The 57,671-nt window shown below is 54.3% G+C and carries 51 protein-coding genes and 3 tRNA genes; 32 read left to right on the top strand and 22 right to left on the bottom strand.

What is annotated here, in order from left to right; translation table 11 throughout:
* The first annotated feature begins 6 nt into the window (after positions 1-6).
* Entirely contained in the window at positions 7-1,170 is a 1,164-nt protein-coding gene (locus tag TMES_RS18755) for a M20 aminoacylase family protein (protein WP_085585408.1), read from the top strand.
* A 101-nt stretch (positions 1,171-1,271) separates the two neighbouring features.
* Positions 1,272-3,116 carry an ABC transporter ATP-binding protein gene (locus TMES_RS18750; protein ID WP_085585406.1) on the top strand — a complete coding sequence of 615 codons (1,845 nt, stop codon included), beginning with the start codon at positions 1,272-1,274 and terminating at the stop codon, positions 3,114-3,116.
* 454 nt (positions 3,117-3,570) lie between these two features.
* Here the strand turns inward: TMES_RS18750 and TMES_RS18745 are convergent, their stop codons facing one another.
* The 4 genes from TMES_RS18745 to TMES_RS18730 all read right to left on the bottom strand — a co-directional run bounded on the left by TMES_RS18745 (position 3,571) and on the right by TMES_RS18730 (position 8,825).
* Positions 3,571-4,737: a DUF1513 domain-containing protein gene (locus TMES_RS18745; protein WP_245835511.1), complete on the bottom strand. Its 1,167-nt coding sequence runs from the start codon at positions 4,735-4,737 to the stop codon at positions 3,571-3,573.
* Positions 4,718-5,854: an imelysin family protein gene (locus TMES_RS18740; RefSeq protein WP_085585404.1), complete on the bottom strand. Its 1,137-nt coding sequence runs from the start codon at positions 5,852-5,854 to the stop codon at positions 4,718-4,720. Before TMES_RS18740 ends, TMES_RS18745 begins: the two co-directional genes overlap by 20 nt.
* Positions 5,855-5,862: 8 nt before the next feature.
* Entirely contained in the window at positions 5,863-7,245 is a 1,383-nt protein-coding gene (locus TMES_RS18735; RefSeq protein WP_245835510.1) for a di-heme oxidoreductase family protein, read from the bottom strand.
* A gap of 299 nt (positions 7,246-7,544) precedes the next feature.
* A complete protein-coding gene (locus tag TMES_RS18730) occupies positions 7,545-8,825 on the bottom strand; it encodes an imelysin family protein (protein ID WP_085585401.1) in 1,281 nt (426 codons plus the stop codon).
* Between the two features lie 248 nt (positions 8,826-9,073).
* Between TMES_RS18730 and TMES_RS18725 the strand changes: the two genes are divergently transcribed.
* Positions 9,074-9,778, top strand: coding sequence for a cytochrome b/b6 domain-containing protein (locus TMES_RS18725; RefSeq protein ID WP_085585400.1), 705 nt, complete (start codon positions 9,074-9,076; stop codon positions 9,776-9,778).
* Between the two features lie 146 nt (positions 9,779-9,924).
* Here the strand turns inward: TMES_RS18725 and TMES_RS18720 are convergent, their stop codons facing one another.
* Positions 9,925-10,386, bottom strand: coding sequence for a c-type cytochrome (locus TMES_RS18720; RefSeq protein WP_085585398.1), 462 nt, complete (start codon positions 10,384-10,386; stop codon positions 9,925-9,927).
* A gap of 168 nt (positions 10,387-10,554) precedes the next feature.
* Here TMES_RS18720 and TMES_RS18715 point away from each other — a divergent pair, with 168 nt between their 5' ends.
* The 4 genes from TMES_RS18715 (at position 10,555) to TMES_RS18700 (ending at position 14,277) form a co-directional block, all read left to right on the top strand.
* Positions 10,555-12,072, top strand: a complete 1,518-nt coding sequence (locus tag TMES_RS18715; RefSeq protein ID WP_085585395.1) for an NAD-dependent succinate-semialdehyde dehydrogenase — start codon at positions 10,555-10,557, stop codon at positions 12,070-12,072.
* A gap of 445 nt (positions 12,073-12,517) precedes the next feature.
* On the top strand, positions 12,518-12,679 hold the full coding sequence (locus tag TMES_RS22830) for an RSP_7527 family protein (RefSeq protein ID WP_158091273.1): 162 nt from the start codon (positions 12,518-12,520) through the stop codon (positions 12,677-12,679).
* Positions 12,680-12,850: 171 nt separating this feature from the next.
* Entirely contained in the window at positions 12,851-13,636 is a 786-nt protein-coding gene (locus TMES_RS18705) for an alpha/beta fold hydrolase (RefSeq protein WP_085585391.1), read from the top strand.
* 26 nt (positions 13,637-13,662) lie between these two features.
* On the top strand, positions 13,663-14,277 hold the full coding sequence (locus tag TMES_RS18700; RefSeq protein WP_085585389.1) for an NUDIX domain-containing protein: 615 nt from the start codon (positions 13,663-13,665) through the stop codon (positions 14,275-14,277).
* Positions 14,278-14,296: 19 nt separating this feature from the next.
* Here TMES_RS18700 and TMES_RS18695 read toward each other — a convergent pair whose 3' ends face one another.
* Positions 14,297-15,049: an SDR family NAD(P)-dependent oxidoreductase gene (locus TMES_RS18695; protein WP_245835509.1), complete on the bottom strand. Its 753-nt coding sequence runs from the start codon at positions 15,047-15,049 to the stop codon at positions 14,297-14,299.
* 140 nt (positions 15,050-15,189) lie between these two features.
* On the opposite strand from TMES_RS18695, the gene TMES_RS18690 reads away from it, so the two are divergent.
* A complete protein-coding gene (locus TMES_RS18690; RefSeq protein ID WP_143589731.1) occupies positions 15,190-15,585 on the top strand; it encodes a hypothetical protein in 396 nt (131 codons plus the stop codon).
* Positions 15,586-15,653: 68 nt separating this feature from the next.
* Here TMES_RS18690 and TMES_RS18685 read toward each other — a convergent pair whose 3' ends face one another.
* The 3 genes from TMES_RS18685 to TMES_RS18680 form a co-directional block, all read right to left on the bottom strand.
* Positions 15,654-16,943, bottom strand: a complete 1,290-nt coding sequence (locus TMES_RS18685) for a polyhydroxyalkanoate depolymerase (RefSeq protein ID WP_085585385.1) — start codon at positions 16,941-16,943, stop codon at positions 15,654-15,656.
* 653 nt (positions 16,944-17,596) lie between these two features.
* Positions 17,597-17,728: a hypothetical protein gene (locus TMES_RS23430; RefSeq protein ID WP_256359936.1), complete on the bottom strand. Its 132-nt coding sequence runs from the start codon at positions 17,726-17,728 to the stop codon at positions 17,597-17,599.
* A 262-nt stretch (positions 17,729-17,990) separates the two neighbouring features.
* On the bottom strand, positions 17,991-19,184 hold the full coding sequence (locus tag TMES_RS18680) for a TCR/Tet family MFS transporter (RefSeq protein WP_085585383.1): 1,194 nt from the start codon (positions 19,182-19,184) through the stop codon (positions 17,991-17,993).
* Between the two features lie 203 nt (positions 19,185-19,387).
* Between TMES_RS18680 and TMES_RS18675 the strand changes: the two genes are divergently transcribed.
* Positions 19,388-20,041 (top strand): TetR/AcrR family transcriptional regulator, encoded by a 654-nt coding sequence (locus TMES_RS18675; RefSeq protein WP_085585381.1) that lies wholly within the window; start codon positions 19,388-19,390, stop codon positions 20,039-20,041.
* A 122-nt stretch (positions 20,042-20,163) separates the two neighbouring features.
* On the opposite strand, the gene TMES_RS18670 is transcribed toward TMES_RS18675, so the two are convergent.
* The gene (locus TMES_RS18670) at positions 20,164-21,156 is read right to left on the bottom strand and encodes an AraC family transcriptional regulator (RefSeq protein WP_085585380.1); all 993 of its coding nucleotides are present in this window, start codon (positions 21,154-21,156) and stop codon (positions 20,164-20,166) included.
* A 253-nt stretch (positions 21,157-21,409) separates the two neighbouring features.
* Here TMES_RS18670 and TMES_RS18660 point away from each other — a divergent pair, with 253 nt between their 5' ends.
* From TMES_RS18660 to TMES_RS18615, 10 genes are all read left to right on the top strand, one after another.
* A complete protein-coding gene (locus TMES_RS18660) occupies positions 21,410-22,684 on the top strand; it encodes an ABC transporter substrate-binding protein (protein WP_143589729.1) in 1,275 nt (424 codons plus the stop codon).
* A gap of 148 nt (positions 22,685-22,832) precedes the next feature.
* The gene (locus TMES_RS18655) at positions 22,833-23,756 is read left to right on the top strand and encodes a carbohydrate ABC transporter permease (protein WP_085585376.1); all 924 of its coding nucleotides are present in this window, start codon (positions 22,833-22,835) and stop codon (positions 23,754-23,756) included.
* A gap of 1 nt (position 23,757) precedes the next feature.
* Entirely contained in the window at positions 23,758-24,597 is an 840-nt protein-coding gene (locus TMES_RS18650) for a carbohydrate ABC transporter permease (protein WP_085585374.1), read from the top strand.
* Positions 24,598-24,726: 129 nt separating this feature from the next.
* The gene (locus TMES_RS18645; RefSeq protein ID WP_085585372.1) at positions 24,727-26,358 is read left to right on the top strand and encodes an alpha-glucosidase; all 1,632 of its coding nucleotides are present in this window, start codon (positions 24,727-24,729) and stop codon (positions 26,356-26,358) included.
* A gap of 35 nt (positions 26,359-26,393) precedes the next feature.
* Positions 26,394-27,524: an ABC transporter ATP-binding protein gene (locus TMES_RS18640; protein ID WP_085585370.1), complete on the top strand. Its 1,131-nt coding sequence runs from the start codon at positions 26,394-26,396 to the stop codon at positions 27,522-27,524.
* A 138-nt stretch (positions 27,525-27,662) separates the two neighbouring features.
* Positions 27,663-29,153 (top strand): glucose-6-phosphate dehydrogenase, encoded by a 1,491-nt coding sequence (gene zwf, locus TMES_RS18635; protein ID WP_085585368.1) that lies wholly within the window; start codon positions 27,663-27,665, stop codon positions 29,151-29,153.
* 80 nt (positions 29,154-29,233) lie between these two features.
* Entirely contained in the window at positions 29,234-29,953 is a 720-nt protein-coding gene (gene pgl / locus TMES_RS18630) for a 6-phosphogluconolactonase (RefSeq protein WP_085585366.1), read from the top strand.
* A 5-nt stretch (positions 29,954-29,958) separates the two neighbouring features.
* Positions 29,959-31,785 carry a phosphogluconate dehydratase gene (gene edd, locus TMES_RS18625; protein WP_085585364.1) on the top strand — a complete coding sequence of 609 codons (1,827 nt, stop codon included), beginning with the start codon at positions 29,959-29,961 and terminating at the stop codon, positions 31,783-31,785.
* Entirely contained in the window at positions 31,785-32,723 is a 939-nt protein-coding gene (gene glk / locus TMES_RS18620; protein WP_085585362.1) for a glucokinase, read from the top strand. Before edd ends, glk begins: the two co-directional genes overlap by 1 nt.
* Before the next feature lie 21 nt (positions 32,724-32,744).
* On the top strand, positions 32,745-33,389 hold the full coding sequence (locus TMES_RS18615) for a bifunctional 4-hydroxy-2-oxoglutarate aldolase/2-dehydro-3-deoxy-phosphogluconate aldolase (protein ID WP_085585360.1): 645 nt from the start codon (positions 32,745-32,747) through the stop codon (positions 33,387-33,389).
* A gap of 117 nt (positions 33,390-33,506) precedes the next feature.
* Here TMES_RS18615 and TMES_RS18610 read toward each other — a convergent pair whose 3' ends face one another.
* Together TMES_RS18610 and TMES_RS18605 are read right to left on the bottom strand one after the other, a co-directional pair.
* On the bottom strand, positions 33,507-33,797 hold the full coding sequence (locus TMES_RS18610) for a hypothetical protein (protein ID WP_085585358.1): 291 nt from the start codon (positions 33,795-33,797) through the stop codon (positions 33,507-33,509).
* 308 nt (positions 33,798-34,105) lie between these two features.
* Complete coding sequence (locus TMES_RS18605) at positions 34,106-34,378, bottom strand: hypothetical protein (RefSeq protein ID WP_085585356.1); 273 nt, start codon at positions 34,376-34,378, stop codon at positions 34,106-34,108.
* Between the two features lie 144 nt (positions 34,379-34,522).
* Between TMES_RS18605 and TMES_RS18600 the strand changes: the two genes are divergently transcribed.
* The 8 genes from TMES_RS18600 to pstB all read left to right on the top strand — a co-directional run bounded on the left by TMES_RS18600 (position 34,523) and on the right by pstB (position 42,578).
* Positions 34,523-35,392, top strand: a complete 870-nt coding sequence (locus TMES_RS18600; RefSeq protein WP_085585354.1) for a LysR family transcriptional regulator — start codon at positions 34,523-34,525, stop codon at positions 35,390-35,392.
* Between the two features lie 134 nt (positions 35,393-35,526).
* Positions 35,527-36,348 (top strand): ubiquinone anaerobic biosynthesis accessory factor UbiT, encoded by an 822-nt coding sequence (gene ubiT, locus TMES_RS18595; protein WP_085585352.1) that lies wholly within the window; start codon positions 35,527-35,529, stop codon positions 36,346-36,348.
* The gene (ubiU, locus tag TMES_RS18590; protein ID WP_085585549.1) at positions 36,348-37,325 is read left to right on the top strand and encodes a ubiquinone anaerobic biosynthesis protein UbiU; all 978 of its coding nucleotides are present in this window, start codon (positions 36,348-36,350) and stop codon (positions 37,323-37,325) included. Before ubiT ends, ubiU begins: the two co-directional genes overlap by 1 nt.
* Positions 37,322-38,290, top strand: a complete 969-nt coding sequence (gene ubiV, locus TMES_RS18585; RefSeq protein ID WP_085585350.1) for a ubiquinone anaerobic biosynthesis protein UbiV — start codon at positions 37,322-37,324, stop codon at positions 38,288-38,290. The genes ubiU and ubiV overlap by 4 nt, the downstream gene beginning before the upstream one ends.
* Positions 38,291-38,736: 446 nt before the next feature.
* A complete protein-coding gene (gene pstS, locus TMES_RS18580) occupies positions 38,737-39,786 on the top strand; it encodes a phosphate ABC transporter substrate-binding protein PstS (protein ID WP_085585349.1) in 1,050 nt (349 codons plus the stop codon).
* Between the two features lie 108 nt (positions 39,787-39,894).
* A complete protein-coding gene (pstC, locus tag TMES_RS18575) occupies positions 39,895-40,833 on the top strand; it encodes a phosphate ABC transporter permease subunit PstC (RefSeq protein WP_281253498.1) in 939 nt (312 codons plus the stop codon).
* A 21-nt stretch (positions 40,834-40,854) separates the two neighbouring features.
* Entirely contained in the window at positions 40,855-41,760 is a 906-nt protein-coding gene (gene pstA, locus TMES_RS18570; RefSeq protein ID WP_169718855.1) for a phosphate ABC transporter permease PstA, read from the top strand.
* Between the two features lie 2 nt (positions 41,761-41,762).
* Positions 41,763-42,578 (top strand): phosphate ABC transporter ATP-binding protein PstB, encoded by an 816-nt coding sequence (pstB, locus tag TMES_RS18565; protein WP_425444061.1) that lies wholly within the window; start codon positions 41,763-41,765, stop codon positions 42,576-42,578.
* A gap of 88 nt (positions 42,579-42,666) precedes the next feature.
* On the opposite strand, the gene TMES_RS18560 is transcribed toward pstB, so the two are convergent.
* Positions 42,667-44,142 carry a carnitine 3-dehydrogenase gene (locus tag TMES_RS18560; protein WP_085585345.1) on the bottom strand — a complete coding sequence of 492 codons (1,476 nt, stop codon included), beginning with the start codon at positions 44,140-44,142 and terminating at the stop codon, positions 42,667-42,669.
* Complete coding sequence (gene bcoG, locus TMES_RS18555) at positions 44,142-45,053, bottom strand: 3-dehydrocarnitine:acetyl-CoA trimethylamine transferase BcoG (protein WP_085585343.1); 912 nt, start codon at positions 45,051-45,053, stop codon at positions 44,142-44,144. Before bcoG ends, TMES_RS18560 begins: the two co-directional genes overlap by 1 nt.
* Positions 45,054-45,154: 101 nt before the next feature.
* On the opposite strand from bcoG, the gene TMES_RS18550 reads away from it, so the two are divergent.
* A complete protein-coding gene (locus TMES_RS18550) occupies positions 45,155-46,093 on the top strand; it encodes a GlxA family transcriptional regulator (RefSeq protein ID WP_158091272.1) in 939 nt (312 codons plus the stop codon).
* Positions 46,094-46,154: 61 nt separating this feature from the next.
* Here TMES_RS18550 and TMES_RS18545 read toward each other — a convergent pair whose 3' ends face one another.
* The 6 genes from TMES_RS18545 to TMES_RS18515 all read right to left on the bottom strand — a co-directional run bounded on the left by TMES_RS18545 (position 46,155) and on the right by TMES_RS18515 (position 54,318).
* A complete protein-coding gene (locus TMES_RS18545) occupies positions 46,155-47,270 on the bottom strand; it encodes a nickel/cobalt transporter (protein ID WP_245835508.1) in 1,116 nt (371 codons plus the stop codon).
* Positions 47,206-47,805: a DUF1007 family protein gene (locus TMES_RS18540; protein WP_245835517.1), complete on the bottom strand. Its 600-nt coding sequence runs from the start codon at positions 47,803-47,805 to the stop codon at positions 47,206-47,208. The genes TMES_RS18545 and TMES_RS18540 overlap by 65 nt, the downstream gene beginning before the upstream one ends.
* A 64-nt stretch (positions 47,806-47,869) precedes the next feature.
* The gene (znuA, locus tag TMES_RS18535) at positions 47,870-48,889 is read right to left on the bottom strand and encodes a zinc ABC transporter substrate-binding protein ZnuA (RefSeq protein WP_085585337.1); all 1,020 of its coding nucleotides are present in this window, start codon (positions 48,887-48,889) and stop codon (positions 47,870-47,872) included.
* Positions 48,890-49,376: 487 nt separating this feature from the next.
* Positions 49,377-50,942 (bottom strand): SpoVR family protein, encoded by a 1,566-nt coding sequence (locus TMES_RS18525; RefSeq protein ID WP_085585333.1) that lies wholly within the window; start codon positions 50,940-50,942, stop codon positions 49,377-49,379.
* On the bottom strand, positions 50,939-52,276 hold the full coding sequence (locus tag TMES_RS18520; protein ID WP_085585331.1) for a YeaH/YhbH family protein: 1,338 nt from the start codon (positions 52,274-52,276) through the stop codon (positions 50,939-50,941). The genes TMES_RS18525 and TMES_RS18520 overlap by 4 nt, the downstream gene beginning before the upstream one ends.
* A gap of 95 nt (positions 52,277-52,371) precedes the next feature.
* The gene (locus TMES_RS18515) at positions 52,372-54,318 is read right to left on the bottom strand and encodes a PrkA family serine protein kinase (RefSeq protein WP_085585329.1); all 1,947 of its coding nucleotides are present in this window, start codon (positions 54,316-54,318) and stop codon (positions 52,372-52,374) included.
* Positions 54,319-54,904: 586 nt separating this feature from the next.
* On the opposite strand from TMES_RS18515, the gene TMES_RS18510 reads away from it, so the two are divergent.
* Together TMES_RS18510 and TMES_RS18505 are read left to right on the top strand one after the other, a co-directional pair.
* The gene (locus tag TMES_RS18510) at positions 54,905-55,237 is read left to right on the top strand and encodes a rhodanese-like domain-containing protein (RefSeq protein WP_085585327.1); all 333 of its coding nucleotides are present in this window, start codon (positions 54,905-54,907) and stop codon (positions 55,235-55,237) included.
* A 114-nt stretch (positions 55,238-55,351) separates the two neighbouring features.
* Positions 55,352-55,987 (top strand): LysE family transporter, encoded by a 636-nt coding sequence (locus tag TMES_RS18505; protein ID WP_085585325.1) that lies wholly within the window; start codon positions 55,352-55,354, stop codon positions 55,985-55,987.
* 88 nt (positions 55,988-56,075) lie between these two features.
* Here the strand turns inward: TMES_RS18505 and TMES_RS18500 are convergent.
* Together TMES_RS18500 and rlmB are read right to left on the bottom strand one after the other, a co-directional pair.
* A tRNA-Thr gene (locus TMES_RS18500) sits at positions 56,076-56,152 on the bottom strand.
* 128 nt (positions 56,153-56,280) lie between these two features.
* Positions 56,281-57,159: a 23S rRNA (guanosine(2251)-2'-O)-methyltransferase RlmB gene (gene rlmB, locus TMES_RS18495; protein WP_085585323.1), complete on the bottom strand. Its 879-nt coding sequence runs from the start codon at positions 57,157-57,159 to the stop codon at positions 56,281-56,283.
* 194 nt (positions 57,160-57,353) lie between these two features.
* Between rlmB and TMES_RS18490 the strand changes: the two genes are divergently transcribed.
* Positions 57,354-57,438, top strand: a tRNA-Tyr gene (locus tag TMES_RS18490).
* Positions 57,439-57,476: 38 nt separating this feature from the next.
* A tRNA-Gly gene (locus TMES_RS18485) sits at positions 57,477-57,550 on the top strand.
* Positions 57,551-57,671 lie beyond the last annotated feature (121 nt).

Below are 57,671 nucleotides of genomic sequence, written 5' to 3'. Positions count from 1 at the left end.
CCACCAATGCCTGTTTTAAATCAATCAAACGAGCTGTATGCCGAAGTCGCGGCATGGCGACGCTATCTGCATGAACATCCCGAATTGCTGTATGACGTTTTCGAAACCTCAAAGTTTGTTGAGGCCAAGCTGAAAGAGTTTGGCTGCGACAGTGTGGATTACGGACTGGGAAAAACAGGCGTTGTTGGCGTCATCAAGGGCAAGGCTGGTGATGGCCCCGTCATCGGCCTGCGCGCAGACATGGATGCCTTGCCGATTATGGAAGCAGGCCCGGTTGAATGGGCCTCGAAAACCCCTGGTAAAATGCATGCCTGCGGCCATGATGGCCACACGGCAATGCTGTTAGGGGCGGCGAAATACCTGTCGCAGACGCGAAATTTCAAAGGCTCTGTCGCGCTGATTTTTCAGCCTGCTGAAGAAGGCGGCGGCGGCGGGCTTGCCATGATCGAAGACGGCTTGATGGACAAGTTTGCCATCGAAGAAGTTTATGGCATGCACAATTCGCCGGGCTTGCCGGTGGGGCATTTTAATATTCGCAAAGGCCCGGTTATGGCCGCTGCCGACCATTTCGAGGTTACAATTACCGGCAAGGGTGGCCATGCATCCACCCCGCATCTGGGCGTTGACCCGGTTGTTATTGCGGCACAAATTATTACATCGGTGCAAAATATTGTGGCGCGCGAAACCGACCCGCTGGAATCGCTGGTGGTATCAATCACCGCCATTCATGGCGGCGAAGCCCATAACGTGATCCCGGCCGATGTTACCATGAAGGGCACTGTGCGCACGTTGCTGCCCGAAATTCGCGACATGGCCGAAAAACGCTTTGTCGAAATTGTTGAAGGTACCGCCAAGCTTTTGGGTGGGTCGGCCAAGGTTGATTATCATCGCGGTTATCCGATTACGCAGAACCACGATGCGCAAACCGATTTTGTCACCACCGTTGCCCGTGACGTTTCGGGCGATGCGGCGGTTAATACCAGCCCGCCACCGGTGATGGGAGCCGAGGATTTTTCCTATATGCTCGAAGCGCGCCCGGGGGCGTTTGTGTTTGTGGGCAATGGCGATACCGCCAACCTGCATCACCCGGAATACGACTTTAACGATGATCTGCTGCCGTTTGGCATCAGCTATTGGGTGTCGCTGGTTGAAAACAAACTGGTGGCCTGACAATGCGGTGGGCCCTTCGGGGCCCATTTTGCATTTTTGCCTAAAATGACCCGCGAAAAAGCGGGCAGTGAAATTTAATATACCACATCAGGGGGTATTCCATGCCGACAGTTGCTGCCGCACCACAGGCTGCCAGCGGTTTGTTAGGGCCAGTTCTAAGTGTTGAAAACCTGTCGACGTCTTTTCGGGTCGGGCACGAATGGAAAAACGTTATCCGCGATATCAGTTTTGATATTTCGCCCGGTGAAACCGTTGCCATTGTGGGCGAGTCGGGATCGGGCAAAAGCGTAACCTCGCTTTCCATCATGGGGCTTTTGCACAAACACAATGCCAAAACCGAAGGCCGGATCATGTTTGGCGGGCAGGATTTGCTGTCCTTGGCACCCGAGCCCATGCGCCATATTCGCGGCAATGAAATATCGATGATTTTTCAGGAGCCGATGACCAGCCTGAACCCGATTTTCACCATCGGCCAGCAAATTGCCGAAGCCATGCTGTGCCATCGTGATATTTCCAAAAAAGACGCCCGTGCCGAAACCATTCGCTTGCTTGAAAAAGTACGCATTCCCAATGCCGCGGCACGGTTTGACGAATACCCGCACCAGTTTTCAGGCGGGATGCGCCAGCGTGTTATGATCGCCATGGCCCTGGCGGGCAAGCCGCGGCTTTTGATCGCCGATGAACCGACAACCGCCCTTGATGTGACCATTCAGGGCCAAATTCTTGATCTGATCAAATCTCTTCAGGAAGAAGAAGGGATGGCGGTTTTGTTTATTACCCACGATATGGGGGTGGTTGCCGAAATTGCCGACCGGACCATTGTGATGTTTCGCGGTGATGTGGTTGAAACCGGTAAAACCGCCGATATTTTCTATCATGGCAAACATCCCTATACCCGTGCGCTTTTGGCCGCTGTGCCCGCACTTGGGTCGATGAAGGACAGTCAGCTTCCCCGTCGTTTCGCCATTGTCGATGTTAAAACCGGTGTCGCCACGGGGGATACCGAAGTTGCCGATACGGTTGATCATCACGTAACGCCGGTTTTGTCGGTTAAAAACCTGACCACCCGGTTTGATATTACATCGGGCATTTTTGGCCGCAAAACCGGGGCGGTTCACGCGGTTGAAAATGTGTCGTTTGACCTGTTTCAGGGCGAAACATTATCGCTGGTTGGCGAGTCTGGCTGTGGTAAATCCACCACCGGGCGTTCGATCTCGCGTTTGGTGGAGCCCACCAGCGGCGAGGTCACCCTTGACGGCTATGATGTGATGAATTTGCGCGCGCCGGGCCTGCGCCAAATGCGACGCAGCATCCAGATGGTGTTTCAGGACCCGTTCGCCAGCCTTAACCCCCGTATGACCATTGGCTCGGCTGTGACCGAACCGTTTGTTGAAAATGGTCTGGGGTCGCGCAAACAGGCCCGGGAAAAGGCCGCCGACCTGCTAGACCGTGTTGGTCTGGGTGCCGATATGATGAAACGCCTGCCGCATGAATTTTCCGGCGGGCAACGCCAGCGTATTTGTATTGCCCGTGCGCTGATGCTGGACCCCAAGGTGATTGTTGCCGATGAATCGGTTTCGGCCCTTGATGTGTCGATCAAGGCGCAGGTGTGCAATTTGCTGATGGATTTGCAGCAAAGTCTGAATTTGGCGTATTTGTTTATATCGCACGACATGGCGGTGGTGGAACGGGTAAGCCACCGGGTGGCCGTGATGTATCTGGGGGAAATTGTTGAAATTGGCCCGCGCGAATCTGTTTTTGACAATCCCCAGCATGAATATACCAAAAAACTGATGGCCGCCGTGCCGGTACCAGACCCGGCCCGACGCGACATCAAGCGCAACATATCGGTTGATGAAATCAAAAGCCCGGTGCGCGGGCTGGATTTTGTGCCGCCGGTTCGCGAATATCGCGAAGTCAGCAAAGGGCACTTTGTGCAGCTTTAACCACCACCCACCTGCGTTATGGCAGGGAAGCGCACACCAAAAACAATTCAGGCATCGGGTTAAACCGGTGCCTGTTTTTATTTGAACGCGTTGGTAATGCCCGGGAAGGTTAAAGACGGAAGTGACGGTAACCGTTTCCCGCATCGGTCACCGCCACTTTTCCACCTTGAGAGGCCTGCGAGGAGAGAGGACCCGCAGGACAGGACAAGCCTTTTTGGGGACAATGCGAATGGGTTTCATTCGCGGGCTGTGTCTGGAGCTGTTATACGTAAGCCCCGAACCCGACGCAAGTGAAAATCGTTATTAATTGCAAAAAAAATCAGATTGGCTTGTAAAACAGTCGCCGGGGTTTCCCGTCATGGTGCTTGTTGCTGTATAAGTAATTGATTTTAAATAAATAAAAAGGCCGCAACAAGAAGTGCGGCCTTTAGTGTTTTTTGTGATGAGGACGGTTTTAAGCCGAAATACGTTGTAAATGGTTGTCCCATTTTAACGATTTAAGCGAATCGTCGGGCAGTTCGGTCCTTTTGCGGTTGAGGGCATCCATCCGCCAGCCTGATCCGAGGCCGCTGGTGCCAACAAATTCGCCCTTGCGGTCGGTTGCAGCAATACCGCAGCCATCCGGGGCGGCAATGTTGGTCAGGAATTTGCCATTTTGCGCATCCCAGAAGGTTACAACACCGCCGCGCGGGCAGGATATGGCAAAGACGGAACCCGAAACATCAAACCGCACACTGCCGCAATATTGGCGCATCCGGTATTGCACATTATCGGGGGCTTCAAGGGCGTGCAAATCTGGCCCGCCCGGTTTCCACAGCCCCACCAGCGGTACTTCGTCGTTCAAACCGCCATGATACTGAAAACCCGTCGCAATGGTGCCATCGCGGGTTACGTCGATATGGCGGATCGAAAGTTTGTGCCAATCGTCCTTTAGCCGGGTCTGATACAGCTTTTCGCCGGTTTTACGGCTGATCACGGTCAGGTTCGGTTCCATGGTTTCGATGTTTAGCGGTGTTCTGCCATCAAAAGCCGGGTGGGTTTTAAGGCCGCCATTGGCAATTGCCATGCCCTCGCCATCGGGCAACAAATGCAGCTCGTGCGGGCCCATGCCATAGCTGTCAAATTCGGCAACGCGCTTATAGCCGTTTTGCGCATCCCACACCGAAATAACCCCGCGTGCGTTATCGAAGTCGTTTTCGGTGATATAAAGGTAACGCCCGTCATTGGAATAAACCGAATGACCATAAAAACGCCGGTCTTCCGGGCTTTTTAATGTCGCGCGGACTTCGCCTGTATGGCGGTTCATAATCAGGGCATACAGGCCGGGGCGGCGTTCAACGGCGGCCACATCGACATGGTTGGGGCGCAAGCCCACATCATGACCACGGCCGGGCAGGGGCTGTTCATACAGGATTTTGCCCTGCGCGTTAAAGGCGCTGACATAAAAGTCGTCATTATTGCCTGCACTGGCACTGATATATACGGCGCGGTCTTCGGGCGCGGTTACCGTGGTTGCGGCCCTGGCAAAGCTGGCGGGCAAAAAGGTGATCGCCCCGCCCAACCCAAACAGGCGCAAAACATCCCGGCGTTTGGCGTTAAAATCAGTCTCCATCAAGGGCATTGAAACCACCTCCAAGTTCGGTGTGACCACCAACGTCATTTTCCACCAGCATCACGCCATAGGCGACCTGGTTTTGCAGTTCCTGAATTTTGTCAAACCCGCCCGGTTGCGCCAAAACAGCCACCATGGAGCTGGGCAGGGCGTCGCTGGCATCGCGGATTTTTTGCCAGTTCAGGCGAAACGATTTGTCGAGCAGGCTATCGGCCCCGATCAGGGCAACCATGCCTTTGCCGCTTTCGCCCGCCCCGTTCAGTTCGCCATCATAAATGGCAAACAGCGATTTCAGGTTATGCGAAATATTGCGAAGCGATCGTTCGGCGCGCCAGCTTTCGGCGCGTTTGGCATTGGCATCATCCGGCCCTTCGCCCAGCGGACGCGCCAGTTTCTGGCTGATAATGATCAGCATGCCTTCATGCAACGCACGGTAAAGGTCGGTCGCGGCAAATTTTGATGTCGGGTAATCCAGGCTCTCTGGCCCGGCATTGATCATGGCATCGGCAAAGGCGGGCCATTCGGCCACCAGATCGCCGGTCAGTTTTTCAAGGTTGCCTGCAATTGTTGTCCCATATTGGCACAAATAAATGCCGTCCTTGCCGTTGGCAACAATCTGCCCGGCCAGTTTGGGGTTAAACAGCACTTCTTCCAGTGCCGGGAAACCCTGAAGGGCGGCACTGGCATCGGCGATTTTGGCGGGGTCGGTATAAAGCGGCGGTTTGTTGCGCAGTAACATGCGGAACTGGCGGGTGGCGGTGCCATGTTTGTCGGGCCAGTATTCAATCATCTGGTCGCGGCCATCGGCCATCATTGGCCCCATGCGCCACGGTTGCACTTCCTGCCAGCGGTCCATTGCGATGTTAAAACCATCGCGCATTTTTGCCAGTCCGGCTTTGTCCGGGCTTTTGCAAAAATCACTCATGCCTGTGGCAAGGGTCGCCGTGCTGGAATGCAGGGCATCAAGTTGCGGCGGCAAAACCTTGGACAGCAAATGAACGATCACATCATGATATTGCCCGTCGGGAAGGTCGGCATGGGCGGCTGGCGGCGCAGATAGCCCGGCAGCGATGGTTATAATCAGCCCGGCCATGGCCCGGCGGCAGCCGGTATCAAACAACGGCATGTCTCCCCCTAAAGCGATTTTAAAAACGCGATCAGTTTGCTGCGATCCGCTCGTGGCAAGTTTATAACAGCATCGCGCGCCTGTTGCGCTTCGCCGCCGTGCCACAATACGGCTTCAAGAATGGTATTCGCCCGCCCGTCATGCAGGAAACCGGCGCGAGAATCAATTTCCTTTGTGCGTCCAAGGCCCCAAAGGGGCGGCGTGCGCCATTCGCTGCCGCTTGCCTGGGCCTCGGGCCGGTGGTCGGCAAGGCCGTCGCCCATGTCATGCAACAAAAGGTCGCTATAGGGCCAAATCAACTGGCCGGACTGTTCCGGGTGCGCAGTGTTGACCGGTAATTGATAACTGGGGCGATGGCAGGATGCGCAACCAAGATCGGTAAAAATCTGTTTGCCCGCCAATATGTCCGGCGCATTGGCGTCGGCGCGCGCGGGCGGTGCCAGATTGCGGGTGTAATACAGGATCAAATCCGTAATAACGCTATGCGCTTCCAGATCTTCAAATTCGGGCGTGTTGCCATTTTGCGCTTCGCGGCACAGGGTTTGCGCATCGGTGCAATCCCCGGCTCCGTCCGGGTACAGGGTGTTTGACAGGCCAACATCAAATTGCATGGCATTTTTGTTTTGCTGGTCCAGTGTCGGCATTCCTGCCTTCCAGCCAAACCGGCCCAGCGTTACCTTTTGTTCGGCGATGTTCCAGACATGGTTGGCGCGGCCTGAAATGCCATCGCCATTTGCATCGTCGGGGTCGGCCCTATCGGTGATCATGGCGGCGGGAATGGCTTCGAGTAATCCCAGACCAATCATTTGCGGGGCAATGCGCGGCGAAATCATTAGTCCGTTATGTAGCGGGCCATAGGCCAGTTCTGTCAGTTTATATTCCGGCTTATGCAGGGTAACTTTATCGCCGTCGCTCAGGCCAACAACATGGTCGTCATAATTCACCATTACCCGCCCTTCGGCGGGGATACCGGGAACAGACAGTTCTTGAAACTGGTGGCCATAAACCGGGTCGGCAATGGAATTGGCCCGGCCACTTGCCAGCAAGTCGCGGTCGGCATCGTTTTGGGGCGGAATGGACAGGCGCAGCAACATGGCAACGGCGGCGCGGTCGGGGTCGTTTTTGGGGTCCAGGGCGTGGCCACGGCCATTGCGCACATGGCAGCCAAGGCAGGACCGCGAATTATAAAGTGGCCCTAACCCGTCGGTGGTTTGGGTGCGGGTGGGGGCAGCCACCCACATGCGCTGAAACAATGCCTCGCCCAGTTTGAAATCCATGCGTTTTTCAAACGCCATATTGGCCGAATAATGGGTAAAGGCGGATCGCCCGGTTTTTTTGACCCATGTGGTATCCCCGCCGGGAAAAGCATCGGCGGGAAGGGGGCTGTTCACGGCGTTGGGCGATTGTTGGGCGTGAACGGCGATTGGGGAAATCGCAACGGTACTGGTTGCGATACATCCAAGCAGCACCCAAAAACGAGACGTCAAACGGATGGAAAAACCGGGAAAGGGCATGACAGGGCAATCTTGATGAAAGAAGCGGTCGACGGGAAAATGCAGAAAGGGCAGGAAAGCAGTTGGTCGGGCACTGCCTGATCGGATAGGGCAGCAACAGCGAACGCGGCAAAGGAAAATAATCCCTTGCCGCGTCATATATGTGTCAGTTCAGGCGGTGGGCTGATCGATCAGGATCAGTTGATGGCATCGGGGTTATCAAGGCTGTCCGACCCTTCAAAGCTGATGCCTTCAAGGCCGATGGCACCGACAACCTGTTCGATGGATTTGGTCTGATCGACCAGCGCATCAACAAACTTCTGAACAGCGGCATTGCCTTCTTCATTGCCTGCGGCAATCATCTGGTCAAAATGTTCGCCATTGTTGGCGCGATCAACCATTGCCTGACCTGCCGCAACCGACGCGGCCAGTTTGGTTTTGATTTCCTTGTCCAGATCGGCATTGCTGGCGGCAACCAGACCGGAAAGCGACGGGCCTTCAACTACGCTGCCATCGGTGCGGGTATATTTGCCCAGATAAACGTTCTGGATACCCAGCGCATCATAGAAATGCGAATTGTGGGTGTTATCCGAGAAGCAGTCATGGCTTTCTTCCGGATCATGGAGCAACAGGCCAAGTTTGGTGCGCTCGCCGCCCAGTTCGCCGTACGAAAGCGATCCCATGCCGGTGATTTCGGCGGTCAGGCCGGTAGCACCATTATCCTGCATCACGTTTTTGCGCGCATCGCCATCATCTGCCCACTGTTCCGACATCCAGGTCAGGTCAGAAACCAGAAGATCGGTTGCGGCTTTCAAATAATCGCCACGGCGGTCGCAATTGGCATTGGTGCACTCATCACCCTTGGCATAGTCGGTCCAGGGGCGGTTGCCGGCACCGGGGCCGGTACCATTCAAATCCTGCCCCCACAGCAGAAATTCAATGGCGTGGTAACCGGTGGCAACATTGGCATCAACGCCATCAATTTCATGAAGCTGTTCAAGCAGGTCGGCATTGATGGTAGATGCATCAATCGTGTCGCTGCCGATTTTCAGTTCAGGATTGGCAATAACGTTGGCGGTATAAGCCGGGTTTTCTTCGCTTTCGCTGCCATAAAGGTCGCCATCGACATAATCGATCAGGCCTTCATCCAGCGGCCATGCGTTAACCTTGCCTTCCCAGTCATCCACAATCGGGTTGCCAAAGCGAAACACTTCGGTCTGCTGATAGGACGGACGGGCGGCAATCCATGCGGCGCGGGCTTTTTTCAAAGCTTCTTCCGACGGATTGTCGATCAGGTTGTCGACGGCGGCCTCAAGCGTCTTTGCCGTTGATACAGCGTCGCTATATCCGGCATGCGCGATATCGGCGTAGTTTTTCATAACGGCATCGCCGTTAGGGGCCGCATGGGCCGTGTGGGCCATCGGCGCGCCAAGCACACCCATGATGGCAGCTGTGCCAAGAATTTTTGTAAATTTCATTGGAATATCTGTCCGTCCCTGTTGGTAGATCAAGCGTCTCGCCGGGTTATTGATACTGCTTGTGAGAATGATTTTCAACAAATCAATTGCGTTTGCAAATCACAATCGGACGCAATCCAACCCGGTCACCAAATTGTGTGCGGCGCAATATGGTCCGTTGGGGCATGATAAAGAGGCAACACGTTAACGCGATTGCGGTTTGATTATGCACCGTCAAACCCGGGTAAAACGCATGGCACGAGGCATAGATGCACAGCGATAAAGTAGAAAAAACACGTATCCGCTTATGGGATTTTCCCGTTCGGCTGTTTCACTGGGCGCTGGTTGTTGCCATTGGAACGGCGTGGTGGACCAATCAGGAAGCCATCATCAATATTCACGAACTGGCCGGGTACACGGTGTTAACGCTGGTGCTGTTTCGCATCATCTGGGGATTTGTCGGCAGTTCGAACGCCCGGTTCAAATCGTTTGTCAAAAGCCCGTTTGCGGCTGTGGCCTATTTGCGCAAATTACCCAAGGGCAGCGAAGAAGAACTGGCCTATGCCGGGCATAACCCTGCTGGTGGGCTGATGGTTGTGGTGCTGTTGCTGCTGGTGGCGGTGCAGGCGTTTACCGGTTTGTTTACCAGTGAAAACACTTTCCTGTTTTTCGACGGGCCGCTGGTAAAATATGTGCCGTCCGGCTTTGCCAACACCATGAACTATATTCATCATGCCAATATCAATCTGATCTATATCGCCGTTGGCCTGCATGTGGTGGCGTCCATCGGCTATCTGTTTTTGAAAAACGAAAACCTGATAGGTGCCATGATAACCGGCACGCGCAAGGTGCCCGCCAGCATTGCTGCACGTTTTAACGCGATCAGTTTCAAACCGGCATGGCAGGGGTTGCTTATTCTTGTGATTTGCGCGGGTATTGTTGCCGCCGTGATTACCGTGGCCCGCGCCGGGTAACCGTGCGCGACCTGATGCCAGATGCCAGATGCCGGGCGCCCGGCATATCGGTATTTATATGGTGCCAAAAATAACAAAGGCGGATCGCAATATGCGGCCCGCCTTTGTTGTGTGTGGTGCCAACAATGAATTGCCAGCGGCCAAAATTATTTGGTGCGGTAGTCGTCGTGGCAGTCTTTGCAAAGCTTGCCCATTTCGCCCATGATCGGCCCCATTGCTGATTTATCACCGGCCACTTCGGCCAGTTTCAGGGCATTTTCCTGCAATTTCGGGAAATGATCAGCGAAGTTATCCCAGTCCGTCCAGATATCGGCACTTGCTGTTGTTTTATGGGTCGCATCGGGGGTCTGGTCCTTGAAAACGGCGGGGCCAGTGGATGCGGAATAGGCAATGCCTTCTGCCAGCAGGTGTACAACACCCTTGGGCAGGTCGCATTCGCCTTTCATGTAGCAGCCCAGCGTGCCCATTGCCCCGCCAATGCCGGCCATCATGTGTTCACGGGTTTGTACCTTGGCATTGTCGCTGGTTTCATCGGCCTGTGCGGGCAGTGCGGCAATGCTCAGGCCAAGGGTCGCTGTCAGGAGGGCGGTTTTGATAAAATGCTTCATTACTCTCAATCTCTCTCGAAGAACCAGTAAATGATGATCGTTGCGTATGTGTTGTTGCCTGAACGTCCTCTGTGGGCTTAGTGTCCCAGCAGCGGGACAAATAATGGAATCACAACACCGTGAGGACATCCGCATTGTTCTAAATCTGGCGATAAGGAAACGCCCTGTATGTCGTCCGCCGACCATAATTCTGCGCCCGTTGGGGGCAATGCCCCGCATCTTTCCGGTCTGGATCGCGCCCGTGCCCTGATCCGGGACTGGAGTCTGCACAAGGCTTATATTAACGGGGAATGGCAGCGCGCCGATTCTGGCGAAACCATCGAGGTTTTAAACCCCGCCACCGGCAAGCTGCTGGCCGATGTTGCCTTTATGCGCACCAGCGAAGCGCGCCGCGCCATTGATGCCGCCGCGGCTGCCTTTCCGGCATGGTCGGGCGCACTGGCAAAGGACCGCGCGGTTATTTTGCGACGCTGGCGCGATTTGATGGAACATTACCTTGAAGACCTGGCCTGTCTGATCACCGCCGAACAGGGCAAACCGCTTGATCAGGCCCGGCGTGAAGTGGTGGGGGCCATTGCCTATGCCGAATGGTACGGCGAAGAAGCAAGGCGGGCTTATGGCCAAACCATGCCCGGCACCCAGACCGATCGTCGCGTGTGGGTGCAAAAGCAGGCGGTGGGCGTGGTTGCGGCCATAACACCGTGGAATTTTCCGCTAACCATGGTGGTGCGCAAATGCGCCCCGGCATTGGCTGCGGGGTGCAGTGTGGTGGTGAAACCGGCAGAAGATACCCCGCTTTGTGCGCTGGCCATTGCCAAACTGGCCGAAATGGCCGGGTTCCCCAAAGGGGTGTTTAACGTGGTTACCGGCAACCCCGTGCCGATTGCACAAGCCTTGACCGACGATTTCCGGGTGCGGATGCTGTCATTTACCGGGTCCACCCCGGTGGGCAAACGCCTGATTGTGCAATGTGCCGATACGGTTAAAAAAACGGCAATGGAACTGGGCGGTAATGCTCCGTTTATCGTCATGGACGATGCCAATCTCGATGATGCTGTTGCCGGGGCAATGATTTCCAAATACCGCAACAGCGGCCAAACCTGCGTTTGCGCCAACCGCATTTTGGTGCAAGCGGGCGTTTATGATGCCTTTGTCGAAAAGTTTATTGCCGCAACCCGTGCGCTGCGCATGGGCAACGGGTTTGATGACCAGATCGATATTGGCCCGCTGATCAACAGCCGTGCAGTGGCCAAGGTGGAACGGCTCATGGCCGATGCCAAACGGCGCGGCGGTGTTTTTCACGAAGGGGCGGAAAAACCCGGCGCAGGATTTTTCGTTCGGCCCACGGTCATCACCGATTTGCCGGTTGATGCGGCCTGTTTTGAAGAAGAACTGTTTGCCCCCATCGCCCCGATATACCGGTTTGACACTGAAGCCGATGCCATTGCCCTTGCCAATAACGTCAAGGGGGGCTTGTCGTCCTATTTATATAGCCGCGATATTGGCCGCATTCACCGCATTGCCGATGCTCTGCAAACCGGGGTGGTCGGCATTAATGATGGCACCACATCGCACGAAGGCGCGCCCTTTGGCGGGGTAAAAGAAAGCGGCCATGGCCGCGAAGGCGGGCATTGGGGACTAGATGAGTATCTTGAGGTGAAATACCTCAACATCTCCCTTGCCTGAGGTTGTTTTAGCCATGCAAAATTGATCGGGGTCGCATCTGCGACTCTGATCTTGCGATTCGTAATCGTTTTGTTGGCAAATTGCCAAAAATGATCGCGATTCAGGCGCGCCATATACCGAATTTTCAGGATGAAGAATCTTCTGTGTCCCTTTTGTTTCAGGGGCTATAGCACGTTTGCCTCAATGTTGTGGCACGGCTTGCTGTGTGAATATTGCAGGGCCAAAAAATATTGAACAAGATGAATATCTTATTTGTCATGAGACAAATTTCGTCAAACTGCATGACCCAATTGTGTTTGAGGTAAGTCAACCTATGCATGAAATACATGGGTGGGCTGAAAAAAGAAATCTCGTCGTTTTGCAATATCTCAACTACATGGGGATCAGAACATAACGACATCGCAATCGGGGCGCTTTTCGCCCCTGTCTTTGAAAGGATAAAGCCATGCGTCGTACCGAAGGACTTGATCTCGTCGCGTTGCATCGTGAAGCCGAAAAACTCCGTGCGCAGACCATGCGTAAAGGCTTTCAGGCACTGGGTCGTATGATTGCTGGCCTGTTTGGCAGCAAGGGCGTTCCCCATGGTGGTCACCACGCTGGCGTATAATATGACGCTGCACACCCGACGAACAAACGACCCTAAAGACGAATTTTAAACACCCTTGCATTTCACGATGCAGGGGTGTTTTGCATTTTGGCTGTCCTGTGCTTGCCTTTGGCCCAATGGCGGGCCATTCTGCGCAAAATTATCGTTATTCTATTTTAGCAAGGAGGCCCGATGAAACTGGCGCATTACGCCTTTGGCGACGAAAACCGCGACAACGGCACGCTGGTGATTTTGCATGGCTTGTTTGGTCAGGCCCGCAACTGGACGGCCATTGCCCGCCGTTTGGCCGAAAAATACCATGTTGTCACCGCCGATTTGCGCAATCATGGCCGGTCGGGCTGGGATGATGCCATGACCTATGACGCAATGGCAGGCGATATTGCCGAATTAATCCGCGATATTGATAATGGCCCGGTACATTTGATTGGCCATTCGATGGGTGGCAAGGCATCGATGACGCTGGCTTTGTCCGATCAGGCCGATCTGATTGCCGATCTGGTGGTGGTCGATATTGCCCCGCTTGCCTATGACCATGATTATACCGGTTATATCAGTGCCATGCGCGCGGTGGATTTTAATGCCGTGTCGCGCCGGGCCGAGGTGGAAGACGCCCTTGCCCGTGGCATTGCCGAAAAAGGGGTGCGGCAGTTTCTGGCGCAAAGTGTTGCGACCGACAAGGAAACCGGCAAAATGGCCTGGCAGGTTAATATCGATGCCATGGAAAACCATTTGGCCGACATTACCGGCTGGAAAAATGCCGACGGTGCCACGTTTGAAGGCGATACCCTGTTCATTGCCGGGGCTAATTCGCACTATGTGGACATGGAAAAACGCGACCACATTAAATCTCTGTTTCCCCGTGCAGCCTTTACCAGCATTAAAAATGCCGGGCATTGGGTGCATGCCGAAAAGCCCGATGCGGTTTTGCTGACGTTATCGGCGTTTTTAAACCGTTAAACACCAACAACTGCACAGGTTTTGATATGGCGGATTTCCCCGCCGCCTGGACCCGGTTTGACAGTGACAATATTCGTCTGGATGGCGTCGATTGCCTGTCTGACAACTGGTATCATTTGTACCGTGTGCGGTTTGCCCTGAAACGCCGTACTGGCGACTGGCAGGAACAAACCCGCGAAGCCTATGAACGGGGCAATGGTGCGGGCATTTTGCTGTTTAACCGCGAAAACCGCACCATCATTTTAACCCGGCAATTTCGCATGCCGACCTTTGTGAATGGCAATGAAACCGGCATGTTGATCGAGGTGCCCGCCGGCGTGTTAGATGATCGCGCGCCCAATGCCGCCGTCATTGCCGAGGTAGAAGAAGAAACCGGTTATAAAATTGGCAAACCGCGCCAGGTTTTTGATGTGTTCATGAGCCCCGGCTCTGTCACGGAAAGGTTGCATCTGTTTGTCGCCGAAATTACCGCCGATCATTTGCAGGGCGAAGGTGGTGGAAAATATGACGAAGGCGAGGATATTAGTGTTCTCGAAACCCCGTTCGCCGATGCCATCGCCATGATCGCCGATGGCCGTATTCGCGATGCCAAAACAATCATGCTGATCCAGTATGCCCAGTTAAACGGCCTGTTTGACTAAGGCGGAACGCGTGTGTTCTTCACCAGGGAATGGTGCTGCCATCATAGGCCAAAAAACTGCCATTTTGGTCAATCGTAAGCTGATTGATCACACCCAGCATATTGGCCGTGGCCTGTGTTGGTGTTTGCACCGCAAGGCCGCTTTTGGCAAAGGGCGCGGACAAGCCGGTATCAACCGTACCGGGATGCAGGGCAACGCATATGGCATCCTGCTTTTTACGGGCCAGCTCAACCGACATGGTTTTAACCAACTGGTTTAACGCCGCCTTGGCGGCGCGATACCCGTACCAACCGCCAATATGGTTGTCGCCAATGCTGCCTACCCGGGCCGACAGGGTGACAAAGGCTGATTTCCTCTGTGTCGGCAGCAACGGCAAAAAATGTTTCATCAGCAGGGCGGGGCCAATGGCATTGATGGCAAAGTTATGCGCCATGCTGGCCGGGTCGATCTGGCGCCATGTTTTTTCGGGTTGATAATTTTCGTTATGTAAAAAGCCGGTGGCATCAATAATCAGCCGGATATTGCCCTGTTGTTGGGCAACATGGCCTGCACATTGTTCGATGCGGGCTTCGTTTAGCAGGTCAAGGGGCGGGGTGCTGCTGCGCGACAGGCCAATAATCTGCGAGAACTGTTTTGTGTCGGCCAGATGTTGGGCAAAAGCCCGGCCGATACCGCCGCTTGCCCCGATAATCACGGCAATGGCACCGTGTTCAAAACTGTTCATGTCAACGTTTGGCGGTGCGGGGGCGGTGGAAGGTGTCTTGTTGGGCATGGGTTCCTGCTTTGCAAATGCGCCTGCTTTGTCGTTCAAGATACGTTGCAAATGCCTTGCCGGTTTAAGGTTCCTTATGGTTCCCGGTTTTGCGACAGCGGCGTCAACATCGAACGGTTTAACCAAAACAGTGAAAGGCCATGATGATGGCATATATTTTTACCGAAGCCCAAAACCCGTTGGAAGTCGCCGAACGTGAATGGGGCAAGGCAGATCCAATCATGTTTACCAAATTTACCTCATGCATCGGCATTATGGGGATCAAGGATGGCAAGGTGATCGGTGTTCACCTGACCTTGATGGGGACGGAGGATGAATGGGTTACCAATGCCAACATTGATCAGGCGGTTGCCTTGCTGGACGGGGCCACCAACCCGGTTGTTATCGGGCAAATCGAAATCTGGGAAGATACCGTGCCGGGTGTTTACCAGCATCTGCTTGATACACTACATCCGGTCGCCATATACCCTAAGGATGACGGCATTTATGGCGGGCAAAACGATAATGGCAGCGTTAAAATTTTAACCGCACCCTGATGGTCCCGATAGACAAAATAAAAAGCCGCCCGGATGATGGGGCGGCTTTTTGCATTGGCAGGCGAAACTTATTCCGCCGCTTCGGTCTTGGGTTTGGCAGGGGCGCTGTTGGCACCTTTGCCTTCATGGTCGTGACGGCGGATGAAATCCTTGACGCGCGGGCTGATTTGTTCGCGCCAGCGACGGCCGTTAAACACGCCGTAATGGCCAACCCCGGTTTGAACGTGATGCATGCGCATATTATCGGGCAAGTTGCTGCACAATTTATGTGCTGCACGGGTTTGGCCCATGCCGGTAATATCGTCGCGTTCACCTTCAACCGTTAACAGGGCGGTTTTGGTAATGGCGGACGGGTCCACCAGGACCCCCTGCCAGCGCATGGTGCCCGATGGTAATTGATGCTCAAGGAAAACCACTTTCAGGGTCTGAAGGTAGAATTCCGCGCTCATATCCATAACGGCCAGATATTCATGATAGAAATGGCGCTTGGCATCGGCACTTTCGCCGTCGCCTTCGACCAGATGTGTGAACATGTCATGGTGGGCGGCCAGATGGCGGTCCCAGTTCATGCTCATGAAACCAGCCAATTGCATAAAGCCCGGATAAACCCGGCGCATCACCCCGGTATGGGGCAGGGGCACATGGGAAATAACGTGGCGTTCAAACCAGTCCAGTTCGTGTTGCTGGGCAAATTTGTTGACCTCGGTCGGGTTTTCGCGGGTGTCGACCGGGCCGCCCATCAATGTCATTGATGCAGGCTGGCAGGGTTCGTCGCCCGCCGCCATCAGCGATGCAGCGGCCAATACCGGAACCGATGGCTGGCAGACCGCGATCATATGGGTGTTGGGGCCCAGATGGCGCAAAAACCGCATGATATAATCGACATAACTATCAAGGTCGAAATGGCCCAGATGTACGGGCACTTCGCGGGCATCGACCCAGTCGGTGATATATACATCGTGATCGGGCAGCATGGTTTCTACCGTGCCGCGCAAAAGCGTTGAAAAATGGCCCGAAAGCGGGGCGACAATCAGCACGCGGGGGTCGTCGGGCTGTTGTTTCAAATGCGCGGTTTCGCGTTTGAAATGCAACAGGCGACAGAACGGTTCGGCATAGACCACTTCTTCGGTAATTGGCACGGTTTCCCCGTCAATGACGGTGGTATCAAGGCCAAATTCCGGTTTGCCATAGCGGTTGGTGATATGGGTAAACACATCAAAAACGGCGGCAGTTGCGCGGCCAGGCTGGGTATAGGACCAGGGATTGACCGGATTGCGCATCCATTTTTTGCCCATGTCAGCGGCAACGCGCAAAGGGCTTATGGTGGCATGTTGCAATTCGTAGATGTGATAGAGCATTCAATCTCACTCCCCGGCCAGGCTGTTATTGAAAATTACGGGAGGCTCTGGCCGTTTAATCCCTGCATGTCAGTTGTGGTTGATAGCGCCACAATTCAATTAGTTTGTTTTGGATTGCTTTAATTCAAAACTTTATTGGCCCTATCGTATGATGAATTTATGACTGTTGTCACTGATTCAAACGGAGAATCGCGCCAATGTCGAGTGAAATTTTGCGGTGCAGCGCAAGTTGTTGCAACGCAACAAAAGTTCCGATCCGGTTTTTCGCCCGGTTGCCGCTGCACCAGAAATACCGGGTTTAAAAACTGACTCGGTCACTGGCACCGCCCGAAAATCACGGCTGTGGTCCGCAAGGCGTGGCGCGACGATGTAAAACAAGCGAGGTACAGAGCGTGCGGGGCATTGCAAACACACCATGAGGCAGAAGAACGCGCGCAACTGCCTTTGCGGCTATTGCGTCATTCCGGGGCCGTTTTTGCGTGCGCCGGACAAAAAAACACCGCTGTCGTGGGGAACGAACAGCGGTGCCAGTTGCGCGGTTGTAACAGATTTGAACGGGACGGACGGAACGATGACGGACGGGGAAGGGGTGCGGGGTTGCCCGTCATCGGGTATGGGAAGCCGTCCCGTTCAAAACTTTGAAGAACGTGCGGTTAGATCAGACCCCGAAGTGTCTGCGCCATGCCCAGTGCAATAACGAACAGGAAAAACCCGGTGCTGCCAACTACGGCAACAGTGCTACATACATCGTTAAGGCGACGGGGATTCTGAAGTAATTTCATCATGGCAGTGACCTCCTTGATCTGTCTGAAGTCACTGTATTGTTCTGATTTTGTTCCGGCAAGAACAAAATCGGAACAAACAAAGTGTTTTTTGTGAAATAGTTGATTTTAAACGGTTTATCGGTGGATGTTTTTTGTTTGTTCTCGTTGTCGGCAGGCGAAAAAGAACGAAATTACCGAAAGACTCGGTCAAAACCGATGTGAACCCGGTTTAAACCGGGCGGAAAATTGCGGCAAAACAGGCCTGCATCAGAAATACGTGTTTTTAAACCTGTGCCGCGCCGGGGCGGGCGGTTCGGGTGCCAAGAAAAACCAGCGGAACTGCGATGGCATAAATGACGACCACCGAAAGCCAGATAGCACCGGGCCAGTCCTTTTGGACGAGAAAATAAAATGTCGAAAATGCCAGCGGGCCAATGACGGATGCCAGACTGACCGCCGATGCCAGCACTCCTTGAAACTGGCCCTGACTGGCGGCGTCTACCTGCCGGGTGCCGAGCGATTGCAGGGCGGGGGTGCCGATGCTGCCCATGGCAAAAACGGGCATAATGGCAAACACGACCCAGCCGTGGGTGGCAAAGGCCATGATAACAAGGGCAAAGCAGGCGCAAGAAATTCCGGCAAAGACGGCCCCGCGTTCGCCCAGAAGTCTGGTCGCCAGGCCGGGCAAAAATATTTGCACCAGCGTTTGGCAGATGCCAAAGGCCCCAAGAGACAGGCCAATCCAAAGACCGTTCCATTGAAAGGCATCAAAGCCCCACAAGGCCCAGCATGTGCCATAAACCTCGCCGCTGGCGCTAAAGATGAAAAACACAAAAATAACAGGTAACAGCCCCTTCATCGACAAAACCCAACGCAGCGGTCGCAAGGGGTTAAGCGCAGCCAGATTGATTTTTTGGCGCGTCGGTGTGCGGGATTCTGGCAGGATGAATAAAGCCAGCAACAGGTTACCGGCATTGAGGACTGCCGCGGCGATAAAGGGCAGCCGGACCCCGTAATCGCCCAGCAACCCGCCAAGAACCGGCCCGATGATAAAGCCGATGCCAAACATGGCGTTGAACAGGCCAAAACGACGAGCCCGTTTGTCCTCGGCGGAAATATCGGTGATATAGGCCGCCGCCACGGCGGCATTGGCGCTGGTTAATCCGGCAATGGCCCGGCCCACAAACAGCATCCAAAGCTGCGGTGCAAACGCCATGATGACATAGTTAATTGCCGTACCTGCCAGCGACATAAGAAGGACGGGTCGCCTGCCAAGGGTGTCGCTTAAAGCGCCCAGAACCGGGGCAAAGACAAACTGCATAAGCCCGTAAAGTGCCGTCATAATGCCGATATAAAGCGCGATATTCTGACTGTGCGTTACATCGGCAAAAAGCTGCGGCAGGATCGGGAAAATCAGGCCGATGCCAACGGCATCAAGGCCGATTGTGGCAAAGATAACGACAAGGGGTTTGTTCATAATCGGGCTACACTTGAAAACATTTTAGGGAAAAAGGCCGCCGGGATGATGAACGAGGCGGCTAATCGGGACGGTCAATTGCAAGAGAAATGTGTATTTAATATAATTTTGTACTGAGTACATTTATTGATATGCGCCTGCGGGTAGTCAGATGTCAATATTAAACTTGTACCCGGTACAAAAATTGGATTAACAATAGCGGCATGACAATGCCACCCGCCGCAAACCAGCCAGACCGTCGTTCGCGCAAGCGCCTTGCCACGCGCCGTACTATTTCGGCCGTTGCCGACCGCCTTTTTTTCGAGCGTGGTTTTGATAACGTGACGGTTGATGAAATTGCCGCCGCGGCCGATGTCGGGCGGATGACGGTGTTCAACCATTTCGCGCGTAAAGAGGACATGTTCTTTGACCGCGATGAAGAAGGGCGCGAAAGCCTGCGCGATGCCTTGCGCCAGCGTGACCCGTCTGTTCCACCGGTCGAGGCGTTACGCCTGCTTGCCCATCAGCTGGTGCGCGAGCAGGCACCGTATCTTGAATTTTCGGCCAGAAGTGAGAGTTTCATCGAGACGGTCAAGGGTAGTGAAACCCTCAAGGCGCGCGCGCGTGCTATACGTGGTGAGCTTGAAACGCTGGTTGCGGGGGCGTTGGCTGAATGTGTCGGGCGTGACCTTAACGACCCGGATGCCCACCTGGCGGCGGGTTTGCTTTTGGCAAGCTGGACCGTGGCCTTTATTCAGGCACACCGGACCTTTCACGAAACCCGCGATAGTGACAAAGCGACCGCTCTTTTTCTTGCCCTTATTGACAAGGGTGCTATCGGCGCAACAGCGGCGATGGCGGGCACGCCTTATGCCTGAGAACGGTCTGACGAATTGCTGTGCCATCGTTGAAGACCGTCCCGACGGGGCGCATTTATATTGTGTGTGGTTTAATCGGGGCAATGCGGGTGCCGGATTGGGCAGATCATTTTTGATCAGTCCTAAATGGTTTCGGCGGGGATGCCTTTAACCACAATGCATTTGCCCGATGAAACACCATCGGTTTCGCACGGCAACGGGCGGGCTGGAACAGCACCAATTCTGGCATCGGGCATGGGGGCGTTTTCGGGGAACTGGCCGTGAATGCGGATATTATCGCGGTAATCGCGGGCCGATTTGCCCCGATACTGGCGAAAACGCCGGTTGAAATTCGACAGGTTGCTAAAGCCGTTATGCTCGGCAATGCGATAGATCGGCCAATCGGTGCGTGATAGCTGCAGGCAGGCGCGCGAGATGCGATATTCGTTTAAATATTCCACCACGCTACGCCCGGTATAGCGTTTAAACAGGCGGTAAAAGCTGCTTTCACTAACCCCGGCGACATTGGCAAGGGCGGCAACGCGCAATGGTTCAGCGTGGTGGGCGTGGATAAAGGCAATAGCGCGGTCGATGCGCAATGAATCACTGCTGCCATCGGTATCGTTGCCAAACGACGCCGAGGCCAGCGGGCCATCAATACCGCCCAGCAGGGTTTCAAGGATATCAATGATCAGCATAAAACGCTGGCGCGGGCTGGCATCGTCCAGTTTCGGGGCAATTTCCCGAATTTTGGCAACGGTTTCACCGGTAAACGATAATCCACGCCGGGCCTGTTCAAACAGGCTGTAAAGGTCGGAAAATTCCACGAAATCGCGGGTCAGGTTTTCAACCCATTCCTGCGACAGCCACAAGACGTAAACTTCGATCTGTTCGGTATTGCTCAGGCGTTGGCATTCCCACAAATGCGGCAGGTTGGGGCCCACCATGGCAAAATCCACCCCGTCAAACCCCTGGCGGTGGTCGCCAATCAGGCGGCTGCCCTTGGCATTTAACGTCAAGGTCAGTTCATATTCCGGGTGCTGGTGCCAGTTACAGCGAAAATCATCCCACACATAATGGAAATATCCCCACGAATATCCATCGGGGTTGGTGATGCGTTCCTGAACGATCCGCACGGGTGCCCTCCTGCATTTTATGCCGTCTTTTGCAGAATAGTATCAGCCTTTAAAGGATATGACACTTTGAAAAGGCGTGAAGGGGCGTATCCTTTTTCCATTGGGCGTTGTTAAAAACGTCGCAACACACCCCGGCGCGGGGAACAAACATATCCCGGATAACGTAGAAATATCCGGCCCCATAAAAAACAGGCAGCCCCCGATGAAACGGGCGGATGCACGGGAAAACCAGAAACATCATAGGGAGGTTTAAATGACCCTGATCCAGAAGTTGCTTGCAGGTGCCGGCGTTGCGGGCGTGGTATTTGCCGTTGCTGGCCCGGCACAGGCCGCCAAACTGGCGATTTCCTGCGGTGCCGTTGGTCAGGAATTGACCCTTTGCAAGGAAGGCGTTACCGCCTGGTCGGAAAAAACCGGCAACGAGGTGGACGTTATTTCCACGCCCAATTCCTCGACCGAACGGTTGGCTGTCTATCAGCAAATGCTGGCATCAGGCTCGTCGGATGTGGATATTTTCCAGATTGATGTGATCTGGCCGGGTATTTTGGGCAATCATTTCATTGATCTGAACGACTATATGGCAGACGAAGCCAAGGCACATTTCAAACCGATTATCGAAAACAACACCGTTGATGGCCGCCTGGTGGCCATGCCGTGGTTTACCGATGCCGGTGTTTTGTATTATCGCAAGGATTTGCTGGACAAATACGGCGAAAAAGTTCCGCAAACCTGGGAAGAAATGACCAAAACCGCCCAGAAAATTGAAGAAGCCGAACGCAAGGACGGCAACGAAAAGATGTGGGGTTATGTTTTTCAGGGGCGCGCCTATGAAGGCTTAACCTGCAACGCGGTTGAATGGGTTGCGTCTTATGGTGGGGGCACCATTGTGGAGCCCAATGGCGATATTTCGATTAATAACGACAAGGCCAAACAGGCCATTGCCACGGCGGCCGGCTGGATCGGCACAATCTCGCCTGATGGTGTGTTGGGCTATGACGAAGAAGGGGCACGGGGTGTATTCCAGTCGGGAAATTCGGTGTTTATGCGCAACTGGCCCTATGCGTGGGCGCTTGCCAATTCCGCCGACAGCCCGGTTAAGGGCAAAGTTGGTGTTGCCCCGCTGCCCAAGGGCGAAGACGACGGGCAATCTGCTGCCGCGCTGGGCGGATGGCAGTTATCCGTTTCCAAATATTCCAAAAACCCCGAACTGGCGGCAGATCTGGTTAAATATCTGACATCCTATGACGAACAGAAACGCCGGGCGATCAAAGGGTCCTATAACCCGACTGTGGCGGATTTGTACAAGGACAAGGACGTTCTTGCAGCCAACCCGTTTTTTGGCGATTTGTACGAAACCTTCACCCATGCGGTGCCGCGCCCCTCAACGGTAACCAGCACCAATTATAACAAGGTTTCTGCCGATTTCTGGCAGGCAGTTCATGCCACCCTGTCGGGCACGCAAACCGCAGAACAGGCCTTGCCCGCCCTTGAGCACAAGCTGAAACGAACCCGGCGCTCAGGCTGGTGATTTTCTTGCAGCCGCCGGGGCGGAACACGCATTTCGCCTGGTTGGCAGTCAGCCCTTCAAACAATGATCTTCGGGCCATTTTTAAATGGCGTGGCACGGATGACCGGGCAAACCGGGCATTCTTCCCTGTAAAGCAAGAGCATCTGTTATGGCGCATGCTTCGTCTTTAACCCGGTCCAGACGCCGTTCGGCATGGATATTTCTTATTCCCATGCTGGTTATTCTGGCTGCGGTGGCCGGATGGCCGCTTCTGCGGACCTTCTATTTCGGGTTTACCGATGCCAATTTGTCGGACCTGTCCACCTACAAGTTCATCGGCATTGAAAACTTCTATGCCGTTTATGATGGCGAGGCCTATGGCCTGCTGACCGATCCTGAATGGTGGCAGGCGGTTTGGAATACCCTGTTTTTCAGCGTGATTTCGGTGTCGCTGGAAACGGCACTGGGCATGGTGGTTGCCCTTGTTTTAAACCAGAACTTTCGCGGGCGCGGGCTGGTGCGCGCCGCGGTGCTTATCCCCTGGGCGATTCCCACCATTGTTTCAGCAAGGATGTGGAACTGGATGCTGCATGACCAGTTTGGCATCATTAACGATATGCTGATGAAACTGGGCATTCTTTCGGCCCCCATCGCATGGACGGCCAGCCCTGACTGGGCGAGGAGTGCGGTTATTCTGGTTGATGTCTGGAAAACCACACCGTTTATGGCCTTGCTGATTTTGGCCGCGTTGCAAATGCTGCCCGGCGATTGTTACGAAGCCGCAAGGGTGGATGGTATTCACCCGGTGCGGGTATTTTTCAAGGTGACGTTACCATTGATCAAACCGGCGGTGATGGTGGCGGTTATTTTCCGTGCGCTGGATGCCTTGCGGGTGTTTGACGTGATTTACGTTTTAACGCCCAACAACCCGCAAACCACCACCATGTCGGTTTATGCCCGCCAGCAACTGGTCGATTTTCAGGAAGTGGGTTATGGCTCGGCGGCGTCAACATTGCTGTTTGTCGTGATCGCCTTTTGCATCATGGCTTATATTATGGTCGGGCGTGTCCGCCTTGATGAAGGGGGGCATTGATATGAACGCGAAAGCCCGAAAATATCTTCGCAAATTGGCCTTTTGGCTGCTGGTCGCGGTGATTGTTCTGTTTGCCGTGTTTCCGTTTTACTATGCAATTTTAACATCGTTTGAAACCGGATCGGCTTTGTTCGATGTGAACTACCTGCCCGAAAGTTTCAGCCTGATTAATTATGTCTCGGTGTTTAAAGGCCAGCCGTTCGGGCACAACATTTTCAATTCCATCTTTGTCAGTTTTCTGGTGGTTGCCCTGTCGTTGTTGCTGGGTGTTACCGCATCCTATGCCTTGGCACGGGTGAAGTTTGCCGGGCGGGGATTACTGTTGGTCACCATTTTATCGGTGTCGATGTTTCCGCAGGTGGCGGTTCTGTCGGGCATGTTCGAACTGATCCGGGGGCTTGGCCTTTATAACAGCATGTTCGGGCTGGCAATTTCCTACATGATGCTGACCTTGCCCTTCACGGTGTGGGTGTTAACCGCCTTCATGCGCGATTTACCCCGCGAACTCGAAGAAGCCGCCGTGATGGACGGGGCGACCCCGTGGATTGTTATTCGCCGGGTGTTTTTACCTGTGATGTGGCCCGCCATGGTGACCACCGGGCTGTTGGCTTTTATCGCGGCATGGAACGAATTTTTATTCGCGCTGACCTTTACCCTGACCGACGACAAACGCACCGTTCCCGTCGCCATTGCCCTGATATCAGGTGCCAGCCAGCATGAAATGCCGTGGGGCAATATCATGGCGGCATCGGTAATTGTGACCTTGCCGCTGATTGTGCTGGTGCTGATTTTTCAGCGGCGGATTGTTTCTGGTCTGACCGCCGGGGCGGTTAAGGGATGACCTGACACGTATAGATTACAGGCAAAAAAATGCCTTTTTACCAATGATGATAAGACCCGGCCGGGCGGGGCACAGCACGCCGCCTGACCGGGAGATCTGACGAGTAACAAATTCCAGGGTGTTTTGAAAATGGCTTTGAGCGGCGATGTTAACTGGTGGCGTGGTGGTGTTTTGTATCAGGTTTACCCGCGCAGTTTTTTTGATTCCAACGGCGATGGCATTGGCGATTTGCCGGGTATTTCGCAAAAGCTGGACTATATCGCCGATCTGGGTGTGGACGGGATCTGGCTGTCGCCGTTTTTTACATCGCCCATGAAAGATTTTGGCTATGATGTTGCCAATTACCGCGATGTCGACCCGATGTTTGGCACATTGGAGGATTTCGACCATCTGGTGGAAAAGGCCCATGGGCTGGGCCTGCGCGTGACCATTGATCAGGTATTGTCGCATAGCTCGGACGCGCATCCGTGGTTTCGCGAAAGCCGGTCATCAACCGATAATCCCAAGTCGGACTGGTATGTGTGGGCGGACCCCAAACCCGACGGCACGCCGCCCAATAACTGGTTGTCGATTTTTGGCGGGTCAGCGTGGAAATTTGATACCACCCGCCAGCAATATTACATGCATAACTTCCTTTCCAGTCAGCCCGATTTGAACTTTCACAACCCCGATGTGCAGCAACAATTGCTTGACGATGTCGAGTTTTGGTTGCGGCGCGGGGTGGATGGTTTCCGGCTGGATACCGCCAATTTTTATGTCCATGACAAACAATTGCGCGATAACCCGCCGTGGATACCGGGCACCCATCGCCCCGAAGGCGCGCCAAAACAAAACCCCTATACGCGGCAAATGCATGTGCATGACAAAACCCAGCCCGAAAATCTGGCATTTTTGAAAAAACTGCGTGCCGTTCTGGACAAATACCCCGGCACCACCACGGTGGGTGAAATCGGGTCGGATAATTCGCTGGCAACGATGGCGGAATATACTGCCGGCGGCGACAAGCTGCACATGGCCTATACCATCAACCTTTTGGAAAGCCCGTTAGAAGCCGGGCTGGTACGCGGCATGCTGATCGATGTGTTTCGCGAACTGGGCGATGGCTGGCCGTGCTGGGCGGTGAGTAACCATGATTTCATGCGGGTGGCATCGCGTTGGGGCAAGGATAAAGGCGGCGACAACGATGCCCGCCTGCGCATGATCCCGGCGCTTTATACATCGCTTCGTGGCACGCCGTGCATTTATCAGGGTGAAGAACTGGGCCTTGAAGAAGCCATTGTCCCCTACGAGCAATTACAGGACCCATACGGCATCGAAATGTGGCCGGAATTTAAAGGGCGCGATGGCTGCCGTACCCCGATGCCGTGGCACAATGCCAATGTGGCCCATGGTGGTTTTACAACGTCAGACCAACCATGGTTGCCGGTGCCGCAGGATCATAGTGCATTGTCGGTCGCCAGTCAGATCGATGATCCGACTTCCCTGCGCAGTTTTTATAAAAACCTGCTGGCATGGCGCAAAAATCACCCGGAGATCATTCAGGGCGATATCGAAATGCTGGAACATGGCGACGATGCCATTATCGGTTTTGTCCGTATGACCGGCATTGTTCGCACGATTTGTGTTTTCAATGTCACGCCCGATGCGGTGACAACCACCTTGCCCGGCCCGTCTGCCGGTAATTGTTCGCTTAATACCGCGTCGGTCGCGGGCGACCAGGTGTCGCTGCCGGGTTGGGGCTTTTATTTCGGCACGATCTGACGATCCTGATAACCAAAAAACTGGGAGGATACCCGATGGCTGATGTGGTTTTAAAACAGGTGCGCAAGCGCTTTGGGCCGATTGAAACCATTCACGGGGTCGATCTGAATATTCGTGATGGCGAGTTTTGTGTGTTTGTTGGTCCGTCGGGCTGTGGCAAATCAACATTGCTGCGCCTGATTGCCGGGCTGGAAGATATCAGCGACGGTGAATTGCGTATTGATGGCGACATTGTCAACGATACCGTGCCCAAGGATCGCGGCGTTGCCATGGTGTTTCAGTCTTATGCGCTGTATCCGCATATGTCGGTGTTTGAAAATATGGCCTTTGGGCTGGATTTGGCGAAACACAGCAAGGACGAACAAAATGCCCGGGTGATGGCGGCGGCCAAAACCCTGCAACTCGAAGAATTGCTGGACCGCAAACCAAAGGAACTGTCGGGCGGGCAACGCCAGCGTGTGGCGATTGGCCGGGCGATTGTGCGCAAACCGCGCGTGTTTTTGTTTGACGAACCGTTATCGAACCTGGATGCCGCCTTGCGGGTGCAAATGCGGATCGAACTGGCAAAACTTCATGAAAAATTGAACACCACAATGATCTATGTGACGCATGATCAGGTTGAAGCCATGACCATGGCCGACAAGATTGTGGTGTTGCGTGCCGGTACAGTGGAGCAGGTGGGCACACCCTTGGAATTATATCATTATCCGGCAAATATGTTTGTCGCCGGGTTTATCGGATCGCCGAAAATGAACTTCATTCCGGCTAAAATTACGCAGGTTTCGCAACAATCTGTTACGGTTCAACTGGAATCGCGTAAAGAAGTGTCGTTACCGGTTGATGGCAGTGGTCTTGCCACGGCAGATCGTGTAACAGTTGGCATTCGACCGGAACATTGCAGCATTGCCGATCAGGACACGGCGCTGTTTACCGGGACGGTCGAAGTGGTCGAACATTTGGGCGAAGCAGGTTTGGTTTATATTCGCACCGGATCGGACGAATTGTTTGTTGCCAGGGTTGCGGGGGATACCGCAATCAAAACCGGGGAAACGGTTGGCATACAGGCGGCAGAACAAGATTGTTATGTGTTCGATACCGCGGACAAGACCAAAAGGCGGCTGGCAGTGGACAATGCACCATTGAAAGCCCAGATGGCACTGAACTAGCAGGGATTTGACATGCCCTGCGCACGAAAACTTTCGTGCACCGTTTGCCAGCCGGAACCGCAAAACGGTTCCGGGTCCCACCTTGGCAGCGGAAAGGATAACGAGTGAGAGCAGTTCGCTTGGAAGGCGCAAGTCAAGATGAAGAAACAAAGGCTTAAACATCGCATAGCCGACATTGTGATTTTCGGTGGGACCGGAGATTTGGCGCTACGCAAATTATTTCCCGCTTTATATGAAATGGAGCGGACCGGGCGTTTTGATGATGCCACCCGTATTTTCGGCGCATCGCGCAGCGCGCACAGCGACGAAAATTTCCGGGCGAAATTGTTGGATGCCGGTAAAAAATACATCCCCGACGGCGAATTTGACCAGGCAATCTGGGACAAGTTTGCAGGCCGTGTTGCCTATCTTCAGGTTTCGGCGGGCGACGCCGAAGGTTTCGTTGCCTTGCACGGCCGCCTGAGTGACGCACCAGACCGCGACCGGGTTTATTATTTTTCCACCAGCCCCGCCCTGTTTGCCGATATGGCCTTTAACCTCAAAAAAGCCGGTCTGGTAACGCCCAATTCGCGTGTTGTTCTGGAAAAGCCGCTGGGCCATGACCTGGAAAGCTGCCGCGAAATTAATGGTCAGATCGGGGATGTGTTTGAAGAACACCAGATTTTCCGTATTGACCATTATCTGGGCAAGGAAACCGTGCAGAACCTTTTGATCCTGCGCTTTGCCAATGCCATGTTTGAACCGTTATGGAACAGTGCCCATATCGACCACGTCCAGATTACCGTGGGCGAGGAAGTGGGGGTTGAAGGGCGCTGGTCCTATTACGACGATGCCGGTGCAATGCGCGATATGGTGCAAAACCATATGTTGCAGCTTTTGTGCCTGGTGGCGATGGAACCGCCCTATGTGCTGGACCAGGATGCGGTGCGTGATGAAAAGGTAAAAGTCCTTAAGGCCTTGAAACCGATCAACGATACCAATATCAGCCAGAATACCGTGCGCGGCCAGTATCGCGCCGGGGCCGTGGGTGGCAAGGAAGTGCCAGGTTACCTTGAAGAAGAAGGTGCCAATATTGACAGTGTCACCGAAACCTTTGTTGCCCTGCGTTGCGAAATCAGCAACTGGCGCTGGGCCGGTGTACCGTTTTACCTGCGTACCGGTAAACGCCTGCCCAAACGGCATTCGGAAATTGTTATTCAATTCCGCGATGTGCCGCACCAGATGTTCCCGCTGGCCAAATCCATGACCAATTATCAGGCCAACCGGCTGGTTCTGCGTTTGCAGCCCGATGATGGCATTCATCTGGTTTTGAACAATAAAAGCCCGGGGCCGGGTTTGGTCCGGTTGCGGCCAACGGCCCTTAACCTGTCCTTTGCCGAGGCTTTTGGCGCGCGCAGCCCCGATGCCTATGAACGGTTGCTGCTTGATGCGATTGACGGCAATAACACGCTGTTTGTCCGCCGCGACGAACAGGACATTGCCTGGCAGTGGGTTGATGCCATTCAGGAAGCCTGGGAAAACAACCATATTGCGCCCAAGGGCTATACATCAGGCACCTGGGGGCCATCGGCCGCCATCGCCCTGATTGAACGCGATGGGCGCACCTGGAATGAAGAAGCGGTGTTTTGATTAATGCAGGGGCAGGGTGGCGTTTGCCGCCGTGCCCCTTGCGATCCTGAACACGTTTTCCCATTTCAATGGACGATAAAATGACACATGAACGCACCTTTAAAAGTGGCGACGACATGCTTGCCAGCATGGTTGCACAAACCGTTGAACGGCTGGAATTTGCCATTGCGGAACGCGGGCGGGCAACCATGTCGGTGGCAGGCGGCCGTTTTCCCAAACCGTTCTTTCAGGTCTTGTCGAAGGCCAAACTCGACTGGTCCAAAGTCACCATTACCCTTGGCGATGATCGCTGGGTCGGGCTGGATGATGACCAGTCGAATGAAAAGCTGGTTAAGGATAATTTGCTAATTAACCAGGCGGCAGCAGCGACTTTTGTTTCGCTGAAAACCGCCGATGAAAACCCGGAAGACGCCATTTCTACGGTTACGACCCGTTTAAAAAACGAATTATCGTGGCCGATGGATATTGTTTATCTGGGTATGGGCGATGACGGGCACACGGCGTCGCTTTTTCCATCCTCAACACCGCCCGATCTGAAGCGTGGGCTTTATCCCGAAAATGGTGAACTGGTTGCGGCCGCACGGCCCACTGTTTCGCCGGTCCCGCGCATCAGCATGACATTACCGGCATTGTTGAACGCCCGTTATATTGGCATTCACATCACCGGTTCTTCCAAATGGTCGACCTATGAAACCGCGAAAAACGGCAGCGTGATCGAAGACATGCCGGTACGCGGGATATTGCAGCAGAACGACGTTCCTGTCGATCTGTGGTGGAGCGCCGAGAACCCGAAAGGCTGAACCCCATGAAACGTGAAATTGAAATCGTTACCCAGCGTATTGTCGAACGCTCAAAGCCGACGCGCGAAGCCTATCTGGCGCGCATCGATGCTGCTGCCAGCGACCGTCCGCATCGTTCCAAACTGTCCTGTGGCAATCTGGCCCATGCATCCGCCGGGTGCCTTGGCACCGAAAAAGACCGCATCAACCACGAAGATGCTGCCAATCTGGGCATTGTGACCGCCTATAATGATATGCTGTCGGCCCATCAGCCGCTCGGCGTTTATCCGGATCGCATTAAAAAGGCTGCGTTTGAAGCCGGGGCAACAGCGCAGGTTGCCGGTGGTGTGCCCGCCATGTGTGATGGCGTGACACAGGGCCGCCCCGGCATGGAACTTAGCCTGTTTTCGCGTGACGTGATTGCCATGTCGACGGCGGTTTCGCTGTCGCACGATACGTTTGATGCCGCCCTTTACCTTGGCGTGTGCGACAAAATCGTTCCCGGTCTGGTGATGGGGGCCTTGGCCTATGGGCATATTCCAGCGGTTTTTGTGCCTGCCGGTCCCATGCCATCGGGCTTGCCGAATGATGAAAAGGCCCGTGTGCGCCAGCTTTATGCGCAGGGCAAGGTTGGCCGCAAGGAATTGCTGGAAGCCGAAATTGCATCGTATCACAGCCCGGGCACCTGCACGTTTTATGGCACAGCCAATTCCAACCAGATGCTGATGGAAATTATGGGGCTGCATTTGCCCGGCTCTGCCTTTGTTAATCCGGGCACCGAATTGCGCGATGCCCTGACCGAAGAAGCCGCACGGCGCGCCTTGCAAATTACCCGCCTTGGCAATGATTACCGCCCGATTGGCAAAATTCTGGATGAAAAGGCCTTTGTAAACGGCATTATCGGCCTGCTGGCAACCGGGGGGTCCACCAACCACACCCTGCATTTGCCGGCCATGGCCCGTGCCGCCGGGATCGAACTGCGCTGGCAGGATTTTGATGATCTGTCGCGTATTATTCCGCTGCTCTGCCGGGTTTACCCCAATGGCCAGGCCGATGTGAACCATTTCCACGCGGCGGGCGGCATGGGCTTTGTGATTAGCAACCTTTTGGGCAATGGCCTGTTGCATCACGAAGTTGATACGATTGTATCGGGCGGCATGGCGGCATTTGGCACCGAACCGCATTTGGATGATGGCAAACTGGCATGGCGCGATGCCCCCAAAAACAGCCATGACGAAGACATTTTGCGTCCGGCAGAAAAAGCATTTAGTGCTGATGGTGGTTTGCGGATGCTGACCGGGAATATTGGCCGGGCCGTGATCAAGGTGTCGGCAGTTAAGCCTGATAACCGTATTATCGAGGCCCCGGCGGCTGTCTTTACCTCGCAAGATGACATGATGCAGGCGTTTAAGGATGGCAAATTGCACCGCGATGTTGTGTGTGTGGTGCGTTTTCAGGGCGCGCGTGCCAATGGTATGCCCGAACTGCACAAGCTGACCCCGCCTTTGGGTGTGTTGCAGGATTTGGGCTATAAGGTTGCCCTGGTTACCGATGGCCGCATGTCGGGTGCATCGGGCAAGGTGCCTGCCGCCATTCACGTTACGCCCGAAGGCATGATGAACGGTATCATTGCCAAAATTCAGGATGGCGATGTGGTGCGGCTGGACGCCGAAACCGGCGAACTTAAACTGTTTGTATCCGACGATGACCTGGCGAAACGTGATTTCGCCCTGTTCACTGAAAAGGCCGAACATCAAACCGGCTTTGGCCGTGAATTGTTTGGCGTGTTTCGCCAGCATGTTGGTCTGGCCGAAATGGGGGCCAGTGCCATCCTGCCCGGAGGGGCCGAATAATGCAGCTGGTCGGGGACATTGGCGGCACAAACGCCCGTTTTGCCTGGCTTGATGACAAGGGTATTCCGCACGCGCCATTAACCTTGGCCGTGCGCGATTATCCTGATATTGGCAGCGCCATTCGTGATTTTGTTAACCGTACCGGCGGTAATTCACCGCGTGAATTTGCCGTTGCGGTGGCCTGCCCGGCGATGGCGGACCAAATTAAATTCACCAATAATCCGTGGGTGTTTTCCAAAACTGCCCTCACAGCGGAATTTGGTCTGGAACGGCTGGTGGTCGTTAACGACTTTACCGGTCTCGCCATGTCGGTACCCTATCTGGGCGATGATGATCTGATCACGCTGTTTGACGGGCCCGGTCGCCCCGGGCAGCCGCTGGCGATTATTGGTGCTGGTACCGGGTTGGGTGTTTCGGGGCTTTTGCCCCATGATGGTCACTGGATACCGGTGCAGGGCGAAGGCGGGCATGTTTCTTTGCCCGCGGTGGATGATCTGGACTATGAAATTGTCAAATTTCTAAGTGCTGAACTGGGCCGTGTTTCGGCCGAGCGGATATTATCGGGTATGGGTATTGAAAACCTGTATCGCGCCCTGGCCGCGATTGACGGTGTCGATGTGTTGCCCAAAACAGCAGCGGAAGTTGTTGAAGGGGCGATGGTTGCCAAAGATCCGCTTTGCCTGAAAGTGCTGGACCGTTTTTGCCTGTTTATGGGCGGCGTTGCCGGTGACCTGGTGCTGACACTGGGCGCGTTTGATGGTGTGTTTATTGGCGGCGGCATTGGCCCGCGCATTGCCGATTTTATGAAACAAAGTGGCCTGAAAGAACGCATGATCGCCAAAGGGCGTTTTCGTGATTTGATGAATGATGTGCCGGTACGCCTGATGACGGCGCAATATCCGGCCTTGCTGGGCTGTGCCAAAATTTTAACGGCATAACCCGCAAACAGGAGGAATAAAATGGCTTTGTCTTCACGCGAAATTTTGTCACAGGCCCCGGTTGTGCCGGTGCTGGTGATTGAAGATGTTAACGATGCCGTGCCGTTGGCAAAGGCGCTGGTGGCCGGTGGTTTGCGGGTGCTTGAAATTACCCTGCGCTCTGCCGCAGCCGAAGAAAGCATTCAGCGCATTATTGCCGAGGTTCCCGATGCTATTACCGGGGCGGGCACCGTGATTAATGCCAGGCAGATGGAACGCATGGCCGAAATTAAGTGCGCCTTTGCCGTTTCGCCGGGCCACAGTGCCGGTTTGCTGGCTGCTGCCAAGGAAACAGGCGTGCCGCTTTTGCCTGGTGCCGGAACAGCGTCTGAAATTATGAACCTGTTAGATCATGGCTATGACGTGTTGAAATTTTTCCCCGCCGAACAGCAGGGTGGCGTTTCGATGCTAAAGGCGCTGGGCGGGCCGTTGCCGCAGGTAACATTCTGCCCGACGGGTGGTGTATCGCTGGCTAATCTGGCCGATTACATTGCGCTGCCCAACATCATCACTGTTGGCGGGTCGTGGGTTGCCCCGAAAGACGCGGTCAAGGCTGGTGACTGGGCGAAAATCACCAAGCTTGCACAGGAAGCCACCGACAAGGTTGCAGCCCTGCGCCGGGGATAACACCAGACGGAATGACCGAGCTGCGTGCTGATCCATGCACCGGTAGTTTGACTTGCAAAAACGGCCCCGGAACAAAATGTTCGGGGCCGTTTTTGTCTCGATTGTGCAATTTTGCCATTAACGGCGGTCCTTGGCTGTTTGGGCCAACGTGTTTTGGCGCGACGGGGTGTTTTCGGGGTGGATCATATAAAGTTTCCATTCCCGACCATCAAAAACACGTTCAAGGCCAACATCGCGCAGCTGGGTATCGCTTAGCTGGTCGATCAGTTGGTGCTGGCTGCGGGCCAGCCGGGCGCGCACCAGCCGTTCGACAAAAAGCTGACGCAGTTTTTGAAATGTAACGCCGTGGGGAACGGGCGTTGTGTTCATGACAATGCGGTCAAGGTGGGTGGTTGGCAATGTGGACATGACTTCCTCCAGTCATTGGTTTTTGCGACATCCCCACTGTGTCATATGCAAAATAACCCGAAAATTACCTGTTTTTGCAAATTTTATGTTTATTTTTGCACAGGTAAAATTGGCAAACATGCCTGGCAACACTCAGGCCGCATTTACGCTTTTTGTGGCGTGCCATCCCATTTTTTGCCAGGTGAAACCCGCCCGCAATTGCATATAACAAAGCCCGCATACCGGCTTTGCCGGTAATACGGGCTGTGCAATTTTATCTGTCAGACGCGGGGGCGGTGCCACGGGGCTGCCTTCGGGGCTGCCCCTTATCACCCGCGCGGATGACGCGCCAGAAAATGCCCGGTTTCGGGCAGGCGGCGTGCGATAGTGCGGCTTGTGCCACTATGGTCACGTTCCAGCCCGCCATCGCGCAACAGCCGTTCATTCAGATCGGCCATTAATATCTGCCCCTGATACCAGCGCAGCAGGGTTTGGGAATGAATTTGCAGCCATGTGCCAAATTCACGCAAGCGTGCGGAAATGCGCAGCGGTGCGGGGGTGCCAAAGCCGGGGTCAAATGCAGGGCTGTTAAAATGTGCCATAGGGGGCCTCTTGCGCCAAAGCGGTGGGTGGAACAACCATTCGAATCGTGCGCATACTGCCATATGCAAAATAACCCGGAAATTTGTAGGTTTTGCATATATCGTGTGCAAAATAGCACAGGAAAACAGCAGGAGGACGGCACCGTGAATTGGGACGATTTAAGGTTTTTTCTGGTTTTGGCACAGGAAGGCACCTTGTCGGGCGCGGCGCGCCGCTTGCGCAAGGAACATACAACCGTTGCCCGCCGGGTCGAGGCACTGGAACAATCGGTTGGCACCAAACTGTTTGACCGAATGCCCGGTGGCTGGCGATTAACCCCCGATGGGCAGCAACTGGTGCCGCTGGCCGAACGGGTGGAGGTTGATGCCCTGGCGTTTGAACGCATGGCAAACAGCAGCGAAATTGCCCGGGGTGTGGTTCGTATTTCGGTACCCCCGGTGGCGGGGCGCATTTTGTTTGCCCCGCGCCTGGCGGCGTTGCTGGCCGAATATAAAGGGCTGGAATTCGAGCTGATCGGGTCGTCCCATGTTGCCAATCTGGCCCGGCGCGAGGCCGATATTGCGGTACGCATGGTGACACCGACGGAACCGGGCCTGATTGCACAAAAACTGGCCGAACTGGGCGTGGGCCTGTATGGCGCGCATGATTATGTTGCCAATATCGCCGAGGAAAACTGGGAGCTTTGCGGATACGACGATACATCCTATGGCCTGGCCAAGGCCGATTGGGTGCGCCGGTTGCTGGGCCGCGATATTTTATGTCGCCTGCGCGCCAATGATACCGCATCGGTACAGGAATTTGTCGCCGCCGGGCTGGGGGTTGCCGTGTTGCCGCGTTATCTGGGTGATATGGACAAGCGACTGACGCTGATCCGCGAAGATGAAAAAGGCGAAAGCCGTGAACCGATCTGGATTGTGGTTCATCCCGACATGCGCCGGTCGCCGCGGGTCCGACTGGTGATGAATGCCTTGATTGATGCGGTACATGAAATTGCGCAGGAATTTCAGCTTTAGCAGTATTTCCGTGAGATGGCGTTGGAATTAAAATAACAAAAAATCATATTTTTCAATTATTTGACAGAAGTCAACGCAAGGGAAGCGCCCGGTTTTAGGATGGCCCGGATTTTACAGTAACCGGAGAAAATCCGTTGCCCGTTGCGCGTCCGGCTTTTACGCCTTTTTTGTTGTTGGGCCCCCTTACGGCAAGTTTGCCAGGCTGGTTGATTGACCGGGTTTTGGCCCATGCCATTGCCACCATGCAGGCCCGGCATCGTGCCGTGTTTGACCGTTTCGCGCCAAATAGCCCCGCGTATGACCCGCAAAACGGTGCCGTGGGCATTATTATTTCACCGCTCGATCTTGGCATTGATCTGTTTTTGCAGCTTGATCCGGTGAAATCGGTTTTGCGCCGCGCAACAGATCGCGACCGCGTATCGGCGCAGGCCACCATTCTGGGCCCGCTTCCGGCTTTGTTGCAATTGTTGGAAGGTACATCAGATGGCGATGCCCTGTTTTTTTCCCGCACATTAAAAATTAAAGGCCGCACCGACGTGGTGGTTGCCCTGCGCAATGCGCTGGACGGCGAAACCATTGATGTCCGTGCCGCCATTGGCGAAAGTTTCGGCATGATGGGGCCGATCGCGCGGCGCGCCCTTGCCCTTGCCGAACGCGGATATCACCGGCTGGATCGCGACATGACACGTTTTGCCCATGCCTTTGCCGGGCCAACCGATAAACGCCAGGCCGGGCTAGTGCGCCAGATTGATGATCTGGCCCAACGCCTTGCAAGCGCCGAGGGGCAAATTCGCCGCCGTCAGCCCAGCCGGGCAAAGGGGCCGTCAGCAACGCTGGCAAAGGCGGATGCCATTATAAATGGCGGTGCTATTGGCGGGTATGCCAATTCAACCATCGATGATTTTGCCGCCCCCGCGGTTGATGCCAGCACCCCGAAACAGGACGAAACAATATGATGGAACTTGTATGTCCGGCCGGGACACCGGCCAGTTTGCGTGCTGCGGTCGAAGCCGGGGCCGACGTGGTTTATTGCGGGTTTCGCGATGAAACAAATGCCCGGAATTTTCCCGGGTTGAATTTTTCCCGCGCTGAACTGGAAGCCGAAACCGCCTTTGCCCATTCACGCGGCACGCATGTGTATCTGGCCTGCAATACCTACCCCGAGGCCGGGAACGAGGCGCTGTGGCACCGGGCCATTGACGATGCCGTCATGATCGGGGTCGACGCCGTTATTCTGGCCGATATCGGTTTGCTGCGCTATGCGCGCGACCGTCACCCCAATGCACGGTTGCATTTATCAGTACAGGCATCGGCATCAAACGTTGAAGCGATCCGGTTTTATCACCGCGAATTCGGGGTGCGGCGCGTGGTGTTGCCGCGTGTGTTATCGCTCGACGAAATTGCCAGCCTGAACCGTCAGATCGGGGTTGAGACCGAGGTTTTTGCCTTTGGCGGCATGTGTGTGATGGCCGAAGGGCGGTGTTCGCTGTCGTCTTATGCGACGGGTGAAAGCCCCAATATGAACGGGGTGTGTTCGCCCGCCCATCATGTGCATTACGAAGAACGCGACGATGCCACAGTGTCGCGCCTGGGTGATTTTACCATCAATGTTTACGGGGCGTCGGAAAAGGTGGGGTATCCAACCCTGTGCAAGGGGCGGTTTCGCGCCATGGGCAAGGCGGGGTATTTGTTTGAAGAACCCACCAGCCTGGATGTAACCAGCATGTTGCCCGAACTGGCGGCTGCCGGTGTGACGGCCTTGAAAATTGAAGGTCGCCAGCGCGGCAAGGCCTATATTACCCAGGTGGTTGGCAGTTTTCGCCGCGCGCTGGACCGTATTGCCGCCGGGCACGGCATGACCGACAGCAAATTGTCGAACATGACCGAAGGCCAAAGTGACACAACCGGTGCATATCGAAGGAACTGGCAATGAGCGATACCATCACCGTCACACCACCTGTCGGATCCTTGTCGTCAATCCCATCGCCCCGGCTGGTGATGGGGCCGGTTCTGTTTCACTGGAGCCCGGAAATTTTGCGCGATTTTTACGCCCGCATCGCCGACGAAGCCGATGTCGATGTGGTGCATGTGGGCGAAGTGGTTTGCGCCAAACGAATGCCGTTTTTTGACAATGACTGGCCCGATGTTATTGAACGCCTGCAACGCGCGGGCAAGCAGGTGGTGGTGTCAACGCTGGCGCTGGTGATGGGCGACCGCGAAGTGGCCCTGATCCGCGATCTGGCCGATATGCCCGATGTGCTGATCGAGGCCAACGATTTGTCCGCCATTGGCGTGTTGGGCGGCAAGCCGCATATGGTGGGGCCTTATGTGAACATCTATAACGAAGGGACGCTGCGTTATATGGTGGAACGCGGGGCTGTGCGCGTGGCAATGCCGTGGGAATTGCCACAATCGTCCATCGCCAGGCTGTGCAAGGTGCGGGGGCAGGCTGATATAGAAATGCAGGTGTTTGGCCGCGTCCCCCTGGCGATTTCGGCGCGCTGTTATTCGGCGCGCGCGCATGGCCTGCACAAGGATGGCTGCCGGTTTGTTTGTGGCGACGCCCCTGACGGCATGGATGTGGATACCCTGGACGGGGCACCGTTTTTGGCGGTGAACGGGTTGCAAACGCTGTCGGGTACGTATCTGGAACTGTCCGACGAAATTGCCGGGTTGCATGAAATGGGCGTGGGGCTGTTTCGGTTATCGCCGCATCGCTGCGATATGGTGGCAATTGCCGAAATTTATCGCCAATTGCTGGCCGGGGAAATTGCGCCCGAATTGGCCCGGCGCCAAATATGCGATGTTGCGGGCGAAATTTCGCTGGCTAACGGGTTTTTACATGCCGTACCCGGTGCCGATCTGTACCGGATTCCATCGCAATTGCAGCCCGAATAATCGCCGCTATCGTCAATTTGTGACAGCGGCGGGGTTTTAACCACGCAAGTTTCGTTCCCAAAAAATGTCATCCGGCCCGTCAGTGTGATCTGTTTCACAGTGGCGGGCCTTTCTTTTGGTTTTGATTCCGGCGTGAAGCACCTTTGAACAAGTGGCTGATTTTACAAATATTTTGCCAAAAGGTTAGCCTTGGCTTTGTTTGTATTATCAAATTAAATTTGAACCACAGGTTATGATGTTTCACGGACGGTTCCGTGACAGTGTGAACGATTTCACAAAACTGTAGGAAAAAATCGAAAAATCCGGGTGTAGGTTCTGCGCCATCGCAACGGCAAACGACACGCCGAAGCGACAATTCATTCCAGAAGGTTGGTTGGCGGCATATGGCCGACAGTCAAATCTTCCTGATTTTTTGATTTTGCCGATACGGTGATTGGGAGAACCTCATGCTGACGACTTTTAAGAAAAGCATCCTGGGTGGTGCCGCTCTTTTGATGGCTGCCGGTGTATTTGCCTCGGCTCAGGCGACCGAAATTTCGGGTGCCGGTGCCACCTTCCCTTACCCGGTATATGCCAAATGGGCCGAAGCCTATGAAGCAAAAACCGGTGTCAAGATGAACTACCAGTCGATCGGTTCGGGCGGCGGCATCAAGCAGATTAAAGCCAGCACCGTTGATTTTGGCGCATCTGACGCCCCGTTGACCAAAGAAGAGCTCGACGAAGCTGGTCTGGTTCAGTGGCCGATGATCATGGGTGGTGTTGTTCCGGTTGTGAACATCAAAGGCATCAAGGGCGGCGACGTTACGCTGACCGGCGCTGTTCTTGCCGACATCTATCTTGGCAAAATCACCAAATGGGACGACAAGCAGATTGCTGACCTGAACCCGGGTCTGAAACTGCCGTCAGAAGCCATTTCTGTTGTTGAACGTTCAGATGGTTCAGGCACCACCTTTAACTTCACCAACTATCTTGCCGCTGTTAGCCCGGAATGGAAAGACAGCATCGGCGTTAACAAATCGGTTCAGTGGCCGGTCGGTGTTGGTGGCAAGGGCAACGAAGGTGTTGCTTCTTATACCAAACAGATCGACGGTTCGATCGGTTATGTTGAATATGCTTACGCCCTGCAAAACGACCTTGCCTACACCCAGATGAAAAACAAGGACGGTGAAACTGTTGCACCGACCGCCGCTTCGTTTGCTGCTGCTGCTGCAAATGCTGACTGGGCACATGCACCGGGTTATTACCTGATCCTCGGCAACCAGCCGGGCGCCAAAAGCTGGCCGATCACTGCTGCTTCTTTCATCCTGGTTCACAAATCCCAGGACAATGCAAAAACCGCCAAAGACGTTCTCGACTTCTTTGACTGGTCTTTCAAGAACGGTAGCGATATCGCCGACAAACTTGATTACGTCTCAATGCCGGAAAATGTCGTCGACATGGTTGAAAAAACCTGGACCGCCGACGTCAAAGGCAGCGATGGCAAAAAAATCTGGTAAGTTTGCTGCATAACTTACCTGACCAACCCGCCGCCGAACGATCTCGGCGGCGGGCTTTGGTGTTTTAAGGTCATAATATTTTTTCCCTAAAAAAGCAGGTTTATTGCGGTGTCCGTAAAACAGTTCAGACCGGGATTTGATCGCGGTTTCCATAACCTGACATTCGGACTGTCAATGTTCGTTCTGCTCTTGCTGGTGGCCATTCTGGCGTATCTGGTGATGGGCAGTATTCCGGTTTTGAAAAATCAGGGACTGTCATTTTTCATCAGTTCCGACTGGAACCCGGTCAAGGATCTTTATGGTGCCCTTCCGGCGATTATACAGACTCTGGTAACGGCCGTGATTGCCCTTGTGATCGGGGTTCCGGTCAGTTTCGGGATTGCCGTTTTTCTGACCGAACTGGCCCCGCCGTGGATCGCACGCCCCGTCGGTGTCGCCATTGAAATGCTGGCCGCCATTCCCAGTATTATTTACGGCATGTGGGGCCTGTTTGTTTTCGCCCCGACATTTGGTGTCGCGATGCAGCACTGGACCATGGCAAACCTGGCGCCAATCCCGGTTATTGGTCCGTTATTTGTCAGCCCGCCGATGGGCATTGGTATTTTTACCGCCGGTATCATTCTGGCCATTATGATTGTGCCGTTTATCACGGCGATGATGCGTGATGTGTTTACCACCGTTCCCGCTGTGCTTAAAGAATCGGCCTATGGGCTGGGATGTACACGCTGGGAAGTGGTGCATCGGGTTGTTTTGCCCTATTGCCGCGCGGGCACCGTTGGGGCGGTCATGCTGGGGCTGGGCCGGGCATTGGGTGAAACCATGGCGGTTACGTTTGTTATTGGTAATTCGCATCGCCTGTCGGCCTCCATTATGGGGCCGGGGGCAACGATTTCGTCCTCGATCGCCAATGAGTTTGTCGAAGCCGATTCCAAATTGCACACATCGGCACTGGTAACACTGGGCCTGACCCTGTTTGTCATTACGTTCATTGTGCTCGCGGTGGCTCGGCTGTTTTTGTTGCGCCTGAAAAAGCAATCAGGCCACTAGGCCGGGAAAGGACACATCACTATGTCAGTTCAAACACCGGTCACACCAACGACCGAACGTCAGGTTTCTTCGCCCTATCAGCGTCGCATGTATATGCGCCGTCGTTTCATTTCGACGTTTCACATGACAATGTCGCACGTTGTCACGTTGTTGGGCCTTGCCGTTTTGGCGTGGATTTTGTGGTCTTTGTTCGGGCAGGGCTTTTCGGCCTTGTCGCTGAAACTGTTTACCGAAATGACACCGCCGCCGGGCTCGGATGGTGGCTTGTTAAATGCCATTTTCGGCTCGGTGATGATGGTGGGCATTGCCACCATTATCGGCATTCCCGTTGGCTTGCTGGTCGGCACCTATCTGGCCGAATACGGGCGTTATGCCAAAATTTCTGCTGTGGTGCGCTTTATCAACGATATTTTGCTATCAGCCCCGTCGATCCTGATCGGTTTGTTTGTTTATGAACTGGTTGTGGTGCCGATGGGCCATTTTTCGGGCTATGCCGGGGCGATTGCGCTGGCAATTATTGCCCTGCCGGTTGTGGTGCGTACCTCCGAAGACATGTTGCTTCTTGTGCCTGATACCCTGCGCGAAGCGGCGGCTGCCCTTGGTATTCCGCGCTGGCGGGTGATTTTACAGGTGTCTTATCGTGCCGCTGGCCCCGGTTTAATGACCGGTGCCTTGCTTGCCGTGGCCCGGATCAGTGGTGAAACAGCCCCGCTGTTGTTTACATCGCTTAATAACCAGTTCTGGAGCACGAACATGAATCAGCCAATGGCAAACCTGCCAGTGGTGATTTTCAACTTCGCCATGAGCCCCTATGACGACTGGCGTTCGCTGGCGTGGGCCGGGGCGTTGCTTATTACTCTTGCCGTGCTGGGGCTGACCATTGCTGCACGGACGTTGCTGGCTGCGAAAAGCAGGATGAAAGGTTAATCATGAGCATGTTTCAGGCTCTTCCCGATGATATCGTTGCGCACGCACCGGTCGCGGAACCCACTCCGATCAAAGTAAGCGTGCGGGATCTTGATTTTTACTATGGTAAAAACAAAACCCTGAATTCAATCTCGCTCGATTTTCATGATCGCAGCGTAACGGCACTGATCGGGCCGTCGGGTTGTGGCAAATCCACGTTGCTGCGCACGTTAAACCGCATCTATTCGCTGTATCCCAATCAGACGGCAACGGGGCAAATTTTGCTTGATGGTGAAAACATTCTGGCACAGGGCAAGGATTTGAATAATCTACGCGCCCGTGTTGGCATGGTGTTTCAAAAACCAACACCGTTTCCGATGTCGATTTACGAAAACATCGCATTTGCTGTGCGCATGTATGAAAAACTGACCAAATCGGAAATGGACGACCGCGTTGAATGGGGCCTGCGCAAAGTCGCCCTGTGGGACGAAGTCAAAGACAAACTTCATGTCAGCGGCAATGGCCTTTCGGGCGGGCAACAGCAACGTTTGTGCATTGCGCGGTCGGTGGTGCTGAACCCCGAAGTGCTGTTGCTTGACGAACCGGCATCGGCCCTTGACCCGATTTCAACCATGAAAATCGAGGAACTGATTTCGGAATTGCGCGCTGATTACACCATCATCATCGTCACGCATAATATGCAGCAGGCGGCACGCACGTCGGATTACACGGCGTTCATGTATCTGGGCGATCTGATTGAAATCAGCCCGACGCGCGAATTGTTCACCAACCCGCGCGAAGCCCGCACCCGCGATTATATTACCGGGCGTTTTGGCTAAGCCAACCCGCCGCCCGACATTGCTATAAATGCAACACGGCCCGAAACACATGTTTCGGGCCGTGTTTTTATGGGGAAGGACCAACCGGTCAGCCGTTTTTTTGGCCAACGTGGCGACCGGCACCGTCGGGTTTTGCCAGCTTGGCATGGGCATCGCCAAATTCTTGCAGATGACGGGTAACTTCGGCGTCGGGGTTGCAGGCCCGCCGTGTTGTAAGGTCCACATGGATCAGCAGGGTTTCACAGGTGGCAAGAATGCTGCCATCCTTGCCATAGAGCGTGTGAAACAAGTGCATCTTTTTACCCTGTGCCAGCAGCACGCGGGTAGTGATGGTTATCGTGTCGCCTGCTTTGGCTTCGGCCAGGTGGCGCAAATGGGTTTCGGCGGTAAAGAAACTTTTGCCGCTGGCGATATAGGCGTCATCGGCGCCAATTAACGCCATAAACGCATCACTTGCCTGGGCAAAGGCCTCCAGATAGTGGGCTTCGTTCATGTGGCCGTTATAATCGGCCCAGCTTTGCGGCACCTGCCGACACACGGTTTGCGGTAATGCGTGTGTGTCTGCCGTCGGTGCATTTCGGCTCAGGGCTTTTTCATGGTCATTAAGGGTGCCGCCCGCCCCGCTGCCCGATTTTTTAAGGGCGCGCATCATCCCGACCAGATTATCGTCGCGCAGGCGTTCCAGCTCGCGGATCGACAAGGCACCCGATTGTGCATCGGACTGGGCGGCGATTTTGGCGATCAGTTCCGGGGTTAGTTCCGGCACATTCATTAATTTGGTCCAGGGCCATTTCAGGGCCGGGCCAAACTGGGCAATGAAATGCCCCATGCCAGCTTCGCCGCCAGCAATGCGATAGGTTTCAAACAGGCCCATCTGTGCCCAACGCAAACCGAAACCAAAGCGAATGGCATCGTCAATTTCTTCGGTGGTGGCAATGCCGTCATTCACCAGCCACAGGCCTTCACGCCAGACAGCTTCAAGCAAACGGTCGGCAATATGGGCGTCAATTTCCTTGCCAACAACCAAGGGTTTCAGGCCGACATCGCGCAAAATACCGCAGGCCGCCGCGACAAAGGCTTTGTCCGATTGTTTTGATGCCACAATTTCGATCAATGGCAGCAAATAAACCGGGTTAAACGGATGGGCGACGACGATTTGACCGGGGCGTGCGGCACCTTCCTGCAATTCAGATGGTTTAAAACCCGATGTGGAAGACCCGATAACAGCGTTTTTATCGGCATATTGCTGAATTTCAGCCAAAATACGATGCTTGATCGCCAATTGTTCCGGCGCACTTTCCTGCACCCAGCGTGCCCCGTCTACTGCTTTGGCGACGGAGCCACAAAAAACCAGTTTTCCTTCGGCAGGAAGGGCGGTGTCATAAAGGGCAGGCAGGCTGCGCCGGGCATTTGCCAGTACGGCGGCAATTTTACGTTCGGCCTCCGGGTCGGGGTCGTAAACGGCAACGTCCCAGCCATTTAGCAAAAACCGGGCGACCCAGCCGCCACCAATAACACCGCCGCCGATAATCGCGGCTTTTAAGGGGGGATTGTTGATCGCCATTATTTCGGCTCCCGCTTGGTCAGGCCCAGCTTTTTACGCACAGCATCGGGGCCGATAATATTCGCCCCCATGCGGTCAATAATGCCAACCGCGCGTTCCACCAGTTGCGCATTGCTTGCCAGCACACCTTTTTTCAAAAACAGGTTGTCTTCCAGGCCAACGCGGACATTGCCACCCGCCAAAACCGATGCGGCGACAAATGGCATTTGGTCCCGGCCCAGCGAAAATGCCGACCAGTTCCAGTCCGACGGCACATTATTAACCATCGCCATAAAGGTATTTAAATCATTGGGCGCGCCCCATGGCACCCCCATGCACAGTTGCACCAGTGCCGGGCTGGTTAAAATGCCTTCGGCCACCAGTTGTTTGGCAAACCATAAATGCCCGGTATCAAAGGCCTCGATCTCGGGTTTAACGCCAAGGTCGGTCATCATTTGCCCCATGGCGCGCAACATGCCCGGCGTGTTGGTCATGACATAATCGGCCTCGGCAAAATTCATGGTGCCGCAATCGAGCGTGCAAATTTCGGGCAGGCAATCGGCAATATGGGCCATGCGTTCGCTGGCCCCGACCATATCGGTGCCAGCCGGGTTTAAGGGCAGGGGGGCGTTGGATGATCCAAAAACAATGTCACCGCCCATGCCGGCTGTCAGGTTTAAAACCACATCAACATCGGCGGCGCGAATGCGCTCGGTGACGTCGCGGTAATAGCGCACGTCGCGCGATGGTGCGCCGGTTTCGGGATCGCGTACATGGCAATGGACAATCGCGGCACCGGCCCGCGCGGCGTCAATGGCGGCCTCGGCAATTTGCTGCGGTGAACGCGGCACATGGGGCGATTTATCCTGCGTCGCGCCCGAGCCGGTGACGGCGGCGGTGATAAAAACATCGCGGTTCATGGTTAATGGCATGGTGCAATCCCTGTTTTGTGTGCTGTTGCCCAGCCTAGCGGGAAATTGGCCGTTGATATTTGCCTATACCGTCCGTTATTTTGCCAATTATGCCAAATGATATGTCTTTTCAGTTTTTGTTGTTTGACGGTTTTTCAAACATGGTTCTGGCCAGTGCGCTTGAACCCTTGCGCGCCGCGCGTGATATGGCGCAGGGGCAGAACATTTGCTGGCATATCAGCACGCTGGATAACGGCCTTGTGCAAAGTTCCAGCGGTATCCAGATCAAGCCTGATGGCGATATTACACAGGCGGGCGTGGTGGATTATCTGGTGGTGATTGCGGGGTATGATGTGCGCGGGCATGTGTCGCCGCGCGGGCGGGCGCAGTTGCGGCAACTGGCAAGCCGGGCCGGTGTCGTTGCCGGGCTTGATACCGGTGCATGGTTGCTGGCATCAGCCGGGTTGTTAAACGGGGCACAGGCCACCATTCATTGGCAAGAAGCCGCCGGTTTTGCCGAAACCTTCCCCGACGTTATTCCGGGAAAACAGCGATTTGTGGTGGCGGGAAAATACATCACCTGCGGCGGGGCCTCGACCGTGCTGGAGATGATGTTGCATCTGCTGGCCGAAAAATTTGGCCCGGCGATGGCCTTTAACGTTGCCAACCTGTTTGTGTATGACGCCGAACGCCAATATGACAGCGGGCGCGGGGCCAATATTTTAAAACGCCGGTCCGATACGCCGGGGTTTTTGGCCGCGATTGATGTGATGATGGCCCATATTGAAGACCCGGTTTCCCTTGCGACAATTGCGAAGCGCGCATCATTATCGCTGCGGTCGTTAGACCGGTTGTTTCAGCGCGAACTGGCGATGTCGCCGGGGAAATATTACCAGATGATCCGACTGGCACGCGCGCATGACATGGCAACACAAACGGGGCTGTCGGTGGCGCAAATAGCCCTGCAAACCGGTTTTGCATCGACAGCCACCCTGAGCCGGGCATTTCGGGCGCAATATGGCACGCAAATCAGCAAATTACGCGCACACCGCAAGGGGTGAACCGGGAATTGGCGGGCGGGCAGGAGGGGCAAGGACGAGTAGGGAAGGCCGGGCTTTAAAACTAAACCCAACCCAACTGATGGCTGGCAGATAAAAACAGCACCACGCCAAAAAGGGTAATCAGGGCCGCCCCGCCAAAGCCAACAATACGGCGCACCCATAACGATACTGCTGGCGAGACAGGAAACAGTTTCTGGCTGCCAAACCGAATGCCAATGGCCGCAAGGCCAATCGCGCTGACCGTTAAGGCAACACCAAATGCCATGGCAAAGGCGGCCGCAATGCCAATTAAAAACAGCCCGTTTGCCAAGGTAAAAAGCAACATCAGGATCGACCCGGTACAGGGCCGTAAACCGACAATAATGGCACTTATGATCGCGTTGGACCGGCCCCGGGTGTTGGTGGTGTGTGACTGTCGGGTTTCAGGAGCATGAGCATGTTCATGCTGGTGGTCGTGGCTGTGGCTGTGGTCGTGATCATGAGAATGGGTGTGTGCCGCCGGACCATGGTCGCAACAATCATCGCGCCCCTGGGCGATGCGCAGGCACATATAAAAACCCATCACCACGATCAGGGCATAGGATGCCAGTTCCAGCAACAAGCCGTTTTTGGTAATCGCCGCCGGGCCCAGATCAAATATCAGCCCTAATGTCCCAACCAGGAGAATGGCACTTACGGCCTGGGTCGCCGCGATGAGCCCGCCCATGGCAACGCCCTGTTTCCACCCGGCATCGCGGGAGAGAAAATAGGTGCTGGTTACCATTTTGCCATGCCCCGGCCCGGCAGCATGAAACACGCCATAGGCAAAGGACAGGGCAATGATGCTAAGGGCGGGCCACCAGCTGTTGCCCTGTTTGGCATCGCGCAGGGTTTGGGTCATGTCGCGGTTAAGCTGCGTTTGTATTTTCATCGCCCCGCCGACGATGCCCGCCAGCCAGTCGGGCATCGCGATTGCGGGGGCCGTGGTTGCCGATTGGTCCGCCGGGCTGCGCCGGCCCAGCAATTGTGCCGTTTGGGCGTTGGCATGGGGGGCGGTAACAAGCAGGGCAAAGCCCGCACATATTATCAGCACGGCCAGCATTAAAATGCCGCGATACACCATGCCAGCTTGTTTAATGACAGGTGATGTCGGCGCGCTGCGGCGAGACCATGTCGTAATAAATGCGATGCTTGTCATCTTCGCCCATTTTATAGCTGCATTTTATGCCATCATTGCCGGAAAACGAAATCGGGTTGTCTTTGGCAAAGCCGACATCAATGTAATATTCGGAATCATAAACCGATAATCCGATCTGATCGGCGATCGGGTCGACAGGTTCGGCCAAGCTCAGGGTAAAGCTGTATTTTACCCGTCCATCGTCGGTAATATCGGCGATAAAATCCTGAAAGTCCGCAATCTTGACCACTTTTTCATTGCGGCGCAGATAGGTCAGAAAACCGATATCGGCCAGCGCAATAAAGGCATTGTCGCGGACCTCGTCATTTTCGGCATCAAAAAACCGGCGATCATGATTGTGGTCAAACTGGTCCATCACGGTCAGGCTGAACATATCATCAAAAATCCAGACCATGCGGATGGCGGATATTTTTTTGCCGGTAAAAATCATGGTTGATTGGGTATCAAGCCAGACATGGGGATGGGCCTGTGCCACGGGGGAAAAGCAGGCGAGGGCAACAAAGCTGATGACGCCTGCAAATGCCGCCCGGTGCACCAGATACAAAAAGCGCGCGCCCCGGGAAACGGGGCGCGACGCCTTCACCAGAAAGGTTAGGGGTTTAACCTTTAAGGCAACTCGCCAATGCGTCAATATTTTGCGACAAAATGTCGGTATAGGCATCCGGTCCGGCGTCAATATTGGCTCCTAGCGGGTCCAGGGTTCCAATGCGTGCGCCGGTATCGGCGACGATGGACTGAACAAGGGCAGGTTTGAATTGCGGTTCAGCAAACACACAGGACGCACCGCTTGATTTGATTTTTTCTTCAATGTCATGCAGGCGTTTTGCACCCGGTTTGCGATCCGGCGAAATGGTGATGGAGCCAACGGCCTGTAAATCAAAGCTGTGTTCCAGATATTGATAGGCATCGTGAAAGACAATGAAGGGCTTTTGGCGAACTGCACTGATGCGGTTTACCAGATCATCCTTTGTTGCATCGATTTTGCCAAGTAGGCTTTTCAGGTTCGCGCGATAAAAATCGGCGTGGGTCGGGTCAATTTCGGCCAGTTCTTCGGTAATATCGCGCGCAATGGCCTTGCCGTTTTCCGGGCTCATCCAGATATGCGGGTCGCCTTCGTCGTGATGATGTTCGGGGTCATGATCGTGGTTATGGTCATCATCATGGGCCGTGTCGTGGTCATGATCATCATGTTCTTCATCATCATCATCATGGGCGTCTTCGTCACCATGATGATGGGCTTCCCACGCCCCGCCTTCGCGCATGGCAAGGGTTGAAATACCATCGGCTTCGGCCAGTTCCAGAATTTTGGCATTGCCCGAAAGCGACGCCAGCGGTTTGCTTAAAAACGCCTCAAGCTCCGGCGAGACATAAATAACCAGATCGGCATTTTGAAGCGCACTGGCTTCGCTGGGGCGCAGCGAATAGGTGTGCGGCGATGCGGCCCCTTTAACCAGCAAGTCCGGTTCGCCCACACCTTCCATGATGGCCGCGGCAATGGAATGAATGGGCTTGATCGAGGCGACAACACGCGGCGCATCTGCTGCCTGCGCGCCATTGGGCAGGGCAAACTGGGCAGCAACAAACAGGGCACCGGTAAACAGCAAGCGTGATTTCAACATGGGATTTCCGTTTTGGCAGGGGAAGCAAAAAGCCATTTTGTTATGTTATAACGTTTCTCTTTTGTCAAAGGGAAAAACGTTCTTAATTTAAAAATAGAGACATGCAGCCGGGAAAATTAACGTTCCTGTGGTTGTACGATGCTGCCCTGCCAAAGATGTTTGCGCCATACATTCGGAGCACGTTGAATATGTTAAGTTTTGATGTTTGATGAAAACAGGGCGTTTTAAAGGTGCTTAAAATGACTGTTACGCAATAGGAATGGAAAAACTTCAAATGTAGATGGGCTTATCTGCTTGAAAGGAAGGTGTATTTTTAATTTTTCTGGTGGCTGTGAAACTTGTTTCGGCATGGGAATATTTCATCAGGCAGCGCATCGCGAGGGCGACGTTGCCCAACCGGAAATCAAAAAGGCCGCTTTCCCCAAAAAGAAAAGCGGCCCAAAAGACAGGGGCTGTGACCCATGACGGCATTGCATGATGGCGTGCCTTATACGGGGGCAAAATCGTCGGGGGTGTAATGCGTTTCATGCAGGATTTCGCCGCTGTCATTGTCAACGGCTTGCAGGGTAACACCATATCCCCAAAGCTGACCGATATAGCCCAGCGTCAGTTCGGCTTCGGATTTATCAAGGCGGATACCGTCATGCTGGGTGTGGGCGATATAGAGCTGGCGGTTGCCGCGCAAATCAACATCGACCACCTGCAAATCAGGTTCGCGTACCGACAGGTCATGCATGCGGGCCAGCGCCCGGCGCACATTGCGATAGCCATTGTCGTCATGGATCGCGCCAACCTCAAGATGCGGGGCCGATGCATGGTCGTTGATCATGAACATTTTCATATCGCGCATCAGTTTGGGCGATAAAAATTGCAGGATAAAACTTTCATCGCGGTACTGCGCCCAGGCATCGCACAAGGTGGGAATGGGAGCATTATTACCGGCAATATCAGGAAACCATTTTTTGTCTTCGTCGGTGGGGTCAACGCAAATGCGGTGAATATCCTGCATCATGGCAAAGCCCAGCGCATAGGGGTTAAAACCGGAATAGCGCGGATCGTCAAATTCGGGCTGAAACACCACTTTTGAATGCGAATCGATAAACTCCATGATCGCACCTTCGGAAATTTGGCCCTTGTCATAAAGCCGGTTCATGATGTGGTAATGCACATAGCAGGCACAGCCTTCATTCATGACCTTGGTTTGTTTTTGCGGGTAAAAATACTGGCCGATATTGCGCACGATCCGCAAAAGTTCGCGTTCCCACGATTGCAGGCCCGGCGCGTTCTTTTCCAAAAAATACAACAGGTTTTCTTCGGGCAGGCCAAATTGCGCCCGGCGTTGTTCCCGGCGCAGGCGACGATGTTGCTCATCCTGGGTTTCGGTGTCTTCTTCGGCCTGGGGCAGGGTGCGCCATAAATCGTTATAGGTTTCGTCTTCGTATTTGGCACGTTCGCGTTCGCGTTCCAGCTCCGCTGCCAGATTGGGCTTTTCCGGGTGGGAATATCGGTTTACCCCGTGATCCATCAGGGCGTGGGCGGCATCAAGAATGCGTTCAACCGCGTCAAAGCCAAACCGGTCTTCACATTTGGCGATATAGCGTTTGGCAAATTGCAGGTAATCAAGAATGCCGTCGGCATCGGTCCATTGTTTGAACAGGTAATTGTTTTTGAAAAAATGGTTATGACCAAAAGCTGCATGGGCCATGACCAGTGCCTGCATGCCAATGGTATTTTCCTCCATCACATAGGAAATACACGGGTTGGAATTGATAACAATTTCATAGGCCAGCCCCTGGTATCCCTTGCGATACATCACATCATCGCGCACAAAGCGTTTCCCGAACGACCAGTGATGATACATCAGCGGCATACCAATTGATGAATAGGCATCAAGCATCTGTTCGGATGTGATCACTTCGATCTGGTTGGTATAAACATCAAGGTGCATTTCATTGATCGCGATGTCTTCAATCGCGTCGTAGGTGGCTTTCAGGCTGTTGAAATCCCAATCGGCACCGTCAAACAGCAATTTATTGTCTGGTCTTTTGCTCATGTCCGGGCCTCCGACTTGTTTTTGGCAAACAGTTCGCGAAAAACCGGAAAAATATCGGCTGCCTTGGTTACCCGTTTCAGGGCAAAGCGCGCATTGCGGGTGTGTGCCAGCGGGGCATAAGCTTTCCACAACGCGGTTTCGCCCTCGGCAGACGAAAAAATCTCGGCTTCGCGTTCGTCGGTAATTTCGATATAGGCGTAATACTGGCATTTCGGCAGCAAATCTTCGGCCAGAAGGGCGGTGCATTTGGCCCCGTCGTTGGAATAATTATCGCCATCCGATGCCTGTGCTGCATAGATGTTCCACTGATCGGTGGGGTAGCGGTCCTTTAGCACGCGTTTCATTTCCTCAAGGGCGGTGGAAACAATGGTGCCGCCGGTTTCGCGCGAATAGAAAAAGGTTTCCTCGTCGACCTCGGAGGCGCGCGATGTATGGCGAATAAACACCACATCGACATGTTCATAGCGCCGGTGCAAAAACATGTGCAACAGCATGAAAAACCGTTTCGCCAGTTCTTTCATTTGCTCTGACATCGATCCTGAAACATCCATCAGGCAAAACATCACCGCCTGTGTGTTGGGATCGGGGATTTGGCGAAACTGGTTATAACGGGTGTCTATCGGGTCGATAAAGGCAATGGCGCGGCTGCGGCGTTTGGCTTCGTCCAGTTCGGCCTGCAAAACCCGCAAGGCTTCGGCATTGGCCTGTTTATCAGCGCCGGGCAAGGTTTCATCGTCTTGCATCAGGCGGGCAATTTTTTCTTCCAGTTCGCGGATTTCGCTGCTTTTGGGGCGGCGAAGGCCAATGCGCCGGGCCAGCGAATTGCGCATGGTACGCACAAGGTTCAGGTTGGCGGGCGACCCGTCGGACGAATAACCGGCGCGCGCGGTGCGAAAGGCGGTGGTTTGTTTCAGGCTTTTTTTCAAAAGGTCGGGCAGTTCCAGATCCTCGAAAAAGATGTCGAGAAATTCATCCCGGGTCAGCACAAACTGAAACTGGTCTTCGCCGTCGCCATCAGGGCTGGCTTGCGAGCCGCCGGCGCCAGCATCGCCGCCCTGGGGCCGGGCAATCCGGTCGCCCGGCACGAATTTTTTGTTGCCCGGTAACACATAATTGCGGTCACCGCCGCGCCCGGCATGGTGAAAGCCAGGTTCGCGCAGGGTTTTGCCGGGGATGGTGATCTGGTCGCCATTATCGATATCGGTGATGCCGCGGGTTTTGATCGATTCTTCAACCGCTTTTTTGATTTGCGCCTTGGCCCGGCGCATAAACCGCTGGCGGTTGCCAAGGCTTTTGCCTTTGGGGTTTTTGCGCCGGTCGATGATATGAAACATGGGCGGTGTATCCTAAAAACGCAGGGGCAGGGCAAAGCCCGACGCCGGGTGATGAAAGGGGTAAACACCACCCGGCGGGGGCCGTGCGGGGCAAATCAGCCCGCCTTGTTGACGCGCATATACCACTCGACCAGACGACGGGTCTGGCGTTCGGTATAGCCACGGTCGATCATGCGTTTGACGAACTCGTTATGTTTCTTTTCGCTTTCGCCATCTTTTTTCGAGCCAAATGAAATCACCGGTAACAGGTCTTCAACCTGGCTGAACATGCGCTTTTCAATTACTTCGCGCAGTTTTTCATACGATGTCCAGGATGGGTTCTTGCCCTTGTTATTGGCGCGTGCGCGCAGGGCAAACTTCACGACTTCGTTCCGGAAATCCTTGGGGTTGGCGATGCCCGCCGGCTTTTCGACCTTGGAAAGTTCCTGATCGATAATCTTGCGATCCAGAAGCTGCCCGGTATCGGGGTCTTTGAAATCCTGGTCTTCAATCCAGGCATCGGCATAGGCGACATAACGGTCAAACAGGTTCTGTCCGTAGTCGGAATAGCTTTCAAGATAGGCTTTCTGGATTTCCGCACCAATAAACTCGGCATAGCGCGGGCCCAGTTCGGCCTTGATGAACTCCATATATTCTTTTTCGCGTTCGTCGGGATATTGCTCGCGACGGATGGCCTGTTCTAACACATACATCAAATGGACCGGGTCGGCGGCAACCTCGTGGGTGTCGTGGTTGAAGGTTTCCGACAGAACCTTGAAGGCAAACCGGGTTGAAATGCCGTCCATGCCTTCATCAACACTGGCCGAATCGCGATATTCCTGCATCGATTTGGCTTTGGGGTCGACATCCTTCAATGTTTCGCCGTCATAAACCCGCATTTTGGAATAGCGATTGGAATTTTCATGTTCCTGCAAGCGCGACAGAATGGAAAACTGCGCCAGCATTTTCAGCGTACCGGGCGCACAAGAGCCCTGTTCAAGTTCCGATCCCTGCAACAGTTTGTCGTAAATGCTGGTTTCTTCGGTAACACGCAGGCAATAGGGCACCTTGATCACGCTGATCCGGTCGATAAAGGCTTCGTTGTTTTTATTGGCCTTGAATGTTTGCCATTCGGCTTCGTTCGAATGGGCCAAAATCATGCCCTGAAACGGGATCGACCCGAGGTTTTCCGTGCCGATATAGTTGCTTTCCTGGGTTGCCGTCAGCAACGGGTGCAGCATCTTGATCGGGGCCTTGAACATTTCAACAAATTCAAGCATGCCCTGATTGGCGCGGTTTAACCCGCCGGAATAGGAATAGGCATCGGGGTCGTTCTGGCTGAAATATTCCAGCTTGCGAATGTCAACCTTGCCGACCAGCGATGAAATATCCTGGTTGTTTTCATCGCCCGGTTCGGTTTTGGCAATGCCGATTTGACGCAGGCGCGACGGCAGCAATTTAACCACCGAAAATTTCGACAAATCGCCTTCAAACTCGTCCAGCCGTTTAACCGCCCACGGCGACATCAGGCCGGTTAGCCGGCGTTTGGGAATGCCGTATTTATCGTTAATAGCATCGCCCATTTTGGCCGGGTTAAACAGGCACAGCGGGCTTTCAAACACCGGGCTGATATCGTTTCCGGCTTTAAGAACATAAATGGGTTCGTGTTCCATCAGTTCTTTAAGGCGTTCGGCAAGCGAGCTTTTGCCGCCGCCAACCGGGCCCAGCAAATAAAGAACCTGTTTGCGTTCTTCCAACCCTTGTGCCGCATATTTGAAAAAACCGACAATGCGTTCGATGGTTTCTTCCATGCCATAAAAGTCGGCAAAGGCCGGATACCGCTTGATTGTGCGGTTTAAGAAAATACGGCCAAGGCGCGAGTCTGTCGATGTATCGATCAGTTCAGGCTCGCCAATGGCCTTGATCATGCGTTCAGCCGCAGACGAATAGGCCGATGGATCATCGCGGCATAAATTAAGATAGTCGCGAATGGTCAGTTCGGTTTCGCGTTTTCCGTCATAGCCTTCCGCATATAGCTCGAAGATATCCTGGTCTTCAGCCATGGCGCGGTCTCCTTTCCAAAATTATCGCTCGTCGTTGGTCTTTGTGCACGCACGGTCCGGTGTGGTCGCAATTCTCCCGGTCGAATGTTTCGGGCACGGCTTTTGGCGCACGCACCATTTATTGTTATGGTCTTTACGGGGAATGCGGGCGTACATGTCCCCGAAACAGATGTGAGAAAAACAGACACTTCGGGTGTCAAAACAGTCATGAAGACGAAAATTGGCGTCGATTAGACCCGATCAGGCACGATGGAAAAACCGCAATTGTTGCCGGTTTGCCAAAGTGGTCATCCACAATGTCCGCGATAGGCTTGCGGGGCGGCGGAAAGGAAATTTTCCGCTAAAATCATGCCCCCGGCAAGGCCAGGGCGACGGGATGAAACGAAACTTCACTACTCTTGAACGTGGTTACTGCATTGCGACAACGCAATATTAAATTTCAAAAAGTTTAGTGTGTTTTTATCGGTTTAAACAGATTTGGCGTTCACAAAAAGGTGACGTAACCTACGCACCGTGCTTTGGTTGCACCTGCAATATGTTCTAATTCAACAGTGTGCCTGATGCGTGCAGGTCATGAAAGGAAACAATGTCAGATAATTCTGTATATTTCATTGACAACACGACCCTCGAACAGATTTTGCGCGAAAAAACCGCCCTGATGATAGATGTGCGCGAGCCCGATGAATTTGCCAGTGGCACGGTGGCTGGTGCGCTTAACATACCGCTTGGCGCGCTTGATATGGCCGATCTGATTGATCGTACCGATGACGCCGGACTTGATGTTGTGTTTATTTGTGCGGTGGGGCAACGGTCCTTCGGGGCGGCCAATGCTGCCCTTGAACATCTTGATTGCAAGGTGATGACGCTAAAGGGTGGCCTGCAATCATGGGCGCGTGACGGGTATCTTGTTAAGAAATAATACCGTAAATGACGGCGTTGCGGGTGTCGCCGGTTGCCAGCCCGCGTTGGTTTAAATTTTTACGTCGCGGGCCGGGGTATCTGGCATTTCCCGGCGCATGGCAGAGTAACGTTTATGGAATATTTCCCCTATTTGCTTACCGCTTATGCGATTTTCATGCTTGCTGTGCTGTCGCCCGGGCCGAATTTTTTGGCCGTGACGGGAACAGCGATGACGGTGTCGCGTCGCGCCGGGCTGGGGCTGGCTCTTGGGGTTGGGTGTGGCACATTGTGCTGGTCAAGCATGACGATGCTGGGTCTTACTGCCGTTCTTGCCGCCTCCGCCGACATTGCCCTGCTGTTACGCTGGGCGGGCGGCGCGTATTTGATGTTTCTGGGCTATAAATCCCTGCGGGCAGCGTTCAGGGGGCCCAAACACACTGTTGCAACCGATCCGCGCCTGATTGCGAATCCTGATCGGCCTTTTTGGCGATACATTCGCCGGGGGCTGATTGTGCAGGCCGGTAACCCGAAGGCAGCGTTGTTCTGGCTTTCGGTGATGTCGATTGTGTTGCGGCCCGATGCCCCGGCATGGGTGGCTGTGGCGATTGTGGCGGGAACAACCACCATTTCCTTTGCGTGGCATTTAACGCTGGCGTGGTTTTTTTCGACCCCGGCCGTCATGCGGGTTTATCGCCGCGCCCAGCGGACTATTGAAGGGGTGCTTGGCGCTGCATTTTTAATTCTTGGTGGTAAATTGCTGGCGGGCTGAGGGGGATATTGGCCTGAATCGCCGAAATTATGCTTTGCAACGCCAAAACAACAAAACCCCGCAGAACCAAAAGGTCTGCGGGGTTTTGTGGTGCCGGCAGAGAGAGTCGAACTCCCAACCTTCGGATTACAAATCCGCTGCTCTACCAATTAAAGCTATGCCGGCGCGAGCGGCGAGAACATAGTCCGGGATGGGCAGGATTGCAAGCCCCTGATTATTCCCAATTTCCATCGCCAGTCGCAGGTCGAAACTTTCAGTGTTTTCAAACGATTCGCCGGGGTTTTAATCCGGTTTCAAGCTGGTTTGCGAAACAGCTCATACAGGGCAACGGCAGCCGCGTTTGAAACATTCAGGCTTTCAATGCGGTCTGTCATCGGCAGTTTGACCAAAAAGTCGCAATTGTCGCGGGTTAACCGGCGCAGGCCATCACCTTCCGATCCCATAACAATGCCGACTTTACCCGTCAGTTTGGCTTGGGCAAGTGTCTGATCCGCACTGCCATCCATGCCAGCAAGCCAGAAATTGGCCCCCTTGAGGGTTTCTAACGCGCGGGCAAGGTTACCTGCATGGATATAGGGCACCACTTCAAGCGCGCCACTGGCGGACTTTGCCAGCACACCCGATTCTTGCGGCGCGTGGCGGTCCGGCACAATCACGGCACAGGCACCAAATGCGGCGGCACTGCGTAAAATAGCCCCGACATTGTGTGGATCGGTAACCTGATCGAGAATCAGCACCGTTGCCGAGTCCTGATCGCGATATTCAGCTACCAGATCCTCGACGCCGGGCTGGGGCAGGGGCGCGCAATGCATGGCAATGCCCTGATGAACCGCCCCGGGCGGCAACATCTGGTCGATATCGATCCGTCCGGCATTGTCGACCAGAACATCGGTTCGCTCGGCTTGCTGCAGGGCGTAGTTAACTTCATCGCGGGCATTTTCGGTGGTCCAGATGCGATGAATCGTGCGCTGCGGGTTGTGAATCGCCATAATAACGGGGTGGCGACCAAAAAGAATCAGACGCGACGCATCGCGCCCGCTGCCGGAATCCCGGCCACGGCCACGACCGCGACGGGAATTGTTTTCATCGTTTTCCGCGTCCGGCGAGGAAATATCCCCGTCGCCAGCACTGACTGGGCGGGAAAACGTACGGTTTTTGCTGCGGCGCGGCATAGTGACGGAAACCTCCAACTCATAACAACTTGAATGCACTTTGTTTCGCCCGGTTTGTCGGGCTAATCCAACATATAGGAAAGGAAATGCGAATTCGTGCTTTTTTTGCTGTTGACAACATGGGCACCTGCAACGTATTCCCTCCCTCGCCGCAACGAGGCCGGGGTAACAGCCGACAACGTTTCGACCCGGATGGAGGGGTGGCAGAGCGGTCAAATGCAGCGGACTGTAAATCCGCCGACTTAGTCTACGCAGGTTCGAATCCTGCCCCCTCCACCATTCTCTCGCCCTCGCGAGAGCTCGCAGTTAAAAAATATGCGGGTGTAGCTCAATGGTAGAGCAGAAGCCTTCCAAGCTTACGACGAGGGTTCGATTCCCTTCACCCGCTCCAGAATTTTAGTTACCCGTCGGCTTGTGCGGTGGGTTCTTACGTGTTTTTTTGGTTCGGATTAGGATCTGAGGGCAATGGCCAAGGAAAAATTCGCGCGTACAAAACCGCACGTTAACGTTGG

The organism is Thalassospira mesophila, from assembly GCF_002115755.1.
GTDB classification, from domain to species: Bacteria; Pseudomonadota; Alphaproteobacteria; order Rhodospirillales; family Thalassospiraceae; genus Thalassospira; species Thalassospira mesophila.
The sequence above is the reverse complement of the archived record's forward strand: the minus strand, read 5'-3'. Positions and strand labels throughout refer to the sequence as shown.

Excerpts from the sequence above, each read along its gene's own strand:
- TMES_RS18715 (WP_085585395.1), top strand. The coding sequence starts at position 10,555 with ATGTCGTCCGCCGACCATAATTCTGCGCCCGTTGGGGGCAATGCCCCG.
- zwf (WP_085585368.1), top strand. The coding sequence starts at position 27,663 with ATGAAGAAACAAAGGCTTAAACATCGCATAGCCGACATTGTGATTTTC.
- ubiV (WP_085585350.1), top strand. The coding sequence starts at position 37,322 with ATGAGCGATACCATCACCGTCACACCACCTGTCGGATCCTTGTCGTCA.
- TMES_RS18680 (WP_085585383.1), bottom strand. The coding sequence starts at position 19,184 with ATGAACAAACCCCTTGTCGTTATCTTTGCCACAATCGGCCTTGATGCC.
- pgl (WP_085585366.1), top strand. The coding sequence starts at position 29,234 with ATGACACATGAACGCACCTTTAAAAGTGGCGACGACATGCTTGCCAGC.
- TMES_RS23430 (WP_256359936.1), bottom strand. The coding sequence starts at position 17,728 with ATGATGAAATTACTTCAGAATCCCCGTCGCCTTAACGATGTATGTAGC.
- TMES_RS18685 (WP_085585385.1), bottom strand. The coding sequence starts at position 16,943 with ATGCTCTATCACATCTACGAATTGCAACATGCCACCATAAGCCCTTTG.
- TMES_RS18675 (WP_085585381.1), top strand. The coding sequence starts at position 19,388 with ATGACAATGCCACCCGCCGCAAACCAGCCAGACCGTCGTTCGCGCAAG.
- TMES_RS18550 (WP_158091272.1), top strand. The coding sequence starts at position 45,155 with ATGTCTTTTCAGTTTTTGTTGTTTGACGGTTTTTCAAACATGGTTCTG.
- pstS (WP_085585349.1), top strand. The coding sequence starts at position 38,737 with ATGCTGACGACTTTTAAGAAAAGCATCCTGGGTGGTGCCGCTCTTTTG.
- TMES_RS18560 (WP_085585345.1), bottom strand. The coding sequence starts at position 44,142 with ATGGCGATCAACAATCCCCCCTTAAAAGCCGCGATTATCGGCGGCGGT.
- TMES_RS18650 (WP_085585374.1), top strand. The coding sequence starts at position 23,758 with ATGAACGCGAAAGCCCGAAAATATCTTCGCAAATTGGCCTTTTGGCTG.
- TMES_RS18695 (WP_245835509.1), bottom strand. The coding sequence starts at position 15,049 with ATGCCCAACAAGACACCTTCCACCGCCCCCGCACCGCCAAACGTTGAC.
- znuA (WP_085585337.1), bottom strand. The coding sequence starts at position 48,889 with ATGTTGAAATCACGCTTGCTGTTTACCGGTGCCCTGTTTGTTGCTGCC.
- TMES_RS18700 (WP_085585389.1), top strand. The coding sequence starts at position 13,663 with ATGGCGGATTTCCCCGCCGCCTGGACCCGGTTTGACAGTGACAATATT.
- TMES_RS18640 (WP_085585370.1), top strand. The coding sequence starts at position 26,394 with ATGGCTGATGTGGTTTTAAAACAGGTGCGCAAGCGCTTTGGGCCGATT.
- TMES_RS18740 (WP_085585404.1), bottom strand. The coding sequence starts at position 5,854 with ATGCCGTTGTTTGATACCGGCTGCCGCCGGGCCATGGCCGGGCTGATT.
- bcoG (WP_085585343.1), bottom strand. The coding sequence starts at position 45,053 with ATGCCATTAACCATGAACCGCGATGTTTTTATCACCGCCGCCGTCACC.
- TMES_RS18755 (WP_085585408.1), top strand. The coding sequence starts at position 7 with ATGCCTGTTTTAAATCAATCAAACGAGCTGTATGCCGAAGTCGCGGCA.
- TMES_RS18645 (WP_085585372.1), top strand. The coding sequence starts at position 24,727 with ATGGCTTTGAGCGGCGATGTTAACTGGTGGCGTGGTGGTGTTTTGTAT.
- TMES_RS18505 (WP_085585325.1), top strand. The coding sequence starts at position 55,352 with ATGGAATATTTCCCCTATTTGCTTACCGCTTATGCGATTTTCATGCTT.
- TMES_RS18605 (WP_085585356.1), bottom strand. The coding sequence starts at position 34,378 with ATGGCACATTTTAACAGCCCTGCATTTGACCCCGGCTTTGGCACCCCC.
- TMES_RS18690 (WP_143589731.1), top strand. The coding sequence starts at position 15,190 with ATGATGATGGCATATATTTTTACCGAAGCCCAAAACCCGTTGGAAGTC.
- TMES_RS18525 (WP_085585333.1), bottom strand. The coding sequence starts at position 50,942 with ATGAGCAAAAGACCAGACAATAAATTGCTGTTTGACGGTGCCGATTGG.
- TMES_RS18660 (WP_143589729.1), top strand. The coding sequence starts at position 21,410 with ATGACCCTGATCCAGAAGTTGCTTGCAGGTGCCGGCGTTGCGGGCGTG.
- TMES_RS18610 (WP_085585358.1), bottom strand. The coding sequence starts at position 33,797 with ATGTCCACATTGCCAACCACCCACCTTGACCGCATTGTCATGAACACA.
- glk (WP_085585362.1), top strand. The coding sequence starts at position 31,785 with ATGCAGCTGGTCGGGGACATTGGCGGCACAAACGCCCGTTTTGCCTGG.
- TMES_RS18750 (WP_085585406.1), top strand. The coding sequence starts at position 1,272 with ATGCCGACAGTTGCTGCCGCACCACAGGCTGCCAGCGGTTTGTTAGGG.
- TMES_RS18655 (WP_085585376.1), top strand. The coding sequence starts at position 22,833 with ATGGCGCATGCTTCGTCTTTAACCCGGTCCAGACGCCGTTCGGCATGG.
- TMES_RS18545 (WP_245835508.1), bottom strand. The coding sequence starts at position 47,270 with ATGACAAGCATCGCATTTATTACGACATGGTCTCGCCGCAGCGCGCCG.
- TMES_RS18720 (WP_085585398.1), bottom strand. The coding sequence starts at position 10,386 with ATGAAGCATTTTATCAAAACCGCCCTCCTGACAGCGACCCTTGGCCTG.
- TMES_RS22830 (WP_158091273.1), top strand. The coding sequence starts at position 12,518 with ATGCGTCGTACCGAAGGACTTGATCTCGTCGCGTTGCATCGTGAAGCC.
- pstB (WP_425444061.1), top strand. The coding sequence starts at position 41,763 with ATGAGCATGTTTCAGGCTCTTCCCGATGATATCGTTGCGCACGCACCG.
- TMES_RS18705 (WP_085585391.1), top strand. The coding sequence starts at position 12,851 with ATGAAACTGGCGCATTACGCCTTTGGCGACGAAAACCGCGACAACGGC.
- TMES_RS18725 (WP_085585400.1), top strand. The coding sequence starts at position 9,074 with ATGCACAGCGATAAAGTAGAAAAAACACGTATCCGCTTATGGGATTTT.
- ubiU (WP_085585549.1), top strand. The coding sequence starts at position 36,348 with ATGGAACTTGTATGTCCGGCCGGGACACCGGCCAGTTTGCGTGCTGCG.
- TMES_RS18520 (WP_085585331.1), bottom strand. The coding sequence starts at position 52,276 with ATGTTTCATATCATCGACCGGCGCAAAAACCCCAAAGGCAAAAGCCTT.
- TMES_RS18615 (WP_085585360.1), top strand. The coding sequence starts at position 32,745 with ATGGCTTTGTCTTCACGCGAAATTTTGTCACAGGCCCCGGTTGTGCCG.
- TMES_RS18510 (WP_085585327.1), top strand. The coding sequence starts at position 54,905 with ATGTCAGATAATTCTGTATATTTCATTGACAACACGACCCTCGAACAG.
- TMES_RS18515 (WP_085585329.1), bottom strand. The coding sequence starts at position 54,318 with ATGGCTGAAGACCAGGATATCTTCGAGCTATATGCGGAAGGCTATGAC.
- edd (WP_085585364.1), top strand. The coding sequence starts at position 29,959 with ATGAAACGTGAAATTGAAATCGTTACCCAGCGTATTGTCGAACGCTCA.
- pstA (WP_169718855.1), top strand. The coding sequence starts at position 40,855 with ATGTCAGTTCAAACACCGGTCACACCAACGACCGAACGTCAGGTTTCT.
- TMES_RS18730 (WP_085585401.1), bottom strand. The coding sequence starts at position 8,825 with ATGAAATTTACAAAAATTCTTGGCACAGCTGCCATCATGGGTGTGCTT.
- TMES_RS18745 (WP_245835511.1), bottom strand. The coding sequence starts at position 4,737 with ATGCCCTTGATGGAGACTGATTTTAACGCCAAACGCCGGGATGTTTTG.
- rlmB (WP_085585323.1), bottom strand. The coding sequence starts at position 57,159 with ATGCCGCGCCGCAGCAAAAACCGTACGTTTTCCCGCCCAGTCAGTGCT.